At 73.2% G+C, this 43,975-nt stretch carries 42 protein-coding genes and 1 pseudogene (1 of these 43 running past the window's edge); 22 read left to right on the forward strand and 21 right to left on the reverse strand.

Going from position 1 to position 43,975, the window contains the following annotated elements:
* The 4 genes from D0D15_RS00805 to D0D15_RS00820 form a co-directional block, all read right to left on the reverse strand.
* Positions 1-339 carry the start of an SDR family NAD(P)-dependent oxidoreductase gene (locus D0D15_RS00805; RefSeq protein ID WP_094002698.1) on the reverse strand. 414 nt of this gene lie to the left of the window's left edge, so only the first 339 of its 753 coding nucleotides appear in the window; its start codon is at positions 337-339; its stop codon lies beyond the left edge, outside the window.
* Positions 336-1,166: an enoyl-CoA hydratase family protein gene (locus D0D15_RS00810; RefSeq protein WP_094002697.1), complete on the reverse strand. Its 831-nt coding sequence runs from the start codon at positions 1,164-1,166 to the stop codon at positions 336-338. The genes D0D15_RS00805 and D0D15_RS00810 overlap by 4 nt, the downstream gene beginning before the upstream one ends.
* Positions 1,163-2,299: an acyl-CoA dehydrogenase family protein gene (locus D0D15_RS00815; RefSeq protein WP_115944148.1), complete on the reverse strand. Its 1,137-nt coding sequence runs from the start codon at positions 2,297-2,299 to the stop codon at positions 1,163-1,165. Before D0D15_RS00815 ends, D0D15_RS00810 begins: the two co-directional genes overlap by 4 nt.
* A 400-nt stretch (positions 2,300-2,699) precedes the next feature.
* Complete coding sequence (locus D0D15_RS00820) at positions 2,700-3,593, reverse strand: NADP-dependent oxidoreductase (RefSeq protein ID WP_094002695.1); 894 nt, start codon at positions 3,591-3,593, stop codon at positions 2,700-2,702.
* Between the two features lie 70 nt (positions 3,594-3,663).
* Here D0D15_RS00820 and D0D15_RS00825 point away from each other — a divergent pair, with 70 nt between their 5' ends.
* Positions 3,664-4,284, forward strand: coding sequence for a TetR/AcrR family transcriptional regulator (locus D0D15_RS00825; protein WP_094002694.1), 621 nt, complete (start codon positions 3,664-3,666; stop codon positions 4,282-4,284).
* A 15-nt stretch (positions 4,285-4,299) separates the two neighbouring features.
* On the opposite strand, the gene D0D15_RS00830 is transcribed toward D0D15_RS00825, so the two are convergent.
* Entirely contained in the window at positions 4,300-4,947 is a 648-nt protein-coding gene (locus D0D15_RS00830; protein WP_094002693.1) for an IMPACT family protein, read from the reverse strand.
* Positions 4,948-5,002: 55 nt separating this feature from the next.
* Positions 5,003-5,977, reverse strand: a complete 975-nt coding sequence (locus tag D0D15_RS00835) for an L-threonylcarbamoyladenylate synthase (RefSeq protein WP_094002692.1) — start codon at positions 5,975-5,977, stop codon at positions 5,003-5,005.
* 381 nt (positions 5,978-6,358) lie between these two features.
* On the opposite strand from D0D15_RS00835, the gene D0D15_RS00845 reads away from it, so the two are divergent.
* Complete coding sequence (locus D0D15_RS00845; protein WP_198958078.1) at positions 6,359-6,820, forward strand: hypothetical protein; 462 nt, start codon at positions 6,359-6,361, stop codon at positions 6,818-6,820.
* A 459-nt stretch (positions 6,821-7,279) separates the two neighbouring features.
* Entirely contained in the window at positions 7,280-7,723 is a 444-nt protein-coding gene (locus D0D15_RS00850) for a DUF4383 domain-containing protein (protein WP_094002847.1), read from the forward strand.
* Positions 7,724-7,733: 10 nt separating this feature from the next.
* Here the strand turns inward: D0D15_RS00850 and D0D15_RS00855 are convergent, their stop codons facing one another.
* The 6 genes from D0D15_RS00855 to D0D15_RS00880 form a co-directional block, all read right to left on the reverse strand.
* Positions 7,734-7,970: a hypothetical protein gene (locus tag D0D15_RS00855; protein WP_094002691.1), complete on the reverse strand. Its 237-nt coding sequence runs from the start codon at positions 7,968-7,970 to the stop codon at positions 7,734-7,736.
* 96 nt (positions 7,971-8,066) lie between these two features.
* The gene (hpaD, locus tag D0D15_RS00860; protein WP_115944149.1) at positions 8,067-9,110 is read right to left on the reverse strand and encodes a 3,4-dihydroxyphenylacetate 2,3-dioxygenase; all 1,044 of its coding nucleotides are present in this window, start codon (positions 9,108-9,110) and stop codon (positions 8,067-8,069) included.
* On the reverse strand, positions 9,107-10,618 hold the full coding sequence (hpaE, locus tag D0D15_RS00865; protein ID WP_094002689.1) for a 5-carboxymethyl-2-hydroxymuconate semialdehyde dehydrogenase: 1,512 nt from the start codon (positions 10,616-10,618) through the stop codon (positions 9,107-9,109). The genes hpaD and hpaE overlap by 4 nt, the downstream gene beginning before the upstream one ends.
* Before the next feature lie 2 nt (positions 10,619-10,620).
* A complete protein-coding gene (gene dapA, locus D0D15_RS00870) occupies positions 10,621-11,565 on the reverse strand; it encodes a 4-hydroxy-tetrahydrodipicolinate synthase (protein WP_094002688.1) in 945 nt (314 codons plus the stop codon).
* A gap of 25 nt (positions 11,566-11,590) precedes the next feature.
* Complete coding sequence (locus D0D15_RS00875) at positions 11,591-13,012, reverse strand: fumarylacetoacetate hydrolase family protein (RefSeq protein ID WP_115944150.1); 1,422 nt, start codon at positions 13,010-13,012, stop codon at positions 11,591-11,593.
* On the reverse strand, positions 13,009-14,358 hold the full coding sequence (locus tag D0D15_RS00880) for an MFS transporter (RefSeq protein WP_115944151.1): 1,350 nt from the start codon (positions 14,356-14,358) through the stop codon (positions 13,009-13,011). Before D0D15_RS00880 ends, D0D15_RS00875 begins: the two co-directional genes overlap by 4 nt.
* 158 nt (positions 14,359-14,516) lie before the next feature.
* On the opposite strand from D0D15_RS00880, the gene D0D15_RS00885 reads away from it, so the two are divergent.
* Entirely contained in the window at positions 14,517-15,212 is a 696-nt protein-coding gene (locus D0D15_RS00885) for a GntR family transcriptional regulator (protein ID WP_233156982.1), read from the forward strand.
* 228 nt (positions 15,213-15,440) lie between these two features.
* Here D0D15_RS00885 and D0D15_RS37675 read toward each other — a convergent pair.
* Positions 15,441-15,914 (reverse strand): annotated as a pseudogene (locus D0D15_RS37675) (carboxymuconolactone decarboxylase family protein); the annotation flags it as partial.
* Between D0D15_RS37675 and D0D15_RS00895 the strand changes: the two are divergent.
* The 5 genes from D0D15_RS00895 (at position 15,913) to D0D15_RS00915 (ending at position 21,517) form a co-directional block, all read left to right on the forward strand.
* Positions 15,913-16,194 (forward strand): metal-sensitive transcriptional regulator, encoded by a 282-nt coding sequence (locus D0D15_RS00895; protein WP_094002846.1) that lies wholly within the window; start codon positions 15,913-15,915, stop codon positions 16,192-16,194. The pseudogene D0D15_RS37675 and the gene D0D15_RS00895 overlap by 2 nt on opposite strands.
* 19 nt (positions 16,195-16,213) lie before the next feature.
* Positions 16,214-16,420: a heavy-metal-associated domain-containing protein gene (locus D0D15_RS00900; RefSeq protein WP_094002683.1), complete on the forward strand. Its 207-nt coding sequence runs from the start codon at positions 16,214-16,216 to the stop codon at positions 16,418-16,420.
* 26 nt (positions 16,421-16,446) lie between these two features.
* Complete coding sequence (locus tag D0D15_RS00905; RefSeq protein WP_094002682.1) at positions 16,447-17,397, forward strand: hypothetical protein; 951 nt, start codon at positions 16,447-16,449, stop codon at positions 17,395-17,397.
* Between the two features lie 19 nt (positions 17,398-17,416).
* Positions 17,417-19,669 (forward strand): heavy metal translocating P-type ATPase, encoded by a 2,253-nt coding sequence (locus tag D0D15_RS00910; protein WP_094002681.1) that lies wholly within the window; start codon positions 17,417-17,419, stop codon positions 19,667-19,669.
* A gap of 96 nt (positions 19,670-19,765) precedes the next feature.
* A complete protein-coding gene (locus tag D0D15_RS00915; RefSeq protein WP_115944157.1) occupies positions 19,766-21,517 on the forward strand; it encodes a VanW family protein in 1,752 nt (583 codons plus the stop codon).
* An 80-nt stretch (positions 21,518-21,597) separates the two neighbouring features.
* Here the strand turns inward: D0D15_RS00915 and D0D15_RS00920 are convergent, their stop codons facing one another.
* The gene (locus D0D15_RS00920) at positions 21,598-22,569 is read right to left on the reverse strand and encodes an NAD(P)H-quinone oxidoreductase (RefSeq protein WP_115944158.1); all 972 of its coding nucleotides are present in this window, start codon (positions 22,567-22,569) and stop codon (positions 21,598-21,600) included.
* A gap of 93 nt (positions 22,570-22,662) precedes the next feature.
* Complete coding sequence (locus D0D15_RS00925) at positions 22,663-23,538, reverse strand: LysR family transcriptional regulator (protein ID WP_094002680.1); 876 nt, start codon at positions 23,536-23,538, stop codon at positions 22,663-22,665.
* Between the two features lie 100 nt (positions 23,539-23,638).
* Here D0D15_RS00925 and dmpI point away from each other — a divergent pair, with 100 nt between their 5' ends.
* Entirely contained in the window at positions 23,639-23,839 is a 201-nt protein-coding gene (gene dmpI / locus D0D15_RS00930) for a 4-oxalocrotonate tautomerase DmpI (RefSeq protein ID WP_255407818.1), read from the forward strand.
* Between the two features lie 82 nt (positions 23,840-23,921).
* Here the strand turns inward: dmpI and D0D15_RS00935 are convergent, their stop codons facing one another.
* Positions 23,922-24,941 carry a YeiH family protein gene (locus tag D0D15_RS00935; RefSeq protein ID WP_369806708.1) on the reverse strand — a complete coding sequence of 340 codons (1,020 nt, stop codon included), beginning with the start codon at positions 24,939-24,941 and terminating at the stop codon, positions 23,922-23,924.
* A 70-nt stretch (positions 24,942-25,011) separates the two neighbouring features.
* On the opposite strand from D0D15_RS00935, the gene D0D15_RS00940 reads away from it, so the two are divergent.
* Positions 25,012-25,938: a LysR family transcriptional regulator gene (locus D0D15_RS00940; RefSeq protein WP_115944152.1), complete on the forward strand. Its 927-nt coding sequence runs from the start codon at positions 25,012-25,014 to the stop codon at positions 25,936-25,938.
* Positions 25,939-25,942: 4 nt separating this feature from the next.
* On the opposite strand, the gene D0D15_RS00945 is transcribed toward D0D15_RS00940, so the two are convergent.
* Both D0D15_RS00945 and D0D15_RS36790 read right to left on the reverse strand, forming a co-directional pair.
* A complete protein-coding gene (locus D0D15_RS00945) occupies positions 25,943-26,617 on the reverse strand; it encodes a phosphonatase-like hydrolase (RefSeq protein WP_094002677.1) in 675 nt (224 codons plus the stop codon).
* Positions 26,614-26,814, reverse strand: coding sequence for a hypothetical protein (locus D0D15_RS36790; protein WP_094002676.1), 201 nt, complete (start codon positions 26,812-26,814; stop codon positions 26,614-26,616). The genes D0D15_RS00945 and D0D15_RS36790 overlap by 4 nt, the downstream gene beginning before the upstream one ends.
* 193 nt (positions 26,815-27,007) lie before the next feature.
* Between D0D15_RS36790 and ald the strand changes: the two genes are divergently transcribed.
* From ald to D0D15_RS00975, 5 genes are all read left to right on the forward strand, one after another.
* A complete protein-coding gene (gene ald, locus D0D15_RS00955) occupies positions 27,008-28,123 on the forward strand; it encodes an alanine dehydrogenase (RefSeq protein ID WP_094002675.1) in 1,116 nt (371 codons plus the stop codon).
* Between the two features lie 90 nt (positions 28,124-28,213).
* Positions 28,214-29,683 (forward strand): MocR-like pyridoxine biosynthesis transcription factor PdxR, encoded by a 1,470-nt coding sequence (pdxR, locus tag D0D15_RS00960; protein ID WP_198958077.1) that lies wholly within the window; start codon positions 28,214-28,216, stop codon positions 29,681-29,683.
* 106 nt (positions 29,684-29,789) lie between these two features.
* On the forward strand, positions 29,790-31,448 hold the full coding sequence (locus D0D15_RS00965) for an amidohydrolase (RefSeq protein ID WP_094002673.1): 1,659 nt from the start codon (positions 29,790-29,792) through the stop codon (positions 31,446-31,448).
* Complete coding sequence (locus tag D0D15_RS00970; protein ID WP_094002672.1) at positions 31,445-31,678, forward strand: DUF3311 domain-containing protein; 234 nt, start codon at positions 31,445-31,447, stop codon at positions 31,676-31,678. The genes D0D15_RS00965 and D0D15_RS00970 overlap by 4 nt, the downstream gene beginning before the upstream one ends.
* A complete protein-coding gene (locus tag D0D15_RS00975) occupies positions 31,678-33,120 on the forward strand; it encodes a sodium:solute symporter family protein (protein ID WP_094002671.1) in 1,443 nt (480 codons plus the stop codon). The genes D0D15_RS00970 and D0D15_RS00975 overlap by 1 nt, the downstream gene beginning before the upstream one ends.
* Positions 33,121-33,720: 600 nt before the next feature.
* Here the strand turns inward: D0D15_RS00975 and D0D15_RS00980 are convergent.
* Genes D0D15_RS00980 through D0D15_RS00990 form a run of 3 tightly spaced genes read right to left on the reverse strand, consistent with a single transcriptional unit; the run spans position 33,721 to position 37,219 of the window.
* Positions 33,721-35,400, reverse strand: coding sequence for a cobaltochelatase CobT-related protein (locus D0D15_RS00980; protein ID WP_094002670.1), 1,680 nt, complete (start codon positions 35,398-35,400; stop codon positions 33,721-33,723).
* On the reverse strand, positions 35,397-36,362 hold the full coding sequence (locus tag D0D15_RS00985) for an AAA family ATPase (protein WP_094002669.1): 966 nt from the start codon (positions 36,360-36,362) through the stop codon (positions 35,397-35,399). Before D0D15_RS00985 ends, D0D15_RS00980 begins: the two co-directional genes overlap by 4 nt.
* A 14-nt stretch (positions 36,363-36,376) precedes the next feature.
* Positions 36,377-37,219, reverse strand: coding sequence for an IclR family transcriptional regulator (locus tag D0D15_RS00990; RefSeq protein ID WP_094002668.1), 843 nt, complete (start codon positions 37,217-37,219; stop codon positions 36,377-36,379).
* 144 nt (positions 37,220-37,363) lie between these two features.
* Here D0D15_RS00990 and xsc point away from each other — a divergent pair, with 144 nt between their 5' ends.
* From xsc to D0D15_RS01020, 6 genes are all read left to right on the forward strand, one after another.
* On the forward strand, positions 37,364-39,172 hold the full coding sequence (xsc, locus tag D0D15_RS00995) for a sulfoacetaldehyde acetyltransferase (RefSeq protein ID WP_115944153.1): 1,809 nt from the start codon (positions 37,364-37,366) through the stop codon (positions 39,170-39,172).
* A 165-nt stretch (positions 39,173-39,337) separates the two neighbouring features.
* Positions 39,338-40,702, forward strand: a complete 1,365-nt coding sequence (locus D0D15_RS01000) for an aspartate aminotransferase family protein (RefSeq protein WP_094002666.1) — start codon at positions 39,338-39,340, stop codon at positions 40,700-40,702.
* A gap of 295 nt (positions 40,703-40,997) precedes the next feature.
* On the forward strand, positions 40,998-42,353 hold the full coding sequence (locus tag D0D15_RS01005; RefSeq protein WP_094002665.1) for an amino acid permease: 1,356 nt from the start codon (positions 40,998-41,000) through the stop codon (positions 42,351-42,353).
* A complete protein-coding gene (locus tag D0D15_RS01010) occupies positions 42,350-42,874 on the forward strand; it encodes a flavin reductase family protein (protein ID WP_094002664.1) in 525 nt (174 codons plus the stop codon). The genes D0D15_RS01005 and D0D15_RS01010 overlap by 4 nt, the downstream gene beginning before the upstream one ends.
* A gap of 127 nt (positions 42,875-43,001) precedes the next feature.
* On the forward strand, positions 43,002-43,757 hold the full coding sequence (locus D0D15_RS01015) for a sulfite exporter TauE/SafE family protein (protein WP_094002663.1): 756 nt from the start codon (positions 43,002-43,004) through the stop codon (positions 43,755-43,757).
* Positions 43,754-43,975 (forward strand): TSUP family transporter (locus tag D0D15_RS01020; protein WP_244214920.1); only part of this gene is annotated, 222 nt, incomplete at its 3' end. The genes D0D15_RS01015 and D0D15_RS01020, both read left to right, overlap by 4 nt.

Below are 43,975 nucleotides of genomic sequence, written 5' to 3' on the forward strand. Positions count from 1 at the left end.
GAACGGCGCGGTCAGGTTCAGGTCGAGCATGCGCTGCCAGTCCGCGTCGGTCGTGCGGTCCAGCCGCGCCGAATGGCCGGCCCCGGCGCCCGCGACGAGGACCTCGACCGGCCCCCACGTCCGTTCGATCTCGGCGTGCACGTGCTCGGCCGCCTCCGGTTCGGTGACGTCGGCGGGGAGCACCATCGTCGCTCCGGCGCAGCTGCTCGCCGTGCGGGCGAGCTGGTCGCGGTCGCGGGCCACCAGGGCCACGCGCAGGCCCTCGCCGCTGAGCCGGCGGGCGATCTCGCGGCCGATGCCGCGGCCGGCGCCGGTCACCAGCGCGACCCGCGCGGTCAACGGCCCTCCCAGCGCGGGGCGCGGCGTTCGGTGAACGCGGCGTGGAACTCGGCGTGGTCGCGCGTGGTCATGAGCAGGGCCTGGGTCATCGCGTCCAGTTCCATCGACGCCGGCATGGACATGTCCAGTTCGGCCGTGAGCAACGACTTCGTCTGCGCGAGCGCGAGCGTCGGGCCGTCGGCGAGCCGGCGGGCCAGGTCGGCGACCGCGGTGTCCAGCTCGTCGTCGGCCACCAGCCGCGACACCAGGCCGTACCGGCCGGCGGTCTCGGCGTCGATCGTGTCGCCGAGCATCAGCAGCTCGGTGGCCCGCCCGAGCCCGACCACGCGCGGCAGCAGGTACGCCGCGCCCATGTCCCCGCCGGACAGGCCCACCTTGGTGAACAGGAAGGCGAAGCGCCCGGACCGGCTCACGATCCGGAAGTCCGACGCCAGCGCCACCACCGCGCCCGCGCCGGCCGCGATGCCGTGGATGGCGGTGATGATCGGGATCGGGCACTCCCGCATCGCCCGGATGACCGCGCCGGTCATCTTCGTGAACCGCATGAGGTCGCGCGGCTCCATCCGGATCAGCTCGCCGATGATCTCGTCGACGTCGCCACCGCCGCAGAACCCCTTGCCCTCGCCGCGGATGACCAGCGCGCGCACGTCCTGGTGGTGCGGCAGCTCGGCGAGCAGGTCGCGCAGGTCGGCGTAGCTTTCGAAGGTCAGCGGGTTGAGTTTTTCCGGCCGGTCCAGGGTCACGGTGGCCACGCCGCCGTCCTTGGCGAACCGGAAGTGCCGCCAGTGCTCGGTCAGCCGCGGGGAGGCGTGGAAGCGGTAGGTCATCGGGTGTACTCCCTGCCGATCAGGTTGCGGGCGATGAGGGAACGCTGGACTTCGGAGGCGCCTTCGTAGATGCGCAGCGCCCGCACGTCGCGGTAGAGGTGTTCCAGCGGATGTCCCCGCCGCAGGGCCGCCGCGCCGTGCAGCTGGACGCACCCGTCGACGATCCGCTGCGCGGCTTCGGTGGCGTACAGCTTCGCCATCGCCGACCGCCGCGGCTGCTCGTCCGGTCCGGCGCCGTCGTCGTAGGCCGCGGCCGCGGCGTAGACGAGCAGCCGGGCCGCCTCCAGCTCCGTCGCCATCTCGGCGACGCGGTGCGCCACGGACTGCTGGTTCGCCAGCGGCGCCCCGTACACCCGGCGTTCCCGGACGTGGGTCAGCGTCGCGTCGAGCGCGGCCTGGGCCATCCCGACCGCGAAGGCGCCGACGCTGGGCCGGAACAGGTCCAGCGTGCGCATGGCGACGGTGAACCCGCGGTGGACCTCGCCCAGCACCGCGCCCGCGCCGACCCGCACCCCGTCGAACACCAGGCGGCCGATCGGGTGCGGGGACAGCATGTCGAGCGGTTCCCCGGACAACCCCGGGCTCGTCCCCGGGACGGCGAACGCGGTGACGCCGCGCGCGCCGGCGTCGGGCGTGGTGCGCGCGAAGACGGTGTAGATGTCGGCGTCGGGGGCGTTGGAGATCCACAGCTTCTCGCCGGTCAGCACCCAGCCGTCGCCGTCGCGTTCGGCGCGCAGCTGAAGCGCCGCGGCGTCCGATCCGGCGCCCGCCTCGGTCAGGGCGAACGCGGCGACCGCCTCCCCGGAGATCACCGCGGGGATCCAGCGGCTGACCAGTTCGGGTGAGCCGGACTGCAGGATCGGGTAGCTGCCCAGCCCCTGCAGCGCGAGCGCGGTCTCCGCCTCGGTGCGGATCTGGGCGATCGTCTCGCGCAGCAGGCACAACCGCAGGGCCGCGGCACCGGACGGCGGGTCGCCCGGCCCGAACAGGCCCCGCAGCAGGCCGCGCTCCCCCAGGGCCTGCACCAGGGCGCGGTCCACCCGGCCGGGCACTGGCGCGGGAAGCCCACTCGCGGCTTCGCGCACCCAGCGCACGTACTCACGCTGCTCGCCACTGAGCCGGAATCCGCTCACCCGGAACTCCCTTCGCGGACGTCAGAGCCAGAATATCGCAGCGATGACGCTCGTCAAGGAACCGAAATGAACGCGCCGGGGTGCCGGACGGCTGCGCAGGCCGCCGCGGCGTGGGCCAAGCCGGTCGGGGCCGGTGGTCGCGCGTCCTGGTGTCGCTCCAGGCGCCCCGGAGTCATGAGTTCCGGGTAGCCGCCGGGCCCGCGCGCTGTGCCGTGCGGATGCTCTCCCGGTCGAGCTGCGGACCCCGCCGCGACGGTGCACGGATGCGTACCCCTGGCAGGAGTCGAACGCGCGGCTCCCTCACCATGACGTCACGGTTGGGAGCACGCACGCGAGCGTGACCGCGGCGGCCGGCGGGCCCGCGCCTCGCGCTTGACCGCAACGGCGACGCTTTCAGACATCACAGGACGATGACCCGGCGCCCGCGCGTGTGGCCGGCTTGGCTGTCGGCGTGGGCGGCCGCGGCTTCCGTCAGCGCGTAGGTCTTCTCGACCGGCAGGCGCAGCTTCCCCGCCGCGATGAGGCCGGCAACCTCGTCGAGCGCGTCCTGCACGCTCCCGGCCGTTCCGGAGAACCGGGCACCGTGCTCGGGCGCGCTGAGGTCGGCGATGGAGACCACCCGCCGGGGGTCCCCGGTCAGCTCGACGAGCTCGCGGATCACCCCGGAGCCGGCCAGGTCGAGAGCGGCGTCGACCTCGCCGAGCTGTCGCACCCGCCCGACCCAGCCGTCGCCGTAGGTGGTGGCGAGCGCGCCCAGGCTGCGCACGTAGTCCTGATTGGACGGCCCGGCGGTGCCGATGACGGTGATGCCACGCTCCCGGGCGATCTGCAACACCACCGATCCGACTCCCCCGGCCGCGCCGCTCACCAGCAGCGTCTGCCCAGGCTCCACCCCGGCCAGCCCGATGATGCGCAGCGCGGACTCCACCACCGAGGCGTAGCCGGCCGCCTCCGGAAACGTCAGGCCCCCGGGCATCGGAGCCCACGCGGACAGCACCGCGAACTCCGCATAGGTGTCCGACCCTTCGCCCAACACAGGGTCCCCGATCTCGACCCCGGCCACGCCCGCACCTATCTCGTCCACCACCCCCGACGCGTCGAGCCCCACCCCGGAAGGCAACGCGATCGGGCGCGAGTCCCGGAACTGGCCCTCGCGCACCCTCCAGTCGTGGGCGTTCACACCGGCGGCCCGCACCGCGATGCGCACCTGACCAGGCCCCGCGTGCGGCTCCTCGGCGTCGACGAGCTGCAGGACTTCGGGACCGCCGTACTCGGCGAAGACCACCTTCTTCATACCGGCGACCGTAACACTAACGGTTAGCATTTAACAACGGATAGGATTTTGCACCTGGTAGTGTCCACCCATGGCAGAAGCGCCCCCAGGACGCCGTGAGCGCAAGAAGGCCGCGACCCGGCAGAAGATCGCCGACACCGCACTGCGGCTCTTCCTGGAGCGCGGGTACGACGCGGTGGGGATCCGTGACGTCGCCGCTGCGGCCGATGTAGCCGTGACCACGGTCTTCGCCCACTTCGCGTCGAAAGAGGCCCTGGTCTTCGAGCGGGACGACGACTTCGAACAGCGCCTCGTGCGAGCGGTGACACACCGCTCCCCGCAGGAGCCACTCATGCCGGCACTGCGCCGCGAGGTCCAGGCGCTGCTGCGGCACTGCACCGGCGACGGCGCCGGCCCGCTCTGGCGGATGATCGACGAGTCACCCGCGCTGCGGGACTACGAGAAGTCGATGCGGCTGCGTCACGCCGAGGCGCTGGCCGTGGCCATCGCCGCGGACCTCGGCCTGCCGCAGGTCACCATCGCCTGCCGGACCGTCGCGAGGTTCGTGGTGGACGCCTTCTCGCTCGGCCGCGAAGCCACCGATCCGGAGGCTGCGGTGGACGAGATCTTCCCCATGATCGAGGCCGCCTGGGAGGTCGCGTGCCGGGCCGCGCAAGGAACTCCTCGATCACGTGCGGCGGGACCGTGCTGACCGGTGTGCCGCCGCTCAGGGCAGGTAGAGGTCCCGCGTCCCCGCGTCGACGGCCTCGACCGCGCCACCTGAGCGCTCCGCGAGCCACGCGCTGAACGCATCGCGGCCGGCCTCGGTGACGGCGACCGTCAGCGTGACGTCCGCCCCGTAGTCGGCACCCAGCAGCCGGTAGGGCGAGGTGCGCAGGTCGTGCTCGAAACGGCCGGCGAGGTCGTGCGGCACGGCGAGCAGCAGTTCGCGGTGCCGAACCCGGCGAAGCGTCCCGACGGCGTCCAGGGTTTCGGCCAGCGCACCGGAGTACGCGCGGACCAGCCCGCCCGCGCCGAGCTTGGTCCCACCGAACCACCGCGACACGACGGCGACGACATCGGTCAGGTTGCGGCGCGCCAGCACCTCGAGCATCGGAACGCCCGCCGTGCCGGAGGGTTCGCCGTCGTCGTTGCCGCGCACGGTCATCTCGCCGGTCTCCGGGTCGCCGATCCGGAGGGCCGTGCAGTGGTGGTTGGCGCCCGGCCCGGCCTTGCGCACCCGCGCGATCACCGCCGCGGCGGCCTCGGCGTCACCGGCGCGGGCAACGGTGCACCGGAACCGGGACCGCCTGATCTCGACCTCGTGCTCCCCATCACGGGCGATGACCCGGACCTCGCTCTTCGCTGACTTCAGATCACACCAACCTGGGAAGGACCGTTGCGGTCGAGCGCCTTCGCGACTGTCCTGATCAGCCGGTGCGGGGGCCGGCGGCGCGGCGCAGCCGGTTGGCGATCGCGAGCCCGAGCCCCTCCTCCGGCGGGAGCGACGCGATGATGAGGTCGCACCCCCGCTGGTCCAGCTCCCGCAGGAAGCCGTAGAGGCTGCGCGCGTAGGCGGCCATCGAAGCGGGGACCTCCGCCACCGCGTGCGCGTTCACCGGGGCGTCGCCCGCGTCCGGGGGCAGCAGGAGGCCCACCTTGTGCCCCTGCTCGCCGGCCAGCTCCGCCTCCGTGACGACCTTCTCCGGCTCGACCAGCACCACCCGCGCCCGCGGCGCGTAGTGCGACGGGTGCTGGCCCGGCACCCGGATGTGGCTGGTCGCGGGAACCGCGAGCGGGCGCTCCAGCACGGCTTCGAGGTCCTCGCGGGTCACCCCGCCCGGTCGCAGGACACTCGGCTCGTCACCGGTGACGTCGACGATCGTCGACTCCACCCCGACGTGGCAGGGGCCGCCGTCGAGCACGAAGTCGACGGCGTCGCCGAGCTCGGTCCGCACGTGGCCGGCCGTCGTGGGGCTGACGGAGCCGAACCGGTTCGCCGACGGCGCCACGACACCGCCACCGAACGCCGCCAGCAACGCCAGCGCGACGGGGTGATCGGGCACGCGCACCGCCACGGTCTCCAGACCACCGGTCGCCTCCAGCGGCACCCTGCGGGCCCGGCGCAGCACCAGTGTCAGCGGCCCCGGCCAGAACCGCTCGGCCAGCAGGCGCGCCGTCGCGGGCACGTCCTCGACCCAGTCCCCCAGCTGCCCCGCACCGCCGAGGTGAACGATCAACGGATGCGACGACGGGCGCCCCTTGGCCCGGTACACCCGCGCGACGGCGGCCGCGTCCTCGGCGTTGGCGCCCAGGCCGTAGACCGTCTCGGTCGGGAAGGCCACCAGGCGCCCGGCACGCAGCAGGCCGGCCGCCTTGTCGATGTCACTGGTACTCGCCGTCACGCGCCCGATTCTCCCACCGCCCCGCTCGCCGGACGCGCGGTGGTGGAGGTCGGCGGACCCGGCCCCGTCCGCCTGGCGGGAGTCACACCGAGGCGAGGAAAGAGCGCACGCGATCCAGGAGTACCCCGGCTGCCTCGGGGTCGTACGCGGGGAGTGAGGAGTCGATGAGCACCGCGCCGCGTGCTCCAGGGCGGGTCTGCGCGAGCCGCTGGGCGATGGTGACACCGAACGAGAACCCGGCGTACCCGAGTTCCGGTCCCAGCGCCTCCGCCTCGGCGATCCCACGCTCCCGCAGCTGTTCGAACCCGGCGTGGCGAGCGAAGGCGAAACCTTCCTCGAGGCCGGCGAAGGTCCGCCCCGAACAGATCCGGGGGGTGCACCATGTGGCCCGCCCGGCGCAGGTCCTCGGCGACGCTCCACACGCCCTCGGTCAAGCCCAAGAGCACCGTCGCGCACCACGTGCAGGTGCTCGCCGGCAACGGCCTGCTCCGGGTGGTGCGCACGCGGCGGGTCCGAGCCGTTGCGGAACGGTTCTACGGCCGCACCGCACGCATGTTCTTCGTCGCGGCGGAGCCGGCCGTGGCCGAGGCGGCGGTCTCCGGGGACTTCGACGACTTCGAGGTGGCGGCGCGCGAGCCCGCCGCGGCTTTCGAGGCCGGACAGCTGTGGGGCTTCATCCGCCACGCGCGCATCTCCGGGGACCGGGCCGCGCGGTTCTGGGACAGAATGGCCCAGCTCGTCGACGAGTTCGACCGGCTGCCCCGGTCCGGGGACACCACCTACGGCTTCGCGATCGGTATCCACCCCACCGGCCACCCGGCTCTGCCGCCGCGAGCGTCCTGACCGGCTCGGCGCGGGACGGTCGAGAACCGTCGCGGGATGCCCGGCGCCACCGGCCACACACCCCGCGCTCCCGCACCCCGGTGATCGCCGCCGGCACCGCCCCGGGCAGCAGCCGTGAGGCAGGGGTCGCGCGACGGCGGCGAGTCGTGCGGCCGCCGCCCGTAGCTCGGTCACTTCCTGGGCGCAGCCGGATCGCCCGGGGCTTGAACGTGCGTAGTGGACTGATGGGCCGCGGATCCGGCGCCGCACCGTCACCGGATCGGCCGGCGCGAAAATCCCGGTCCGTCCGATCCGCACGGCGACGGGCCCGAACGCCCGGAGCGACCACCACCGGGGAACCGCGGCCACGCAGCTGGACCAGGCGGCCGGCCCGCATCGGGGCCGGGCGGCGCCCATCCGGAACCCGCTCCGCGACGAATACCCGCTGACCGACTCGATCCACTGGTTGAGGTGATCACCATGTCCCGATCCACCACCCTGTCCACCACCCGCGGGGCGCGCGCCGCCGCCGGCGTCGTGGGCGCCGTGTTCCTCCTGGTCGGCATCCTCGGCTTCGTCCCCGGCATCACCACCGGCTACGACGAGCTGACCTTCGCCGGGCACCACTCCGGGGCCCTGTTGCTGGGCGTGTTCGCGGTCTCGGTGCTGCACAACATCGTGCACCTGCTGTTCGGTGTCGCCGGCCTGGCCGCGTCGCGCAGCGCGGGGGCCGCCCGTGCCTTCCTGATCGGCGGCGGCGCGATCTACCTGGTCCTGTGGGTGTACGGGCTGGTCGTCGACGAGGCCGGGAGCGCCAACTTCGTCCCGGTCAACACCGCCGACAACTGGCTGCACCTGGTGCTCGGGGTCGCGATGATCGCGCTCGGCCTGCTCACCGCGCGCGGACGGCGCACCGCACACTGAACCGGAGCGGCTACCGCACCCGCGGCGGCCGGCGGTGCCGCGTCCAGCCCTCCCGCAGGCGCTGGACGAGGCCCGCGACCCCGCGGCGGCGCCGCACGAACACGATCGGGTTCGCCGGTGCGGTGCGGGCGGCGTGGAAGCGGCGCAGCCCCTCGCGGAACAGCTCGGGATCGCCGCCGACGTCGGGGTGGTGGGCGCGGACGAAGGCGCGGTAGGCGTCGCGGTCGAACCGGTGCTCGTCGTCCATGCCCGCGCTCCCCTCGCCTCGGTGCCCGCGTCCACGGTACCGGCCGCGGTGCCCCCGCGCCGGGGGCACCGCGTGATCGCCACGCCGGGCGCACCGTCAGACCTGTTCGCCCAGTTTGAAGCCGTTGCGCGGGCTCGTGTAGGAGAAGCCGTCCGCGCCGACGGTGACCTCGGCCTCCCGGGGCTGCACGCGGGGCACCACCGGCCGGACCCGCCCGTCGAGGTCGAGCACCGGGGAGGCGTCGGTGTACCAGCTGGGCACCACCGGGTTGCCCCACCAGTCCCGCCGCTGGTGGTCGTGCACGTCCCAGGTGATCACCGGGTTGTCCGGGTCGCCGGTGTAGTAGTCGTGGGTGTAGATCTCGATCCGGTGGCCGTCCGGGTCGCGGACGTAGAGGTAGAACGCGTTCGACACCCCGTGGCGCCCGGGCCCGCGCTCGATCATCCCGGACCGGCGCAGCGCGCCGAGGTGGTCGCAGATGTGCAGGATCTGGTGCCGTTCGTGGGTGGCGAACGCGAGGTGGTGCAGCCGGGGACCGTCGCCGCCGGTGAGGGCCACGTCGTGCACCGTCGGTTTGCGGAACATCCACGCCGCGTAGACCGTGCCCTCGGCGTCCTGGATGTCCTCCGACACCCGGAAACCGAGGTCCTCGTAGTAGGCCCGGGCGGCCGGGACGTCGGGCGTGCCGAGGTTGAAGTGGTCCAACCGGGACAGTGCGCCCGCGCCGTGCACGTCGTAGCGCTGGGTGAACCGTTCCACGTGCACGGCGTCGTGGAAGAACTCCACCGGGAAGCCGAGCGGGTCCTCCACCCGCACGGCTTCGCCGATCCCGCGCGTCGCCCCGGCCGGGCGCCGCTGCACCCGCACCCCGAGGGCGCGGTAGTGCGCCTCGGCGAGGTCCCGGTCGGCGGCGCCGCGCACCCGGTAGCCGAGCACCGCCAGCGCGGGCGTGTCCCCCTGGCGCAGCACCAGCGAATGGTGCAGGTACTCCTCGACCGCGCGGAGGTGGATCCGCTCGCCGTCCTCGTACGTGGGGATCAGGCCGAGCACGTCGACGTAGAACGCCCGGGACGCGGCCAGGTCGGTCACGACCAGCTCGGCGTAGGCGCAGCGGAGCACATCGGGCGGGGTGGTGGTCATGACTGTCCTTTCCGGACCGCGCCGAACCGGGGGGTGCGCACGGGGCCGAGTGAGACGTGGATGGCCTGCTGGTGGGTGTAGAAGTCGAGCGAGCGGTAACCGCCCTCCTGGCCGAGCCCGGAGGCCTTGATCCCGCCGAACGGGGTCCGCAGGTCGCGGACGTTGTGCGAGTTCAGCCAGACCATCCCGGCCTCGACCGACTGGGCGAAGGTGTGCGCGCGTTCCAGGTTCGAGGTCCACACGTAGGCGGCCAGGCCGTACCGGACGTCGTTGGCCAGCGCCAGTGCCTCGTCCTCGCTGTCGAAGGGGGTGAGCGCGACGACGGGACCGAAGATCTCCTCCTGGAAGATCCGCGCGTCCGGGGCGACGTCGGCGAACACGGTCGGCGCCACGTAGTTCCCGGTGTCCAGGCCGGGCGGGCGGCCGCCGCCGGCGAGCAGCCGTCCCTCGGACCGGCCGAGTTCGACGTAACGCATCACCTTCGCGTGGTGCTCGGGGTGCACCAGCGCGCCGACCTCGGTGGCCGGGTCGTGCGGGTCGCCGACGACGATCGCACAGGCGCGGGCGGCGAAACGCTCGCAGAACTCGTCGTAGACGGCGCGCTCGACGAGGATGCGGCTGCCCGCGGTGCAGCGTTCCCCGTTGAGGGAGAACACGCCGAACACCGTGGAGTCCAGCGCGGCGTCGAGGTCGGCGTCGGCGAACACGATCGCCGGGGACTTGCCGCCCAGCTCCATGGACATGCCCTTCAGGCCGGCCGCGCAGTTGCGGAAGATCGTCTGCCCGGTGGCGCTCTCGCCGGTGAACGAGATCAGCGGCACGTCCGGGTGCCGCACCAGCGCGTCGCCGGCTTCCTCGCCGAACCCGTGGACGAGGTTGAACACACCGTCGGGCAGGCCGGCCTCGGCGAAGATGCCGGCCCACAGCCCGGCCGACAGCGGGGTGAACTCGGCCGGTTTGAGCACCACGGTGCATCCCGCCGCGAGCGCGGGCGCCAGTTTCCAGCTCTCCAGCATGAACGGCGTGTTCCACGGCGTGATGAGCCCGGCGACGCCGACCGGCTTGCGGTGCACGTAGTTGAGCTGCCTGCCGGGCACCCGGTAGGTGTCGTCGGACTGGGCCACGATCAGGTCGGCGAAGAACCGGAAGTTCTCGGCCGCGCGGTGCGCCTGCCCGAGCGCCTGGGTGATCGGCAGGCCGGTGTCGAACGTCTCCAGCTCCGCGAGCCGGGCGTCCTGCGCCTCGACGGCGTCGGCGATCCGGTTCAGCACCCGGGCGCGGGCGCGCGGCGGCAGGCCCGGCCAGGGGCCGCCGGTGAACGCCTCGCGCGCCGCCGCGACCGCCCGGTCGACGTCCTCGGCCTGTCCCGCCGCGGCGGTGACGTACACCTCGTTGGACACCGGGTCGAGCACGTCGAAGGTCTTGCCGGAGAGGCTGTCGGTGAACTCGCCGCCGATGTAGTGCCGGATCGCTTCCGGCAACCCGCCGGGGACATGGGGCTCGGGCATGGTCAGTGTCCTTCCGTCGAAAATCCGTCCGCCGGGCTCAGGTACGCCTCGCCCTGGCGCAGGAGGTCCCGGATGCGGGCGAGCGCGGCTTCCGAGGGCGGCACCAGCGGGGGCCGCACGTGCGCCGACGCGATGAGGCCGCGCTGGGCCAGCACCCACTTGCCGGGTGCCGGGTTGGTCTCCACGAACAGCAGGTCCACCAGCGGGTGCAGGCCGTAGTGGAGTTCGCGGGCGCGCTCGTGGTCGCCGGCCTGCCACGCCTCGTACATCGCGGCGCAGGCGGCCGGGGCGAGGTTGGCGGTGGCGCTGACGAACCCGGCGCCGCCGAGCGCCAGCAGCGGCAGGCACAGCAGCTCGATCCCGGACCACACCAGCAGTTCCGGCCCGCACTGGTGCAGCACGCGGGAGAAGTGCTCGAAATCCCGGGTGGTCTCCTTGACGCCGACGAAGTTGTCCAGGTCGCGGAAGAGCCGGGCCACGGTCTCCGGGGCGAGGTCCACCGCGGTGCGGCTGGGCACGTTGTAGGCCACGATCGGCAGGTCGGGGAACTCGCGGGCCACCGTGCGGTACCAGGTGTAGAGCGCTTCCTGGGTGGGGCGCGCGTAGTACGGGGTGATCACGAGCACGGCGTCGGCGCCCGCGTCCCGGGCGGCGGCGGTCAGCTCCAGGGTTTCGCCGAGTTTCGCCGAGCCGGTGCCCGGCAGGAACGGCACGCGGTCGCCGATCTCGGCGGCCACGGTCCGGATCGCCGCGGCGCGTTCGGCCACCGTCTGCGCGCCGGGCTCACCGGTCGACCCGCCGAGCGAGATGCCGTGGCTGCCCGCCGCCAGCTGCCAGCGCACCAGGTTCGCCAGGCCGGCGTGGTCGAGGTCCCCCTCGGCGGTGAACGGGGTCATCAGCGGTGCGATCGAGCCTCTGATCGACCGCGGGTCCGCGCGGAATCGCATGGATCTCCTTTCCGGGAAACGGGTCTCACTGCCCGGCGAGCCAGTCGGCGTACCGGGCCCGCCAGTGCTCGTCCATCGGGTACAGGCCCGCCACTGGTTCGCCGGCGGCCACCTGCGCGGCGATGAACGTCTCCTGCCGTTCCTGCTCCTCGGCCGCGGCGACGACCTCCTCGGCGAGCGGGGGCGGGATGACGAGCACGCCGTCGTCGTCGCCGACGATCACGTCGCCGGGCCGGACCGCGGCGCCGCCGCAGGCGACGGGCACGTCGATGTCCCACGGCACGTGGCGGCGGCCGAGCACGGACGGGTGCGCTCCGGCGTGGTGGACCGGGATGTCCAGCGCGGCCACGGCGGCGATGTCGCGCACTCCGCCGTCGGTGACGATCCCCGCCGCGCCGCGCACCTGCGCCCGCAGCGCGAGGATGTCCCCGACGGTGCCGGCGCCGCGTTCCCCGCGGGCCTCCATCACGAGCACCTCGCCCGGACCGAGCGAGTCGATCACGCGTTTCTGCGCGTTGTGACCGCCGCCGCGCTCGTCGAAGAGGTCGGCGCGGCAGGGCAGGTACCGCAGGGTGCGGGCCTGCCCGGCGAACCGCCTGCCCGGTTTGGCGGGCGAGAGCCCGTCGATCGTCACGTCGCCGTGCCCGCGGCGGCGCAGCTGCGCGGCGAGGGTCGCGGTGCCCACCGATTCGAGGCGGCGGCGCAGATCGGCGGTGAGCACGAACGGCCGGGTGCCGTGGGCGTCCGCGCGCAGGTCGTCCTCGGCCCGCGGCAGCGCGCCGTACGGTCCGAACGGGACGGTCCCCTCCGCGATCGGCGTGACCAGGCGGCCGGTCGTGTGCCCGCACCCGTCCACCTCGACCTCGACGACGTCGCCGGGCACCACCACCGACGCCCCGGCGGGTGTGCCGGTCAGGATCACGTCGCCGGGTTCGAGGGTGATCAGCTGGGACAGGTCGGCCACCAGCCGGCCGAACCCGAACAGCACACCGCCGGTGGTGTCCTCCTGGCGCAGGACGCCGTTGACCCAGGTGCGCACGCGCAGCCGCGCCGGGTCCAGCTCGCCGGCCGGGAGCACCACGGGTCCGAGCGGGGTGAAGCCGTCACCGCCCTTCGAGCGCAGGTTGGAGCCCCGGTCCGCCGCGCGGAGATCGTATATCCCCAGGTCGTTGGCCGCGGTCACGCCGGACACGCGGGACCAGCCCTCCTCCGGGGTGACCCGGCGGGTGGTCTGCCCGATGACGAGCGCGATCTCCCCTTCGAAGCCGAGCAGCTGCGCGCCCAGGGGCCGTTCGAGCACGTCCCCGCTGGCCGCCACGGAGGTCGCCGGCTTGAGGAAGTAGGACGGGTACGCCGGGGTCCGGCCCCGCTGCGCGGCCCGGGAGCGGTAGTTGAGGTGGACCGCGATGATCTTGCCCGGCCGTCCGGGCGCCTGGGTCGCGGTCATGCGGCGCCACCCGGGTTGCGCTCGGCGGGCAACGGCGTCGCGGCCGGCTCGCCGGAGACGTCCAGCGGAATGCCGCGGTGGTCGCGGAGCGCGGCGGTGGCGATCAGGCCGAGCAGGGTCATCCCGGCCAGGTAGGCGCACACGGCGTACACGGTGCCCGTGCTCGACTGCAACGCTTCGGCGATGGTGGGCGCGAACGCGCCGCCGAGCACCGCGCCGAGCGCGTAGGAGATCGCGGCGCCGCTGTAGCGCACGCGCGCCGGGTACATCTCGGCGTAGAGCGCCGCCTGGGGACCGTAGGTGAACCCGAGGCCGACCGAGAACAGGAGCAGCGCGACGATCAGCAGTCCCACGTTCGCGGTGTCGAGCAGGGCGAAGAACGGGACCAGCCACAGCAGCTGGACGACGAAGCCGATCCGGTAGACCCGGAGCCGGCCGATGCGGTCGGCCAGCCAGCCGCCGGCCAGGGTGCTGACCAGCCAGGCGACGGCGGAGATCATGACGGCCGCGAGCACCGTCGAGCGCTCCAGGTGCAGGGTCCGCACGGCGTAGGACTGCACGTATCCGCCGGTGGTCATGTAGCCGACCGCGTTGTTGGCGGCGAACACGATCGCGCCGAGCACGACGAGCCGCCAGTGGTGCCGGAACAGCTGGACCAGGGGCAGGCCGGCCTGGCTGCGCGTGCGGCGGACCTCCTCGAAGACCGGGCTCTCGGCGACCCGCGAGCGGATCACCAGCCCGGCGACGATGAGCACGGCGCTGAGCAGGAAGGGGATGCGCCAGCCCCAGGCGAGGAACTGCGCCGGCGTGGTCAGCGCGGCCACCAGCGCGAGCACGCCGTTGGCCAGCACGAGCCCGACCGGAACCCCGATCTGCGGGAACGCGCCGAACAGGCCACGGCGGTCGGCCGGTGCGTGTTCGACGGCGAGCAGGGCGGCCCCGCCCCATTCGCCGCCCGCCGACAGTCCTTGCACGATGCGCAGCAGGACCAGCGCGACCGGCGCCGTCACGCCGATCGCCGCGGCGCTGGGCACCAGGCCGATCAGCACCGTGGAGACGCCCATCAGCAGCAGGGTGAGGACCAGCATCGCGCGCCTGCCGATGCGGTCGCCCAGGTGCCCGGCGATCACCGCGCCGACGGGCCGGAAGAAGAAGCTGATCCCCACGGTGGCGAAGGACAGGATGAGCGCGTCCTCCCCCAGCGCGGCGAAGTACTGCGTGGAGAAGACGAGTCCCGCGGAGATCGCGTAGATGAAGAAGTCGTACCACTCGATGGTGGTGCCGGCCATCGCCGCCAGGACGACGCGGCGGTGCTCGGGGCCGGTTCTCGTCAACGGTCGCGCCATCACGACTCCCTTGTTGTCGATGCGGACCGCCGGACCATATACGATCTGCGCGACAGCTGACAAGAACACCGAGAAGATGGACGCCTGGACGCCTGGTTCGTATATGACTGGTAGGCTGCGCGGGAGCTGCGAACGGGTCAGCGAGCAAGGAGGACCGGGTGCCTGCGCACGTGGACGACAAACCGGACGGCACGGCGAGCAAGTCCCAGCGAGCGCGCGAGGTGATCAAGGACCGGATCGCGCGCGGGGTGTACGGGCCGGGGCACCGGCTCGTCCTCGGTTCGCTGGCCACCGAGCTGGGCATGAGCACGGTGCCGATCCGCGAGGCGATCCGCCTGCTGGAAGCCGAGGGACTCGTGCACTTCCAGCACAACGTGGGGGCGACCGTGGCCGCCATCGACCCGGTGGAGTACCAGCACGCGATGGAGGTGCTGGCGATCGTGGAAAGCGCGGCGACCGCCCTCGCCGCGCCGCTGCTCACCCCGGCCGACCTGGCGAAGGCGGCCGGCCTCAACGAGCAGATGCGGACCTGCTTGCGGGATCTGGATCCGGTGGAGTTCACCCGGCTCAACCACGAGTTCCACGAGGTCCTCTATGGACGGTGCCCCAACCCGCGGCTCCTCGACACGGTGCGCCGCACCTGGTCCGGGCTCGCCACGATCCGGGAGTCGACCTTCTCGTTCGTCCCCGGCCGCGCGGCGGCGTCCGTCGCCGAACACGACCAGCTGGTGACCCTGATCAGGTCCGGCGCGGGCGCGGAGTGGATCGAGCACCTCGCCCGCGCCCACCGCACGGCCACCCTGACCGCCTTCCTGGACTGGGAGAAGGAGCACGGGACGCAGCGGCGGTCGTAGGCGCCGGGCGCGCCGCGGCCAGCGCGGCGGCGTGGCCGGTTCGATTCCGGCGACCAGGTTGAAGGCGCCGGTCAGCAGGTTGAGCGACACCAGCCCGACCACCTCGGCGATGACGCGCTCGCTCCAGCCGTGCGCCCGGAGTCCGGCCACGTCGTCGTCGGTGCGGGATGCCGGTTCGGCCAGCACCCGCACCGCGAACTCGACGAGCGCGGTCTCGCGGCGGTCCGTCGCGGTGCCCTGCCTGGCCAGCGCGATGTCGGTGTCACTCAGGCCCGCGGCCCGGCCGCCCTCGATGTGGGCTTCCAGGCAGGCGCCGCAGCCGATCCATTCCTGCACGGCGATCGCGAGCTTCTCGCACACCGCGCGGGGCAGCTTCGTGCGTTTCATCGCCCGCGACAGCTCCAGGTAGCCCTGCAGCAACGCCGGCGAGTGGGCCATCGTGCGGATCATCTCCCCCGCCGAGCCGTGCCGCTCCACGATTCCGCCGAGCAGCTCGCGGGACTTCTCCGGCGCGCCGCCCGGGTCCAGCGCGCGGAGCCGGCGCCCTGTTTCCATCACATGCCTCCTACCGGTGAGGGGTACTTGACGCAGCATACCCCCCTTGGGTATAAATTCCTCATCGGCGGCAACGGGGAACCCGACCCGGAGGATACCGGTAGGGGGTATAGTCGAAGTCGTCGGCCGGATAGAGGAGATGGACATGCGGGGATACACCAGCGACAAGGACGGCTACCTGACGCGGCTGCGCCGGATCGAGGGGCAGGTCCGCGGGTTGCAGCGGATGGTCGAGAACGACGAGTACTGCATCGACGTGCTGACCCAGATCGCGGCGGCGACCAAGGCGCTGCAGTCGGTGTCGCTGGGGCTGATGGACGAGCACCTCAAGCACTGCGTGGCCGAGGCGATCGCCGTGGGTGGCAACACCGCGGACGCGAAGGTGCGCGAGGCCAGTGAGGCCATCGCCCGGCTGGTCCGTTCCTGACCACGAGAGAGGAAGCGAAATGACTCAGCAGACCTACACCGTGACCGGCATGACGTGCGGGCACTGCGTGGCTTCGGTGACCGAGGAGGTCGGCGAGATCCCGGGCGTCACGGACGTCGCGGTGGATCTGCCCACCGGCAAGGTCACCGTCACCAGCGAAAACGCGCTCACCACCGACGTGGTGCGCGCCGCCGTCGAAGAAGCCGGATACCAGCTGACCGCGTAGCGGCCGGCCCAGAGGACAGGAATGTCATGAACACTGCAGGGAAGCTCTCCGCCTACGGTGCGGCGCTCGTCCTGGTCGCCGGTGGCGCCTGGGCGATCGGCACCGCTGTCGGTCCCGTCACCAGCGAAGCTGGCACGCGCGGCGGCGAGGACGCCGCGCACGGGGACAGCCACAGCGGCACTGTCGCGGAGACCACGCAACCCGCTCTGCCCGCGGGGCTGGCGTCGTCCAGGGGCGGTTACACCCTCACGCCCACCCACACGACGCTGACCACCGGGACCACCAACCAGTTCGCCTTCCGGATCACCGGGCCCGACGGCAACGCGGTCACCGCGTTCGACGTCGAGCACGACAAGCGCATGCACCTCATCGTGGTGCGCCGCGACACCGCCGGGTTCCAGCACCTGCACCCGGAGATGGCCGGTGACGGCACCTGGACCGTGCCGCTGAATGTCGCCGACGCCGGCAGCTACCGCGCCTTCGCCGACTTCAAGCCGACCGGCGGCCAGGCCACGACCCTGGGCGTCGACCTCGCCGCGGCCGGCGACTTCCAGCCGCGGACCTACGCGCCCTCGCGCGTCGCGGAGGTGGACGGCTACCAGGTGCGCCTCGACGGCGACCTCACCGCCGGACACACGTCGAAGCTGACGGTCACGGTCACCAAGGACGGCCGGGAGGTCACCGACCTGCAGCCCTACCTGGGCGCCTACGGGCACCTGGTGGCGCTGCGCGAAGGCGACCTGGCCTACCTCCACGTCCACCCCGACGGCTCACCCGGTGACGGGACCACCCGGCCCGGGCCGACCGTGACCTTCTACGCCGAGGTCCCCTCGGCCGGCACCTACCGGCTGTTCCTGGACTTCCAGCACGAGGGCAAGGTCCGCACCGCCGAGTTCACCGTGGCGACCGGGACCACGCCACCGGCCACCACGCAGCCGCCCGCGACCGCCGACGGCCACGGCCACAGCCACGGCTGATCGAGGAAGGGGTACCACGATGACTTCGGACCTGCAGAACTCCCCGAAGACCGCGGCGCGGGACATCGAACTGGCGATCGGCGGCATGACCTGCGCCTCGTGCGCGATGCGGATCGAGCGCAAGCTCAACAAGCTCGACGGTGTCACCGCGACCGTCAACTACGCCACCGAGAAGGCGAAGGTCACCTTCCCCGCCGACCTCGACCCGGACACACTGGTCGCCCAGGTCGAGGCGGCGGGCTACTCGGCCACCGTCCCCCGGCCCGAAACCGCGGAACCGGAGGCCGCCGAGGAGGACCCGGCCCGCTCGTTGCGGCAGCGGCTCATCGGGTCGCTGGTGCTGTCGGTGCCGGTGATCGTGCTGGCGATGGTCCCGGCGCTGCAGTTCACCTACTGGCAGTGGATCTCGCTCACGCTGGCCGCACCGGTGATCGTGTGGGCCGCCTGGCCGTTCCACAAGGCGGCGTGGACGAACCTGCGGCACGGCGCGGCCACGATGGACACGCTCGTGTCGATGGGCACGCTGGCCGCGTTCGCCTGGTCGCTCTACGCGCTGCTGTTCGGCAGCGCCGGGGTGCCCGGCATGACCCACCCGTTCGAGCTGACCATCGAGCGGATCAGCGGGGACGGCAACATCTACCTCGAGGTCGCGGCCGGGGTGACCACGTTCATCCTCGCCGGCCGCTACTTCGAGGCCCGCTCCAAGCGGCGGGCCGGGGCCGCGCTGCGCGCGCTGCTCGAACTCGGCGCCAAGGACGTCGCCGTGCTGCGGAACGGCCGCGAGGAACGCATCCCGGTCGAGCAGCTGGCCGTGGGTGACCGGTTCGTGGTCCGGCCCGGCGAGAAGATCGCCACCGACGGCGTGATCACCGAGGGCAGTTCCGCGGTCGACGCGAGCATGCTCACCGGCGAATCGGTCCCGGTCGAGGTCGGGCCCGGTGACGCCGTCACCGGAGCGACCGTGAACTCCGGCGGGCGGCTCGTCGTGCGGGCCACCCGGGTGGGCGCGGACACCCAGCTGGCGCAGATGGCGAAGCTGGTCGAACAGGCGCAGACCGGCAAGGCCGCGGTGCAGCGGCTGGCCGACCGGATCTCCGCGGTGTTCGTGCCCATCGTCATCGCGCTGGCGGCCGGGACCCTGGCGTTCTGGCTCGGCGCCGGCGGCACGGTGTCCGCGGCGTTCACCGCCGCGGTCGCGGTGCTGATCATCGCCTGCCCCTGCGCGCTGGGACTGGCCACCCCCACCGCGCTGCTGGTGGGCACCGGCCGGGGAGCCCAGCTGGGCATCCTGATCAAGGGCCCGGAAGTGCTGGAATCCACCCGCCGCGTCGACACGATCGTGCTCGACAAGACCGGCACCGTCACCACCGGCAAGATGGCCCTGACCGACGTGCACACCGACGGCGCCGACACCGACGAGGTGCTTCGCTTGGCCGGAGCGCTGGAGAGCGCTTCCGAGCACCCGATCGCCCAGGCCATCGCCACCGGCGCGCGGGAGCGGGTCGGTGACCTCCCGGCCGTCGAGGACTTCACCAACCTCGAAGGTCTCGGCGTGCAGGGCATCGTCGACGGCAAGGCCGTGCTCGTCGGCCGCACCGCGCTGCTGGCGGACTGGAGCCAGCACCTGTCCCCCGAACTCGCCGCGGCCAAGGCCACGGCCGAGCAGCAGGGCAAGACCGCGGTCGCCGTCGGCTGGGACGGCCGGGCCCGGGCCGTGCTGGTGGTCGCCGACACCGTCAAACCCACCTCCGCCGAAGCCATCGGGCAACTGCGCGGCCTCGGGCTCACCCCGGTCCTGCTCACCGGCGACAACGAAGCCGTCGCCAAGGCAGTCGCCGCCGAGGTCGGCATCGAGACGGTGATCGCCGAGGTCCTGCCCGCCGACAAGGTCGACGTGGTCCAGCGCCTGCAGGACGAAGACAAGGTGGTGGCGATGGTCGGCGACGGGGTCAACGACGCCGCCGCGCTCGCCCAGGCCGACCTCGGCCTGGCCATGGGCACCGGCACCGACGTCGCCATCGAAGCCAGCGACCTGACCCTGGTCCGTGGCGACCTCCGGGTGGCGGCCGACGCGATCCGCCTGTCCCGGCGCACCCTGCGCACCATCAAGGGCAACCTGTTCTGGGCCTTCGCCTACAACATCGCCGCCCTCCCCCTGGCCGCCGCCGGCCTGCTCAACCCGATGATCGCCGGCGCCGCCATGGCGTTCAGCTCGGTCTTCGTGGTGAGCAACAGCCTGCGGCTGCGCGGCTTCCGCAGCACCATCGGGTGATCCACCGGCCCGGGTGACCGCAGCGGCCGGCGCTCACGGCAGGTGAGCGCCGGCCGCTACGGGTTTGAACCGCCCATTTTGGTCAACTACGACCTGGTGGTTTCTTCGACACCTGAGCCCACCGAATACCTCCCGCGCGTCGGCGAGGTGGGGCCCGCCCGGCCGAAGCCGTGGTGGCGGCGGCCCGCGACGATCGCCGCGGCGGCGGTCCTGCTCGCGCTCGCCGTCCTGTACGTGCTCGACCTCGCGCTGAGTTCGGGCGACGTGCCGCGGGGGACGACGGTGGCGGGTGTGCCGATCGGCGGGCTGAGCGAGTCCGCCGCCGAGCAGAAGCTGCGCGAGGAGCTGACGCCCCGGCTCAGCCGGCCGGTCCAGGTGCTGGCCGGGGACCGGGAGATCCCGTTCGTTCCCGCCGACGCCGGTGTCCGCGTCGACTTCGCCGCGACCGTCGCCGGAGCCGGATCACAGCCGCTCAACCCGTGGACCCGGCTGGTGTCGCTGTTCCGGGACCGCGAAACCGCCGTCGTGGCCGAGGCGAACCCCGGCTCCCTGACCGCCACGCTCGACGAGGCGCGGGCGGCGGTCGACCGGCCGGCCGTGGAGGGCGGCATCCGGTTCGACGGCACGACCCCCGTCCCGGTCGATCCCCAGACCGGGCAGACCCTCGACCTCGCACGGGCCGAGGACGTGCTGCGCACCGGGTGGGCCACCTCGCCGCGCCTGACGCTGCCCGTGCTCCCGCTCGCGCCACAGACCACCCCGGAGGGTGTCCGGGCGGCACTCGACCTCCTCGCCCGCCCCCCAGTGGCCGGCCCGGCGACGGTGCGCGGCGACGGCCGCGACGCCACGGTCGAGCCCGCGCAGCTCGCCGCCGCGCTGACGTTCCAGCCCGGCGGCAACGGCACGCTCACCGCCGGGCTCGACCGCGCACGGCTCGGTGTCCTGACCGATCAGCTCGCCCCGACGGAGAAGCCGGGGCAGGACGCGCGGATGCGGTTCGACAACGACCGGCCGGCGGTCGTGCCGTCCGTCGACGGCCGGGCGATCGACTGGGACCAGACCCTGACCGGGCTCCTGCAGGCCATCGGGCCCGGCGGCAACCGGACCACCGAGGCGCGCTACGTGGCGGTGCCGGCCAGGATCACCACCGACCGGGCCGGGCAGCTCGGGATCAGGGAGGTGATCGGCGAGTTCACCACCGGCGGCTTCGCCCCCGATTCCGGCGTGAACATCCGGGTGGTCGCCGAGGAGGTGACCGGCGCGATCGTGCTGCCCGGGGAAACGTTCAGCCTCAACGGGTACACCGGCCCCCGCGAGGCCGCGCAGGGGTACGTGGAAGCGGGTGTGATCGAGGAGGGCGTGCCGGAGCGTGAGGTGGGTGGCGGTATCTCGCAGTTCGCCACCACGTTGTACAACGCCGCGTACTTCGCCGGCATGACCGACGTCGAGCACAAGGAGCACAGCTTCTACATCAGCCGCTACCCCGCCGCGCGCGACGCGACGGTCTTCCAGAACCCGGACGGCAGCAGCGTGATCGACCTGAAGTTCGGCAACGAATACCCCACCGGGGTGGCGATCCAGACGATCTGGACACCGAAGTCCATCACCGTGCGGTTGTGGGGCACCAGGCACGTCACCGTCGAATCCGTGACCGGCCCGCGCGGCGACTACGTCAGCCCGTACACGGTCACCAAACCGGCGGGCCCGGAGTGCAAACCGGCCCGGGGCAAGCCGGGCTTCCGGACCTCGGACACCCGGATCGTCCGCGACCTGAGCGGCCGGGAGATCAGCCGCACCACGCGGACCGTGCGCTACGACCCGGAACCGACGGTGCGCTGCGCGGGCTGACCGCGCGCACGGTGGGTCCCGGCGGCGAGGAAGAGAAACGCGCCACTGCGGATTCCCAGCCACGTGGCGCTCCCGCCGCGCTACGCGGTCAGCAGGACCTTGCCGACGGCGCTGCCCTCTTCCACGCCGCGGTGCGCGTCGGCGGCCTGGCGGAGCGGGATGGTCCGGCCGACGACCGGCCGGACGCACCCGCGCTCGACGAGCGGCCACAGGTTCTTCCGCACCTGCGCGACGATACGGCCCTTCTCGGCCACCGGCTGGGGCCGCAGCGCGAGGGAGGCGATGCCGGCGCGTTTGCGCATCAGCGTGCCGATGTTCAGTTCGCCGGTGAGGCCGCCCTGGAACCCGATGATCACCAGCCGGCCGCCGGTGACGAGCGCGTCCAGGTTGCGGTCCAGATAGGACGCTCCCATGTTGTCCAGGATCACGTGCGCGCCACCGGTTTCCCGCTGCAGCTCGGCGACGAAGTCCTGGTCGCGGTAGTTGACGAGGATGTCGGCGCCGAGCCGCCGGCACTGTTCGAGCCGCTCGGCCGATCCGGCGGTCACCGCGACGGTCGCGCCGAGCGCCTTGCCGACCTGAACGGCGTGCGTGCCGATGCCGCCGGCAGCACCGTGCACCAGCAGCACCTCCCCGCTGCGCAGGCCGGCGCTCATCACCGCGGTGGCCCACACCGTGCAGGCGGCCTCGGGCAGGGCCGCGGCGGCGACGATCCCCACACCGTCCGGGACGGGCAGCAGTTGCGGAGCGGGCACCACGACCTGCACGGCGTATCCGCCGCCGGCGAGCAGCGCGCACACCTGGTCGCCGACCTGCCAGCCGTCGACGTCCTCGCCGACTTCGATGATCGTGCCCGAGCACTCCAGGCCGGGGATCTCACTCGCACCGGGCGGCGGCGGGTAACGGCCCTGGCGTTGCAGCACATCCGCCCGGTTCACCGCGGTGGCGGCGACGCGGACCAGCACCTCCCCGGGGCCTGGACGGGGGTCCGGCACCTCGGTCCAGTCCAGGACTTCGGGGCCGCCGGAGGCGCGGATGGTGATCGCGTGCACGGAGATCTCCTTGACGTGACGGGTTTTCTCGGACTGGTTCCAGTCCACCCGGAAACCCCGCCCCCACCAAGGCCCGTTTCGCGCTCCCTGCGATCAGGAAGCGTGATCGCAGGCGCGCAGCAGCTCGTCGAGACACCAGGGCGGGTTGGTCTCGGACACGGCGAGCAGCGTCGTCATGGTGATCGGCGGCACCGTGGGCCGGAACGCCACCCGGGGCGCCACCAGCCGGCGCGCCTGCGACTCGTACACGACGGTCCACGTGCCGGTGCCGCTGCCGATGATGGCCAGGGTGTCCTGCAGGTTGCCCGACGGTGGGCCGAACACCGGGTCGAACCCCGCCGACCGGCAGGAGGAGACCATCAGATCGTGCAACGGCGCGTTGCGGCTCCGGTCGGCCAGGCGCAGCGGCAGCTCCGCCAGGTCGGTGAGCTCGACCTCGTCCGCCTCGGCGAGCGGATGCCGGGCGGGCAACGCGACGACGAGCCGGTCCAGCCACAGCGGGATCAGCCGCAGTTCCGGGCTGTGGGTCACGCCCCGGACGAACGTGGCGTCCAGCGCGTGCCCGCGGACCTGGTCCAGCCTCGTCTGCGTGGACGCCGAGACCAGCTCCACGCTCAACTGCGGGATGAGGGCGGTCAGCTCGTCCAGCACCCGGTCCAGGTGCTCGCCCAGGCCGTTGCTGGTGCCCAGCCGCAGCACGGTGGACCGGGCGGCGACGTCGGCGACCACGGACCGCGCCCGGCTCTCGGCGGCGAGCACGGCCCGCGCTTCGGGCAGGAACACCTGGCCCGCGGTGGTGAGCCGGACCATCCGCGGTGACCGGTCGAACAGCTCCACGCCCAGCTCCCGCTCCAGCTTGCGGATCTGCTGGCTCACCGCGGCCTGCACGATGTGCAGCCGCTCCGCGGCCCGCCCGAAGTGCAGTTCCTCCGCGACGGTCACGAAGTACCGCAGTTGACGAAGTTCCACGAGCCCATTATCCGCCGATCACGATCGCTGATCGCAGCGGCAGCGGACTGCTCCTTGGTCGCGCCGGGATTCTCCTGTGGACTGAACCGGACCGAAAACCATCCGGCAGGAGAACGACATGCCCATCGTGACCGTTCAGCAAGGCCCGCGCACCGTGGAGCTCAAGCGGGAGCTGGTCAAGCAGATCACCGACGCGTTCGTCCGCGCGTACGTGATCCCGGCCGACGCCGTGCAGGTGTGGATCCACGAGGTCCCCACCGACAGCTGGGGCAAGGCCGGGAAGCTGACCGCGGACAAGTGATCACCTCGTCGTGGCGCCCGCCCCCCTCGCGCGGGCGCCACGACGGACGCCCTCGACCGGCGGGCGCGGTGGTGGACGGTGATCAGGCGCCGCCGGTGAGGGTGAGCGTGCCGTAGGCCACCAGGGCGACCAGGACGGTCGACACCGCGCCCAGCGCCAGCCCGCGGCGGCCGGTGCGCAGCAGTGCCCCGATCCGCACGCCGCTGCCCAGCCCGAACAACGCGGCGGCGAACAGCAGCGTGGTCACCACGCTGGTGGCGGACAGCACCGGCGCGGGCACGACACCCGAGCTGCGCACGGCCATCGTCGCCAGGAAGCCGAGCACGAACAGCGGCACCAGCGGCGGCCGCTTGCCCGTCGTGGCGCCGTGGCGGCGCCGCCGCACGATGCTCACCCCGGCCACCATCGGCGCCAGCAGCACCACCCGGGTCAGCTTCACCACGACCGCGGTGGCGACCGCCGCCGCGCCGGCCGGTGACGCCGCGGCGACCACCTGCGCGACCTCGTGCACGCTCAGCCCGGCCCATTCGCCGAACCGCTGCGGGCCCAGACCGAGCGCCCGCCCGGCCAGCGGCACCAGCGCGATCGCGGCGCTGCCGTACAGCGTCACCAGCGTCACCGCGGTGGCCACCTCCTCGCGGTCGGACTCGGTCACGCTGTCCATCGCCGCGATCGCCGAGGCGCCGCAGATCGAGAACCCGGTCCCCACCAGCAGCGCCATCCCGCGCGACACCCCCACCAGCCGCCCGGCCAGGATCGTGCCGAAGAAGCTGACGAGCACGGTGACCACGACGGCGAGCACCGTGCCGGCACCGAGCCGGAACACCTCGCCGAGGCCGAGCTGGAACCCGAGCAGCACCACGCCCAGCCGCAGGAACTTCTTCGTCGCCCAGCGCAGGCCGTCCTGCGCGGCCGGGGGCACGAAGCTCGCGACGAGCACCCCGAGCACGACCGCGACGGTCAGGGCGCTGATCGCGGGCACCAGCTCGTTCAGTCCGAACGCGACCGCCGTGCCGGCGGCGGCCACCAACAGGCCCGGCGCGAGCCGCCGGGCGGTCGTCGATCGCGGTGCTCGTTCCCGCGCGGATTCTGCTTTGGTCACCCTCGAATCGTCACCGCACCGGCCGCTCCCCGGTACCCGTCAAGCGATGCGGACGTCATACCCTTACTGCATGACCCGTCTGCCCGATGTCGAATCCCTGCGGCTGCTGGTCCTCGTGGGGCACCACGGCAGCCTGACCGCCGCCGCGCAGACCGCCGGGATCAGCCAGCCCTCGGCGAGCAAACGGATCAGCACGCTGGAACGGCTGCTCGGCATCCAGCTGCTGGACCGGTCCCGGCGCGGGTCGGCGCTCACCTCGTCCGGGCTGCTGGTGAGCGGGTGGGCGCAGCGCGTTCTCGACGAGCTGGACGTGATGATGGACGGCGCCGAGGCGCTGCGGCGCGAACGCGGCGCGCAGCTGTCGCTGGCGGCGAGCCTCACGGTGGCCGAGTACCTGCTGCCGGGCTGGATCGGCGAGCTGCGGCGCGCCGTGCCCGATCTGCACGTGGGCATGCAGGTGCTGAATTCCAGCCGGGTGCACGAACTGGCCCGCCACGGCGACATCGATCTGGGTTTCGTGGAATCCCCGGGCGGGCTGCCCGGGGTGCGGTCCCGGGTGGTGGCGCGCGACCGTCTCGTCCTGGTGGTGTCGCCGGATCACCCGTGGCGGCGCCGCCGCCGCCCGGTCGACCCGGCCGAGCTCGCGTCGACCGCGCTGATCAGCCGCGAAACCGGCTCGGGCACGCGGGAAACGGCGGAGCAGGCGTTGCGGGCCGCCGGGGCCGAACCGGTGGAACCGCTGCTCGAACTGGGTTCGGCGACGGCGGTGCGCAGCGCGGTGTCGGCCGGCGCGGGGCCGGCGCTGATCAGCGAGCTGATCGTGGCGCCGGACCTGGCGGGCGGGGCTCTGGTGGAGATCCCGACCGTGGGCATGGACCTCGGCCGGGCGCTGCGTGCGGTGTGGCGATCGGGCACCACGCCGGTCGGTGCGGCCGCCCGGCTGCTGGCGATCGCGTTGCGCCGCAACCGCCGGACAGTTCCGGCGCCGGGGCGGTGACCGGTCAGCGGTTCCCGAGCAGGGCGGGCAGCCGGGCCACGGAGTCCAGCACGTGCGTCGCGCCGTGGGCCGTCAGCGTGGCCGCGTCGTGGGCGCCGGTGAGCACCCCCGCGACCACCGAGGCGCCGGCGCGGCGGCCGCTCACCATGTCGTAGCCGGTGTCGCCCGCGACGGCCACCGCGCGCACGTCACTGACCCGCAGCCGCAGCGCCGCGGTGAGCACCAGGTCCGGGAAGGGCCGGCCGCGGCCCGCGTCGTCCGGGCAGAGCGCCAGGTCCGCCAGGTCCGTCCACCCGAGACGGTCCAGCAGGGCGTCCCGCGTCCCGGCGGAGAACCCGGTGCTCAGGCACACCCGCCGGCCCTGCTCGCGCAACGCGCGGATCGCCTCCTCCGCCCCGGGGACCGGTTCGGCCACCGCGATCGCCTGCTCCGCGAACGTCTCCTCGAAGACGGCGTTCGCCTTGTCCGCGCGCTCGTCCGGGAACAGCGCCCGGAACACCACGATCTTCGACGTGCCCATGGTGTCGTGGATGTAGGACCGCGCGCGCCGCCACTGCTCGGACCCGGCGGGCACGTCCACCGCGGACAGCGCGGCCGCGAACGCCGCCTCCACGGCGCCGTCGTCGCGGACCGTGGTGCCGGCCATGTCCAGCACGATGAGCTCGACGCGGGGGTTCACCGGACCTCCTGGGTGTCGTGGGCGGTCACCGCGTGCACCGCGGCGATCAGGGCCATCGTCTCGATCTCGGCGGCACCGCAGCCGCGGGAGAGGTCGTGCAGCGGCGCACCTTGTCCACCACCGCGCAGGCGGCGAAGGTGACCGCCCGGCCGTCGCGCAGCAGCATCAGGAACGCGCTGCTCAGGGGCCATCCTCATCGTCGGACTCCCTCGCGTGCGGCGGCAGTGCTCCCCGTGAGGATGACCAGCCGCGCCGGGCGCCGACAGAGCCAGAACCGCGGCCGATGAGGGGTCCAGTCTGGCACCGCCGACCGGCCCGGTTCTGGTACTTCTGCCCGGGCCAGTCCTCCCCCACGCTCGGAGCGACGCACACGGCAGATGGGAGCGGACGATGAGGATCGGTGTGCCTCGCGAGGTGAAGAACCACGAATACCGGGTGGCGGCGACGCCGGCCGGGGTGCACGAGTTCACCGCGGCCGGACACGAGGTGTTCGTGGAACGCGGCGCGGGCGAGGGCTCGTCCATCCGGGACGAGGACTACGTCGCGGCCGGGGCGAAGCTGCTCGACAGCGCCGACGACGTGTGGGGCACCGCCGAGATGGTGCTCAAGGTGAAGGAGCCGGTCGCCCAGGAGTACCACCGCCTGCGCGAGGACCAGCTGCTGTTCACCTACCTGCACCTCGCGGCGAGCCAGGAGTGCACCCGGGCCCTGCTCGACGCCGGCACCACCGCCGTGGCGTACGAGACGGTGCAGCTGCCCGGCGGGGCGCTGCCACTGCTGTTCCCGATGAGCGAGGTCGCCGGCCGCCTCGCGCCGCTGGTCGGCGCGCAGACCCTGATGCGGGTCAACGGCGGCCGCGGCGTGCTGATCGGCGGCGTGTCCGGGGTGGCCCCGGCGCGCGTGGTGGTGCTGGGCGCGGGCGTGGCGGGCATGAACGCGGTCGCGGTGGCCGCCGGCGCGTGGGGCGACGTCGTGCTGTTCGACAAGAACGTGGACAAGCTGCGCGCCGCCGACCGGATGTACCAGGGGCGGATCCGCACCGCCGCGGCCAACGCCTACGCGATCGAGCAGGCGGTGCTGGAGGCCGACCTGGTGATCGGCGCGGTGCTGGTGCCCGGCGCGAAGGCGCCCAGCCTGGTGTCCAACGAGGTGGTGTCCCGGATGAAGCCGGGCAGCGTGCTGGTGGACATCTCGATCGACCAGGGCGGCTGCTTCGAGGACTCGCGGCCGACCACGCACGCCGAGCCGACCTTCCGGGTGCACGAGTCGGTGTTCTACTGCGTGGCCAACATGCCCGGCGCGGTGCCGCACACCTCCACGCACGCGCTGACGAACGTGACCCTGCCCTACGCCCTGGAGATCGCGAACAAGGGGCTGCGGGACGCGGTGCGGGACACGCCCGAGCTGCGCGGCGGGGTGAGCACCGTGTCCGGCGCGCTGACGTCGGAGCCGGTGGCCCGCGCGCACGGCCTGCCCGCGGTGGGCGTGGACGCGGCGCTGGCCTGAGGTGCCGATCCGCGCCGGCGCGGGGTGGGAAAACCGGCCACGGCGGGTTAGGTTTCTGCTCACCCCGCTCCGGTGCGGCCCCACCAGGAGATGCCCTTGCCACGCACGCTGATCGAGATCGACCGGTCCTCCGACGAACCGCTGTACCGCCAGGTGCGGCGGGCGATCGAGCACGGCATCGCCATCGGCACGTTCGACCCGGCGCGCCGGCTGCCCAGCTCCCGTGAGCTGGCCGTCGAGCTGGGCGTGTCGCGCAACACGATCAACCTCGCCTACCAGGAGCTGGTGGCCGAGGGGTACGTGGAAAGCCGCGAGCGCAGCGGCCTGTTCATCAACGGGGAGATGCGCCCGCACTGCGCGGTGCAGGAACGCGACACCGAGTCCCGCATCGACTGGCCGAGCCGGGTGCGCCGGTTCCCCGACGCCGGGGTCGCCCACATCGAGAAGCGCACCGACTGGGCGAGCTACCCGTACCCGTTCCTGGCCGGGCAGGTCGACGTGTCGGCGTTCCCGGCGCGGTCGTGGACGCGGTGCCTGCGTGACGCGCTGTACCGGCCGCACGTGTTCCACAGCCTGCAGGACAGCGTGGGGTCCGACGATCCGATGCTGGTCGACATGGTGTGCCGCCACCTGCTGACCACCCGGGGCATCGAGGCGAGCCACGAGGAGGTGCTCATCACCGTCGGCTCGCAGCAGGGCCTGGACCTGCTCGGCCGGGTGCTGCTCGGCCCGGAGCAGGTGGTGGCGATCGAAAACCCCGGCTACCTGGACGCGCGGCACATCTTCCTGCGCACCGGCGCCCGCGTGGCAGGTCTGGACGTGGACGCGAGCGGTCTGCGGCCGCCGGCGTCGCTGGACGGGGTGGACCTGCTCTACCTCACCCCGAGCCACCAGCATCCGACGAACGCGACGCTGAGCATCGGGCGGCGGCGCCGGCTGCTCGCGCAGGCGGCGGCGTCCGGCACGGTGGTCGTCGAGGACGACTACGACAGCGAGTTCCGGTACCAGGGCAGCCCCACCCCCGCGCTCAAGGCGCTCGACGGCACCGGCGACGCGGTGTACCTGGGCACGTTCTCCAAGTTCCTCTCCCCCGGGCTGCGCCTGGGTTACCTGGTGGGGCCGCGGGAGCTGGTGCGCGCGCTGCGCGAGGCCCGGCGCTACGTGCTGCGCCACCCGCCCGGGCACCTGCAGCGCGCGCTGGCGCTGCTCATCGAAAGCGGCGAGTACCACCGGTCGCTGCGCCGCTACCGGGCCAAGCTCCTGCGCAAGTGGACGGCCACCTGTGAAGCGGTCACCGAGCACCTGCCGTGGCCGCAACCGCCGTACCCGCCGGGCGGGGTGAGCCTGTGGATGACCGGGCCGCCCGAACTGGACTGCCGGGTGCTGGTGGAGCGCGCGGAGCGGATGGGCGTGCTGATCGAGCCCGGCGACATCTTCTTCCTCGGCGACGACCAGCCCCGCAACCACTTCCGCATCGGGTTCTCGGCCACGCCGATCTCGGCGATCGACCCGGGGATCCGGCTGCTCGGCCGCCTGTGCACCGCGCTGCTGGACGGGTGAGCCCGGCGCATCTGGCACCACCCGTCCGTCGCGTTCTGGACCTGTTCGCGGACCCAGTCCCCGGGGCACTGTCAGGGGCAGGAGACGTGGACAAGGAGGTCCAGCAGTGGGCGACACCACCCCGGGGACAGCGGCCGCCGATCTCGTCGTGCTCGGCGGCACGGTCCTGACCCTCGATCGCGGCGGCACGCGGGCGAGCGCGCTCGCCGCCTCCGGCGGCCGGATCACCGCGATCGGGGACGACCGCGCGATCGCGGGGCTGGCCGGTCCCGGCACGACCGTGGTGGACCTGGCCGGGCGCGCGGTGATCCCGGGTTTCGTGGAATCGCACAACCACCCCGCGTTCTTCGGCATGACGCTGGCCGCGCCGGTCGACGCCGGCAGCCCGCCGAACGACTCGATCGGCGACGTGGTGGAGCGGGTCCGGCAGGCGGTGCGCGACTTCGGGCCGGGCGAGTGGATCCGCGGGTTCCGCTACGACGACACGCTGCTCGCCGACGACCGCCACCCCACCCGCGCCGACCTCGACCCGGTGTCCCCGCACAACCCGGTGCTGCTCACGCACGTGACCGGCCACTTCTGCGTGGTCAACTCCGCCGCGCTGCGGGCCGTGGGGATCGACGCGCGGACGCCGGACCCGCCCGGCGGGGTGATCGCCCGGGACGAGCGCGGCGAGCCCACCGGGCTGCTGATCGAGACGGCCGCGTTCCTGGTCAACTCGGCCATGCCGGCGCAGGGGCCCGACCACCTGGCCGAAGCCCTGCTGCTGGCCGACGCCGAGTACCTGCGGCACGGGGTCACCTCGGTGCACGACACCGGCATCGGGCTGATCGGCGGCGCGGGTGAGCTCGCGGCCTACCGGCGGCTCACCCGCGCCGGGCGGTTGCGCACCCGCGTGCACGGCTACCTGTTCCACACGCTGGTACCCGGGCTGGACGAGGGCGAGCCGGAGCCGCCGCAGGCCGGCGAATTCCCGCTGACCGGGGTGAAGATCGTGGCGGACGGCTCGATCCAGGGCCGCACCGGCTGCCTGGCCGAGGGGTACGCGTGCGACCCCGGCGAGCACGGCATGATGCTGCTCGAACCGGGTGAGCTGGCGCGCCGCATCGCCGCGCTGGACGCGGCCGGCTGGCAGGTGGCGGTGCACGGCAACGGGGACGCCGCGATCGACGCCATCATCGACGGGTACGCGCGGCTGGGCGCCCCGGCGGGCACCGGGCGGCGGCACCGCATCGAGCACTGCCAGACGGTCCGCGAGGACCAGCTGGACCGGATGGCCGCGCACGACGTGACCGCGTCGTTCTTCATCAAGCACGTCTACTACTGGGGCGACCGGCACCGGGACGTGTTCCTCGGCCCGCGGCGGGCGCGCCGGATCAGCCCGCTGGCCTCGGCGCGGTCCCGGGGAATCCACTTCGGACTGCACTCGGACACGCCGGTGACCCCGGTCCCGCCACTGGAGGGCATCTGGTGCGCGGTCACCCGCCGCACCAGCGGCGGGGAGCTGCTCGGCCCGGAGCAGGCCGTCGACGTGGACGCGGCCCTGCGCGGCTACACCGTCGACGCGGCGTACCTGGCCGGCGAGGAGAACGACAAGGGCAGCCTGGAGGTCGGCAAGCTGGCCGATCTGGCGGTGCTGTCGGCGGATCCGACGGCGGTGGACCCGGACCGGATCCGCTCGCTGACCGTCGACGCCACCGTCGTCGGCGGCCGTCTGGCCTGGCAGCGCGCCGACGCGCCGGTGACCACGGAAGGTGCGCGATGATCCGCAGCTGGCCCAGTGTCCTCATCGGACTGGGCATTCCCGCGCTGGCGATCCTGGTCGTCACCCCGCTGCTGTCCGGCACGGCGGTGTCGGTGGCCGGGATCCCGCTGCTGTTCTTCTGGATGTTCTGCTGCTTCCCGCTGACCACGCTGTGCCTGTGGGTCAGCTGGCGGTTCTTCGACCGCCACCACTACCCCGCCGACCGGCGCACCGCACAGGAGGACCGCTGATGCTGATCGCGATCGTGGCCGTGGTGATGGCGGCGTCGGTCCTGCTGGCGTTGTGGGCGGGCCGCGCGAGCCGCGGCGGCGGGATCTCCGAGTTCCTGGTGGGCGGGCGGTCGTTCCCGGCGTGGCTGGTGTACTTCCTGGCCGTCGGCGAGGTGTACAGCATCGGCACGATGATCGGGTTCCCGAGCGGGATCTACGCCCACGGCGCCAGCTACGGGATCTGGTTCCTCGGCTACATCCTGCTCGCCTACTCGCTGGGGTACTTCCTGGCGCCGCTGGTGTGGCGGGCGGCGCACCGGCACGACGCGATGACGGTGCCCGACGTGTTCGGCCGGCACTACGGCAACCGGGCGCTCGAGCTGATCACGTGCGTGACGATGCTGATCGCGCTGGTGCCGTGGGGGCAGTACCAGTTCATCGGGCTGCAGGTGGTGCTGAGCAACCTCGGGCTGCGGCTGAGCCCGGTGCAGTGCGTGCTGCTGGCCGGGGTGATCGCGTTCGTCTACATCGCGGTGTCCGGCATCCGGTCGCCGGCGTTCGTGTCGATCCTCAAGGACGTGTTCATGCTGCTCGGGGTCGTGGCGGTGGGGCTGGCCGCGGTGCTGGCGGCAGGCGGCACCGCCGAGGTGACCGGGCCGGCGGTGCTGGCACGGGCGCAGACCACGATGGGCGGTCCGGCGCTGCTGTTCGCGATGACCACGATCCTGTTCCAGAGCGTGGTGTTCTACCTCGGGTTCGGCGGGGCGTACGTGTTCCCGGCGCGGTCGGAGCGGGCGGTGAAGAGCTCGACGGTGTGGATGCCGCTGTACATGCTGATCTACCCGTTCCTGGTGTTCGCCGCGTACTACGGCCTCCAGCACCACCCGGGGCTGGCGAACCCGAACACGGTGTTCATGGTGACGGCCAAGGGGTTGCTGCCGGAACCGGTGCTCGGGCTGGTGGCCGCGGGTGCCGCGTTGTCCGGGGTGCTGGTGCTGTCGGCGACGGCGCTGACGATCGGCGGCATGGTGAGCCGGAACCTGGTGCCGAACGTGCGGCCGGCGGCGCAGCGCCGCTGGACGGTCGGGGTGGTGGCGGCGTTCCTGGTGCTGGCCGCGGTGCTCACGCTGACCGCGTCGACGCTGATGCTGACCGTGCTGAACCTGACCTACAACTTGCTGGCGCAGGTGGTGCCGGGGTGGCTGGCGGTGCTGTTCGCGCGCCGGGTCCGCGCGGCGGCGATCGCGACGGGCATGGTGGTGGGCGTGGCGGCGGCGGTCACGCTGTACGTCACGGACGCGACGCTCGGCGGGATCAACCCGGGGCTGGTGTCGATGGGCCTGAACCTGGCGATCGTCTTCGGGTGGCGCCTCATCGCCCCCGGCCCCCGGCGAGCGCCGGTCGCGCGGGAAGGCGGCCCCGCGGTGACGCCACGCGCGGTGGCGACCCAGCCCGCGAACTGAGGCCGGCCGGTGCCGGTCGCGCCACCGGCCGGCACCGCGCCGGGTGACGCCTGATCGCCCCCGGCTCCGGCCAGCGCCGGTGGCGGGCGAGAACGACCCACCGGTGGCGCCACGCGCGGCGGCGACCCAGCCCGCGCGAGCGGCTCCGCGGTGGCGCCACGCGCGGTGGCGACCCAGCCCGCGAACTGAGCCCCGGCGGGGTGCCGATCGCACCAGCGGCAGGCACCTCCGCGGGCGGCGCCTGCTCGCCTCCGGCTGCGATCAGCGCCGGTGGCGCGCAAGAACGACCCAGCAGTGGCGCCACGCGCGGTGGCGGCCCAGCCCGCGCCCTGAGCCCCGGCGGGGTGCCGATCGCGCCACCGGCCGGCACCGCGCCGGGTGACGCCTGATCGCCCCCGGCCCCCGGCGGTCGCCGGTGGCGCGGAAGAACGACCCACGTGCGGTGGCGGCCCAGCCCCCGCGTTGAGACCGCCTCGGCGAGGTGCCGGTCGCGCCACCGGTCGATCGCCGGTGCGCGCGAGAGCGGCCCCGCCGCGACGCCACGCGCGGTGGCGGCCCAGCCCGCGCGCCGAGGCCGCCGGGAGTTGCCGCCCGGAAGCGTCAACGCGTCAGGAGTCCCAGGATTTCCCGGAACGGGCGGTATCCCGTGCACTCCGCCGGGTCCAGTGCGACGCTGCGCCGGTAGTACCGGCTCAGGTCGAGGCCCACGCCCACCCCGTACACCTCCACCTCGCCACCGCGCTCCAGGTCGCCCGCCACCTGGGTCAGGTGGTCGTCTAGGTAGTGCCGGTCGTTCGCCAGGGCGGTCGCGCCGTCCATCGGGCTGCCGTCGGACAGCACGAAGACCGCGCGCCGCCGGGCGTCGCACCCTCGGGCGCGCTCCGCGGCCCACGCCAGGGCCTCGCCGTCGATGCCTTCGCGGTACAGGTCCGCCTTCAGCAGCGCGGCGATGTCCCGCCGGGCGCGGCGCCACGGCGTCGCCGCGTCCTTGAACACCAGGTGGCGGCGCTCGTTGAGCCGGCCGGGCCGGGCGGGGCGGCCGGCGCGCAGCCAGTCCCGCCGGGCGCGGCCGCCGTGCCACGCCGCGGTGGTGAAGCCGAGCACCTCGCTCGACGCGCCGGCCAGGTCCAGCGCCCGGGCGAACACGTCGGCCAGCACGGCCACGGTTTCGCTGTGCGCCTTCATCGACCCCGAGCAGTCCACGAGGAAGGTGACCAGCACGTCGGCGACCGGTTCGGTGCGCTCCACCCGGAACAGGCGACGCTCGGTGGGCGAAGCGACCAGCCGCGCCAGCGCCCGCCCGTCGACGTACCCCTCCTCCTGGGCGCCGTCCCAGCCGTCGCGGGCTGGGGCGGCGAGCACCGCCGTCAGGTCGCGCGCGAGCCGGGCGGCGTTGACGCCCTGCCGGGCCACGCGGAGGTCCAGCCGGTCACGCTGCTCCCGCAGCCACTCCGGCCGCACCAGCGCCGCGGCCCGCTGCTCGCGGTCGTAGGCGGTGGTGAACACCCGGTACGGCCCCGCTTCCCCGGCCCGGGCCGCGCCACCCGCCGGCGCCGGAAGCCCACCGTCCTCATCGGACTCGTCGTCGAAGTCCAGCAGCAGCGCGTACGGCGAATCGTCTTCGTCGCGGTCCCGTTCCTCGCCCGGCGCGGGGTCGAGCCACCCCGCCACGGCGGCCGCCAGCGCGCGGGCGTGGCGGGCGAACGCCGCCTGGTCCGCCCGGTGCCGGCGCAGCCCGGCCAGGTGCGTGCCGATCACCGGGGCGAGCGCGGCGCGCGCCGGTTCGATCAGGTCCTCGGTCTCGGCCACCACCGGCTCGCCGGTGATCCGGGACCGGCACACCTGCGCGAGCGTGTACACGAGCAGGCCGCGCTCGGTCGCCGTCAGTCCGGCCCGGTGCGCGGCGCGGGACCACCGTTCGTGCCGGCGCCGCAGGTTGGTCACCACCCCGGGCAGGGCGGCCGGGACCAGGGATTCCACCCGGAACTGTTCGAGCAGGTCGAACAGCAGCCGCTCGGCGCCGCCCGCGGGCCGCAGCCGGGCGTGCACGCGGCGGTCCGTGACGGCCAGGTGCAGCGCCAGCCCGTCGGCGGCGCCGCGGAAGGACACCACGTCCTCCTCGCCGGGCCGCAGGTGCGGGGCCGGCGCCGGCACGGGCCGGGTGCCGCGGTGCAGCCGCCCGCCGCGGAAGTGCGCGTCCGGCTCGCCGCTGATCGCGCGGATCGCGGCCGCGGACAGCTCCTCGACCCGTCGCCGCCGCCGGGTCCCGGCCCCGGTCACGCCGTGGCCGCGAGCGGGGAGGAGTCGAGCTCGCGGTCGAAGCAGCGCTGGAAGTACTCGGCGACCACCGGGCGTTCGGCCTCGTCGCACTTGTTCAGGAACGTCAGCCGGAACGCCAGCGCCGGATCGCCGAAGATCTCGCAGTTCTCCGCCCAGGTGATGACCGTGCGCGGCGACATCAGCGCGGACAGGTCACCGGCCCGGAACCCCTCGCGGGTCAGCCCGGCCACGGCGACCATCGCCGCGACCAGCCGCCGGCCGCGCTCACCGGCCAGGCCGGGCACGCGCGCGTGCACGATCGCGGCCTCCTCCGCGGGCGGCAGGTAGTCCAGCGCGGCCACGATGTTCCACCGGTCGATCTGGGCGTGGTTGAGCCGCTGCACGCCGTGGTAGAGCCCGTTGAGGTTGCCCAGGCCGACGGTGTTGGCCGTGGCGAACAGCCGGAACCCGGGGTGCGGCCGCAGCACGGTGTTGGCGTCGGTGAGGGTGAACCGGCCCTCGCGTTCGAGCAGGCGCTGGATGACGAACATGACGTCGGGGCGGCCCGCGTCGTACTCGTCGAGGATCAGCGCGATCGGCCGGCGCAGCGACCACGGCAGCACGCCCTCGCGGAACTCGGTGACCTGCTTGCCCTCCCGCAGCACCACGGCGTCCCGGCCCACCAGGTCGAGCCTGCTGACGTGGCCGTCGAGGTTCACCCGCAGGCACGGCCAGTTCAGCCGTGCCGCGACCTGTTCGATGTGGGTGGACTTGCCGGTGCCGTGCAGGCCCTGCACGAGCACGCGCCGGTTGTGCGCGAACCCGGCGAGCAGGGCGAGGGTCACGTCCGGGTTGAACCGGTAGGCCGGGTCCGGCTCGGGCACGTGCTCGTCCGGTTCGGCGAAGCCGGGCACCACCAGGTCGGTGTCGAGTCCGAACACCTCGCGCACCGCGATGCGGGCGTGCGGGCCGTTGCTGGTCATCCGGGGGACCTCCGTCAGGACGGGATGGCGTCGGCGGCGCCGGCCGAACCCTCGGCCTCGACCTCGCGGATCGCCTCGGCGGCGCGCTGCAGGGCGGGCAGCGCCTGCAGCGCCTTGTCCGCGGTGAGCCGCATGACCGGGGCCTGCACCGCGACCGCCAGGTTGGAGCGGCCGGTGCGGCTGGGCACCAGCACGGCCACGCACACCAGCCCGGGCAGGAACTCCTCGTCGTCGAGGGCGAACCCGTCGCGGCGGATGCGGGCGAACTCCTCCTCCAGCGTGCCGAGGTCGGTGATGGTCTTGGGCGTGTACCGCTTGAGCGGGGCGTGCGCGAGCAGCTTGCGGCGCTGGCCGGGGCTCATCTGGGCGAGGATGATCTTCCCGCTGGCCGAGCAGTGGATCGGCACGCGCGAGCCGGGCCGCAGGTAGAACCGCAGCGGCTCGGGGGTCTCGACGCGGTCGAGGTAGACGATCTCGCTGCCGGACAGGGCGGTGATGTTGCAGCTCTCCCCCAGCTCGTCGACCAGGTGCTTGAGCACCGCGTGCCGGGCGCCGTGGTGGGTGGCGTTGAGCAGCAGGTTCTCCGCGAGCCGGCGCAGCCGGACGCCGGTGCCGTAGTGCCGCCCGTCGGCCTGGCGGACCAGCAGCCCGGCGCCCTCCAGCTGCTGCAGCATGCGGTGCAGGGTCGGTTTGGGCATCCCGGTCTCCTCGACCAGGCCCTGCAGCGTGACCAGCTGGTCCTTCGCGGCGATCAGCTCGAGCAGCGAGAACAGCCGCATCGTGGGGGTGTCCCCGTTCACGCCGGCGGCGTCCGCTTCGCGCACGAGCTCGACGGCCCGGTCCTTCGACTGCACCATGTTCCGAAAACTAGCACATCTCGTCTCGTTTTTCACCGAACCCTGTTGACCCTCTCTCGCGCGAGCCTTATCGTCCATCCTGTTCAGGTTTCAGGAACGTGACGTTCCGGAAGTTCGGATTTCCACTGCTCGAAGGAGTGCAGCATGGCGGAGCGGAAGACGGGCGACGGGCGCACCGTCGTCAGCGGCCCGGCGAAGATGACCCCGTCGGAGGCCTTCGTCGAAACCCTGGTGGCCAACGGGGTCACCGACATCTTCGGCATCATGGGCTCGGCGTTCATGGACGCGATGGACATCTTCGCGCCGGCCGGCATCCGGCTGATCCCCGTCGTGCACGAGCAGGGCGCCGCGCACATGGCCGACGGCTACTCCCGGGTCAGCGGGCGGCACGGCGTGGTCATCGGCCAGAACGGCCCGGGCATCAGCAACTGCGTCACCGCGATCGCGGCGGCCTACTGGGCGCACAGCCCCGTGGTCATGATCACGCCGGAGGCCGGGACCATGGGCATGGGGCTGGGCGGCTTCCAGGAGGCCAACCAGCTGCCGATGTTCCAGGAGTTCACCAAGTACCAGGCGCACGTCAACAACCCGCGCCGGATGGCCGAGCTGACCGGCCGCGCCTTCGACCGCGCGATGTCGGAGATCGGCCCGACGCAGCTGAACATCCCGCGCGACTTCTTCTACGGCGAGATCGAGGCGGAGATCCCCGAGCCGCAGCGCGTCGAGCGCGGGCCGGGCGGGCCGCTGTTCGCGGACGAGGCCGCCGAGCTGCTGGCGAACGCCGAGTTCCCGGTGATCCTCTCCGGCGGCGGCGTGGTGATGGCCGACGCCGTGGAGGAGTGCCGGGCGCTGGCCGAGCGGCTGGGCGCGCCGGTGGTCAACAGCTACCTGCACAACGACTCGTTCCCGGCGAGCCACCCGCTGTGGTGCGGCCCGCTGGGCTACCAGGGCTCCAAGGCGGCCATGAAGCTGATCTCGCGCGCCGACGTGGTGGTCGCGCTCGGGTCGCGGCTCGGCCCGTTCGGGACGCTGCCGCAGCACGGCATGGACTACTGGCCGAAGAACGCCAAGATCATCCAGATCGACGCCGACCACCGGATGCTCGGGCTGGTCAAGAAGATCAGCGTCGGGATCTGCGGCGACGCCAAGGCCGCCGCGATCGCGCTGACCCAGCGGCTGGCCGGCCGGGACCTGGCCTGCGACCACACCCACGCGCAGCGGGCGGAGACGATCCGGTCCGAAAAGGACGCCTGGGAGACCGAGCTGTCCGAGTGGACCCACGAGCGCGACCCGTTCAGCCTGGACATGATCGCCGAGCAGGCGCAGGAGGACGGCAACTGGCTGCACCCGCGGCAGGTCCTGCGCGAGCTGGAGAAGGCGATGCCGCCGCACGTCATGGTCTCCACCGACATCGGCAACATCAACTCGGTGGCCAACAGCTACCTCCGGTTCGAGGAGCCCCGCAGCTTCCTCGCCCCGATGAGCTTCGGCAACTGCGGCTACGCGCTGCCCACCGTGATCGGCGCCAAGGCGGCCGCGCCGCACCGCCCGGCGATCGCCTACGCCGGGGACGGCGCGTGGGGCATGAGCATGGGCGAGATCATGACCGCGGTGCGCCACGACATCCCGGTCACCGCGGTGGTGTTCCACAACCGGCAGTGGGGCGCGGAGAAGAAGAACCAGGTCGACTTCTACAACCGGCGGTTCGTCGCCGGCGAGCTGGACAACGAGAGCTTCGCCGGGATCGCCCGCGCGATGGGCGCCGACGTCCTGGTCGTCGACCAGCTGGACCAGGTCGGGCCGGCGCTGCGGCAGGCGGTCGACGCGCAGATGAACGACGGCCGCACCACGGTCCTGGAGATCATGTGCACCCGCGAGCTGGGCGACCCGTTCCGCCGGGACGCGCTGTCCAAGCCGGTCCGGTTCCTGGAGAAGTACCAGGACTACGTCTGATCGACCGGACTGCCCAAAGCCGGCCGGGCGCGTGCCCGGCCGGCTTTTCGCGCGTCCAGGGCCCATCTGGACCCAGTGATCGCGCGCTCTCTGGCTCTGGGCCGGGGCCAGAGTTGTTGCGATCGTCGGAGGAGTCCCGTACTCGCACACACAGGAGGTCGCCAGGTGAACGTCACGGAGCTGCGAGCCACCGCTCGCCGACACCTCGGGCCGCACTTCACGCGCAAGGACACCTGGGCCGCCGACTTCCCGGTGTTCGTGCGCGGCGAGGGCAGCTACCTGATCGACACCGAGGGCCGGCGCCACCTCGACGGCCTGGCCGGGCTGTTCTGCGTGAACATGGGCCACGGCCGCGAGGACATCGCCCGCGCCGCCGCCGAGCAGGCCGGCACCCTCGCCTACGCCAGCAACTGGGGTTCGGCCCACCCGCCGTCGATCGCGGCCGCCGAGCTGATCGCCCAGCTCGCCCCGGGTGACCTGGGCACCACGTTCTTCGTCAACTCCGGGTCGGAGGCGGTGGAGACCGCGCTGAAGTTCGCCCGCCAGTACCACCGCAGCCAGGGCGCCCCGGAGCGGACGAAGATCATCAGCCGGGAGATGGCCTACCACGGCACCACGCTGGGCGCGCTGTCGGTCACCGGGCTGCCGAAGATCAAGGAGCCGTTCGGCCCGCTGCTGCCCGGCATCCGGCACGTGCCCAACACCCTCGGCTTCACCGGGGACTGCGGCCCGGCCGACCAGCTGGCCTGCGTGCGGGCCATCGAGGAGGTCATCCTGGAGGAGGGCCCGGAGACGATCGCGGCGGTGTTCGCCGAGCCGGTGCAGAACGGGCGCGGCGCGCTGGTCCCGCCGGAGGGCTACTGGCCGGCGCTGCGCGCGCTGTGCGACAAGTACGGCATCCTGCTGGTCTCCGACGAGGTGATCTGCTCGTTCGGGCGGCTCGGCCACTTCTTCGGCCACGGCCTGACCGGCGTGGTGCCGGACCTGATCACCTTCGCCAAGGGCTCCACCTCCGGCTACGCGCCGCTGGGCGGAGTCGTCGTGCGGGAGTCGCTGGTGGCGCAGCTGTACGACTCGCCGCTGGGCGGGGTGTTCACGCACGGCGCGACGTGGGGTGGGCACCCGGTCGCCACGGCGGTCGCGGTCGCCAACATCACCGCGATGCGCGACGAGAAGGTGCCCGAGCACGTGCTGGCCGAAGGGCCACGGCTGTTCGCCGCGCTGCGGTCGCTCCAGGACGCCCACCGCTGCGTCAAGGACGTGCGCGGCACCGGGTTCTTCTACGCCCTCGAGCTGATGGCCGACCGGGACGGCGGCCGGGAGTTCACCGAGGAGGAGTCGCGGACGGTGCTGCGGCAGGTGCTGCCCGAGGCGTTCCGGCGCACCGGCGTGATCCTGCGCGGCGACGACCGCGGCGCGACGATGCTGATGATCGCGCCGCCGCTGGTCGCCGACCAGGCCGTGCTGTCGGACCTGCTGCACGGCGTCGACGGCATGCTGACCGACGTGGAGAAGGCCGTCCAGCCCTGACGTCACGGGCGCCGCGTGGGCGCCGGGCACCCGGACCTGCCGGGCACCCGGCGCCCGTCGTGCTGCCCGGGGAATGTCCGCACTGGACCCAGAGCATGCCGCGCATCTGGCACTCGCGCGGGGCCGGTCCGGTTCCTACGGTGACGGGAACCACACAGCAGTTCTCGGCGAGATCGCGGTGGTGCCGGCGCAGGGACGCGCAGTCCCTCCGGCGTCGCCGGAAGGAGGAGACGTGGGTTCTGCACCGGAGACGGCCGCCTCGAGCGGGCTCAAACCGGGTCTCAAACAACGCCACATGAACCTGATCGCCCTGGGCGGGGTCATCGGCGCCGGCCTGTTCGTCGGCAGCGGCGTGGTGATCCAGTCGGCCGGCCCGGCGGCCGTGGTCTCGTTCCTGATCGCGGGCCTGATCACCGTGCTGATCATGCGGATGCTGGCGGAGATGACCGTGGCGCGGCCCGCGCTCGGCTCGTTCTACGTCTACGCCCGCGAGGCGATGGGCAACCGCGCCGGGTTCGCGGTGGGCTGGATGTACTGGTACTTCTTCGTGATCGTGGTGGCCGTGGAGGCGGTGGCCGGCGGGCGGATCATGCAGCTGTGGCTGCCGGGCGTGCCGCTGTGGGTGCTCAGCCTCGGGCTGCTCCTGCTGCTCACCGCGACGAACCTGGTGTCGGCACGCTCCTACGGCGAGTTCGAGTACTGGTTCTCCTCGATCAAGGTCATCGCGATCGTGGTCTTCCTCGTGCTCGGCGCCCTCTACCTGCTCGGGTTCTGGCCCGGCTCCTCCGGCGGGGTCGGCAACCTCGTCTCGCACGGCGGGTTCGCGCCACTCGGGATCGGGGCGGTGCTGGCGGCGGTGGTGCCGTGCGTCGGGTTCTACACCGGCGCGGAGATCGTCACCATCGCGGCGGCCGAGTCCACCGAGCCGCGGCGGGCCATCGCCAAGGCGATGCGGTCGATCGTGTTCCGCGTGGTGGCCTTCTACGTCGGGTCGGTGTTCGTGGTGGTCGCCGTCAAGGCGTGGAACGCGCCGGACACCGCGGTCAGCCCCTACGCGGCGGTGCTGGACGTGCTCGGCATCCCCGCGGTGTCCACGATCATGAACGCGATCGTGCTGACCGCGGTGCTGTCGTGCCTGAACTCGGCGCTGTACACCTCGTCGCGGATGCTGTTCGCGCTGACCCGCAACGGGGACGCGCCCAAGGCGTTCACCAAGCTGTCCCGCAGCGGGGTGCCCCGCCGGGCGATCATCGCCGGCACCGCCGTCGGGTACGTGTCGGTCATCGCCGCCTACACCTCGCCCGATCTGATCTTCCAGTTCCTGGTGAACTCCTACGGCGCGGTCGCGTTGTTCGTGTACCTGTCGATCGCGCTGGCGCAGGTGCGGCTGCGCAAACGCCTGCAGAACACCGATCCGGGGGCGCTGAGCCTGAAGATGTGGCTGTTCCCGTGGCTGAGCTACGCGACGATCGCGTTGATGGTGGCGGTCATCCTGGCGATGGCGTTCCTGCCGTCCACCCGGTCGCAGTTCTGGCTGAGCGCGGTCACGCTCGTGCTGATCCTCGCCGCCTACCAGGTCCGCAAACGCCGGCCGGCCGCACCCGCGCCGGTCGCGCAGGCGAGCGTGTCCGAGGGGACGGTGGGACGGTGAAGCTGCTGGAACCCTCCGAAGTGGACGACGGGGCACGCACCGAGGCGAGCCGGGTGCTCGGCGGCCTGCCCTCGTGCGTGGCGGTGGTGACCGCCACCGCGGCGACCGGGCCGGTGGGGTCGGCCGGCCACCCGGTCACCGCGGTGTCCGCGGATCCGCCGCTGGTGGCGTTCTTCGCACCGGCGCGCGCGGCGACGGTCGCGGCGGCACGCGAGTCCGGCCGGTTCGCGGTGAACGTGCTCGCCGCCGACCAGGGCGCCGTCTACGACCGGTTCACGCGCGCGGCCGCGTTCGACCCGGTCCACTGGGAGCCGGGGGCGCCACCCCGGCTCCGGCGGGCGCTGGCGGTCCTGACGTGCGACCTGGAGGCGGTGACCCCGGCCGGCGGGCGGGTCCTGGTCCTCGGCCGGGTACGCCACGTCGCCGGCCGGCGCGCCGACCCGCTGATCGCCAGCCGCGGCGCACTGCACGGTCTCGCCCACACGGCACCGGACCACCCGCACTACCGCACGGTGCCCTGAGCAGGCGCGGGGGAGCCGTCCCGGTACGGCTCCCCCATCTGGTACCACCGGATACCCCGGTTCTGGCCCTACCGTTGTGTCCAGAAATGCACCAGGGTGATGAGCGTTCCCGTGCCCTGGAGGTCCGATGACCGCGCCCACCTTCTGGCAGCTGCCGGTGGCGGCGATGGCGTTCGCCGTCGGCGCGCTGGTGCTGGGCGGGGTGATCCGCGGCTATGCCGGCTTCGGCGCGTCCACCGTGTGGGTGGGCTGCCTCTGCCTGGTGCTGCCGCCGTCGGCCGTGGTGCCCAGCACGCTACTGCTGGAGGTCGCCTCCAGTGCGGCTCTCGCGCCGCGCGTGTGGCCGGACGCGCACCGGCCGTCGCTGCGGTGGCTGCTCGCCGGGACGCTGGCCGGGTTGCCCGCCGGCATCTGGGCGCTGGCCGCGCTGCCGGTGCACGCGACGCGGCTCGCGGTGGGGCTGGTGGTGGGCGTCTCGGCGCTCGCGCTCGCCGTCACCCGCCGCACGCGGCCGCTCGGCGGGCCGGCCCGCACCGGTGGCGCAGGTGTCCTGTTCGGCCTGCTCAACGGCGCGTGCGGGGTGGGCGGGCCGCCGGTGGTCCTGATGTACCTGGCCTCGCCGCTGCCGATCGGCGTCAGCCGGGCCAGCCTGGTGGTGTTCTTCCTCGCCGCCGATCTGCTGACCGTCGGCGCGGCGGGCGCGGGCGGCCTGCTCGGCTGGGCCGTGCTCGCGCAGACCGCGCTGTTCCTGCCGATCGCGCTCACCGGGGTCGCCCTCGGTGGGTGGGCCTATCGTCGGGCGGCCGGGGACGTGCGGCAGATCGTGCTCGGCATTCTCGCCGTGGTGTCGCTCGGCCTGGTGGCCCAGGCGGTGGTCGCGTGACGCTGGTGCTCGCCGCGCTGGCCGTCGCCTTCGCGGGGCTGATCGGCGGGCTGACCGGGTTCGGCGCGTCCCTGGTGGGCACGCCGTTGCTGCTGCTGACCGGGTTGCCGCTGCCGCAGGTGGTGCTGATCAACCTGGTCGTCACGATGACCACCCGGTTCGCCGTGCTGCACCGCGAACGGCGGCACGTGGTGTGGCTCCGGGTGCCGGTGCAGCAC

The sequence above is a fragment of the Amycolatopsis thermalba genome, from assembly GCF_003385215.1.
Classification (GTDB): domain Bacteria; phylum Actinomycetota; class Actinomycetes; order Mycobacteriales; family Pseudonocardiaceae; genus Amycolatopsis_E; species Amycolatopsis_E thermalba.

Bases quoted from the DNA above. Each gene is read 5' to 3' on its own strand.
- D0D15_RS00810 (WP_094002697.1), bottom strand. From the start codon at position 1,166: ATGACCTACCGCTTCCACGCCTCCCCGCGGCTGACCGAGCACTGGCGG.
- D0D15_RS00820 (WP_094002695.1), bottom strand. From the start codon at position 3,593: ATGAAGAAGGTGGTCTTCGCCGAGTACGGCGGTCCCGAAGTCCTGCAG.
- D0D15_RS00825 (WP_094002694.1), top strand. From the start codon at position 3,664: ATGGCAGAAGCGCCCCCAGGACGCCGTGAGCGCAAGAAGGCCGCGACC.
- D0D15_RS00845 (WP_198958078.1), top strand. From the start codon at position 6,359: ATGTGGCCCGCCCGGCGCAGGTCCTCGGCGACGCTCCACACGCCCTCG.
- D0D15_RS00850 (WP_094002847.1), top strand. From the start codon at position 7,280: ATGTCCCGATCCACCACCCTGTCCACCACCCGCGGGGCGCGCGCCGCC.
- D0D15_RS00855 (WP_094002691.1), bottom strand. From the start codon at position 7,970: ATGGACGACGAGCACCGGTTCGACCGCGACGCCTACCGCGCCTTCGTC.
- hpaD (WP_115944149.1), bottom strand. From the start codon at position 9,110: ATGACCACCACCCCGCCCGATGTGCTCCGCTGCGCCTACGCCGAGCTG.
- hpaE (WP_094002689.1), bottom strand. From the start codon at position 10,618: ATGCCCGAGCCCCATGTCCCCGGCGGGTTGCCGGAAGCGATCCGGCAC.
- dapA (WP_094002688.1), bottom strand. From the start codon at position 11,565: ATGCGATTCCGCGCGGACCCGCGGTCGATCAGAGGCTCGATCGCACCG.
- D0D15_RS00875 (WP_115944150.1), bottom strand. From the start codon at position 13,012: ATGACCGCGACCCAGGCGCCCGGACGGCCGGGCAAGATCATCGCGGTC.
- D0D15_RS00880 (WP_115944151.1), bottom strand. From the start codon at position 14,358: ATGGCGCGACCGTTGACGAGAACCGGCCCCGAGCACCGCCGCGTCGTC.
- D0D15_RS00895 (WP_094002846.1), top strand. From the start codon at position 15,913: ATGCGGGGATACACCAGCGACAAGGACGGCTACCTGACGCGGCTGCGC.
- D0D15_RS00900 (WP_094002683.1), top strand. From the start codon at position 16,214: ATGACTCAGCAGACCTACACCGTGACCGGCATGACGTGCGGGCACTGC.
- D0D15_RS00905 (WP_094002682.1), top strand. From the start codon at position 16,447: ATGAACACTGCAGGGAAGCTCTCCGCCTACGGTGCGGCGCTCGTCCTG.
- D0D15_RS00910 (WP_094002681.1), top strand. From the start codon at position 17,417: ATGACTTCGGACCTGCAGAACTCCCCGAAGACCGCGGCGCGGGACATC.
- D0D15_RS00940 (WP_115944152.1), top strand. From the start codon at position 25,012: ATGACCCGTCTGCCCGATGTCGAATCCCTGCGGCTGCTGGTCCTCGTG.
- D0D15_RS36790 (WP_094002676.1), bottom strand. From the start codon at position 26,814: ATGAGGATGGCCCCTGAGCAGCGCGTTCCTGATGCTGCTGCGCGACGG.
- ald (WP_094002675.1), top strand. From the start codon at position 27,008: ATGAGGATCGGTGTGCCTCGCGAGGTGAAGAACCACGAATACCGGGTG.
- pdxR (WP_198958077.1), top strand. From the start codon at position 28,214: ATGCCCTTGCCACGCACGCTGATCGAGATCGACCGGTCCTCCGACGAA.
- D0D15_RS00970 (WP_094002672.1), top strand. From the start codon at position 31,445: ATGATCCGCAGCTGGCCCAGTGTCCTCATCGGACTGGGCATTCCCGCG.
- D0D15_RS00975 (WP_094002671.1), top strand. From the start codon at position 31,678: ATGCTGATCGCGATCGTGGCCGTGGTGATGGCGGCGTCGGTCCTGCTG.
- D0D15_RS00985 (WP_094002669.1), bottom strand. From the start codon at position 36,362: ATGACCAGCAACGGCCCGCACGCCCGCATCGCGGTGCGCGAGGTGTTC.
- D0D15_RS00990 (WP_094002668.1), bottom strand. From the start codon at position 37,219: ATGGTGCAGTCGAAGGACCGGGCCGTCGAGCTCGTGCGCGAAGCGGAC.
- xsc (WP_115944153.1), top strand. From the start codon at position 37,364: ATGGCGGAGCGGAAGACGGGCGACGGGCGCACCGTCGTCAGCGGCCCG.
- D0D15_RS01005 (WP_094002665.1), top strand. From the start codon at position 40,998: ATGAACCTGATCGCCCTGGGCGGGGTCATCGGCGCCGGCCTGTTCGTC.
- D0D15_RS01015 (WP_094002663.1), top strand. From the start codon at position 43,002: ATGACCGCGCCCACCTTCTGGCAGCTGCCGGTGGCGGCGATGGCGTTC.